Here is a 57,671-nt window from a genome sequence, read left to right on the forward strand (position 1 = left end):
AACGCAGGTATTGCGGAGCGGCGGCCCGCGGAGCAATGCCGTTTGGTGGACTTTGCCGCTTTTGCAAAGTGACTCGCTGTAAGAGCGAAACCATACGCCGCCGTTACCCAAATAACGGATATGTACCCAATCACTGAGCTGGCTTGCAGGCATGGCATCAGGTTTTTGCAGCCAACTCCCGCAGCACCTTGAGCAATGTGGTCTCACCCTTGACCACGTCCGCCTGCTCAAAGCAGATCCAACCTTCGTTAAACCCATCAATCATGCGCATGCGCGGCATTGGATTCTGCGCGCCTTGCTCACGAAACATCGGCTCCCACGCATCGCGAGACACCACCTGTGCTGTCACACCACGACCAAGCACTTCGGTCAACGTGCGAGCGATGTCGTTCGGGCTGACCCGTTGGCCTTCCAGCTCAACTACCCGACGCCCGCTCCAGTGTTGCTGCAACAATTGCGCAGCCAGGCGGCCGACGTCGGCGGTGGCGATCATCGGTACGGTCTTATCCAGCGGTTGCAGGAAGCTGTGGATCACTCCGTGTTCACGGGCCGTGATTACGTCGTAGGCGGTGTTTTCCATGAACCAGCCCGGACGCAAAAAGGTCACCGGCACGTTCAACGCGCTCAGCGCCTGTTCCATCAAGGTGCGTTGGGTCAGCAGGTTCAGGTGTTCGGCCTGGGCGCCAATGGTCGACAGGCAAACAACTTTCTGCGGGGCCGCAGCTTCAATGGCCTGAGCGACGGCGGCAATCACCTTGCGCGCCTCGGGAAAACCCGGCTCCGGGTCGAAATCCGAAGGCGGCAGGATGAACACGCCGGTGGCACCCTTGAATGCTTCAGTGAGGGCCGCAGCGTCGTCCATATTGGCGATGGCGACCTCGCAACCAAGGGCGGCCCATACGGCGCCTTTGCCGGCATCGCGAATGACTGCGCGCACGGGTTGACGATCGTTGAGGAGAAAGCGCGCGAGGGCGCCGCCAACTTTGCCTGTGATTCCGGTGATGACATACATGGTGTTTACGCCTGTTGTTCCAATGTGTGGATCAAGCATAAACACCGCCCTGGATTGACAGAATAGCGATCCCGTCACTGCATCAGTGACTCAAAATCACGAATCACCCAGCGGTGGCAGCCGGCGCTTTACCGGGGTTTTCTTGACGATGGCCGTGTTGGTTTCGGCGTACGCGTTGAGCCGGTCCAGCAGGGTGTCCAGTTGGTCCATGGTGCGCACATGCAGGCGTGCGATGAAGCAGTCATCGCCGGTCACCTTGTCGCACTCCGTGAACTCGGGGATCGCCTGGATTTGCCGCTCCACCTCTTGCAATTTTCCGGGCAAAGGGCGAATGCGCACGATGGCTTGCAGCAGGTAGCCGAAATGTTTGGGGTCGATGTCCACGGTGTAGTTCTTCAACACGCCACGCTCTTCCAGCCGTCGCAGCCGCTCGCCGACGCTGGGGGAGGAGAGGCCGGTGATACCCGCCAAGGCCTTGAGGGACAGGCGCGAATCGTCCATCAGCGCGGCGATCAGTTGCTGGTCAATGCTGTCAATCATGGTCGCTCCGAAAGCGATTGCTCAGGTTTGCCTAATAAGAATAGGCGAAATGAAAGGTTCGCCTTATTTAGAATATGGAGTCGCTACAGGCCAGATTGCCATAATTGAGCCTCACTTGAGGAGCTCAATCATGGACAAATCCATACGTCGCGGTTCATGGGAAATGGTCGCCGCCATGCTCATATCCGGCACCATCGGCTGGTTCGTGCTGGTGTCGGGAGAGCCGGTGGTGGAAGTGGTGTTCTGGCGCTGCGTGATCGGCGCGCTGACGTTGCTGGTGGTGTGCTGGCTGCTCGGCTATCTGCGCCTGGACTTGCTGGACTACACCAAGCTCGGGCTGGCGATGCTCAGCGGCGTGGCGATCGTGGGTAATTGGTTGCTGCTGTTCGAGTCCTACGCCAGGGCATCCATCTCCATCAGCACGGCGGTGTATAACGTCCAGCCGTTTATGTTGGTGATGCTGGCGGCGGTGTTCCTGGGGGAGAAAATCACCTTGCAAAAACTTGCCTGGTTGAGCGTGGCTTTCGTCGGGATGCTGGCGATTGTCACCGCCCATGGCAGTCAGCAAAACACTGGGGATGACTACCTGGTGGGGGTGGCATTGGCCCTGGGCGCAGCGTTTCTGTACGCAATTGCGGCGCTGATCATCAAACGCTTGAAGGAAGTACCACCGCATCTGATGGCGTTGATCCAGGTGACCACGGGCGCCTTGCTGCTGGCACCGCTGATGCAGTGGCACAGCCTTTCGGCGTCGATGGATGCCTGGGCCGCATTGCTGACCCTGGGCGTTGTGCATACCGGCTTGATGTACGTGCTGCTGTATGGCGCGATCCAGAAGTTGCCGACGGCAATCACCGGGGCGCTGTCGTTTATCTACCCGATTGCGGCAATCTTTGTCGACTGGATTGCCTTTGGGCATCGGCTGGGCTGGATGCAATGGCTGGGCGTGGCGGCCATTCTGCTGGCGGCGGCGGGATTGCAGCGGGGTTGGTGGTGGCGCTCGAAAACAGCGGTGAACGTCACGCCGTAGCATGACGCTCACCCGCGACTCAATGTGCGCCGCGCGGGATGGTCTTGAGCAGGTCATCCGGGCTGATATAACCCACCACGCTGCCCGGTTGCGGCAGGCCGAGGATGTGGCCCTTGATCTTGCCGATCACGTGCATCTCGCAAGGCTTGCAGTCGAACTTCAGCGTCAGCACTTCGTCGCCGTGGATCAACTGCATCGGCGCAACCTTGGTCTTCACCCCGGTCACCCCCTTGGCCTGTTTGGGGCAGAGGTTGAACGAGAACCGCAGGCAGTGCTTGGTGATCATCACCGGCACTTCGCCGGTTTCTTCGTGGGCTTCGTACGCCGCGTCGATCAGTTGCACACCATGGCGGTGATAGAAGTCGCGAGCCTTCTGGTTGTAGACGTTGGCCAGGAACGACAGGTGCGATTCCGGGTACACCGGCGGCGGCGTGGTTTCCGCCTTGCGGCCGCCCCGTGGATGAGCCTGGATACGCGCCTCGGTCAGCGCCTCGATCACTTCACGGCGCAGGGCCTTGAGCTGCGAATTCGGGATGAAGAACGCCTGCGGCGCATCCAGCTCGATCGCAGTGGCGTGGTACTGCGTGGTGCCCAGTTGGCCCAGCAGGTCGCGCAGGGTTTCCAGGGCCTGTTCCGGCTTGTTGGCCACGCCAAACGGGCCGGGCAGGGCAACGCTGGCGCTGATGCCTTCTTCGCTGGTGACGGTCAGTTCCAGGCGATCTTCCTGCAGGCGAGCCGCCCAGGACACACCAATACGGCGCTCGGCGGAAGTCTTGAGCAGCGCCTGCTGCCAGTTATGGTCCAGGTTGCGGTTCAACGGATGATTCGGCCGCAGTTGATGCAGGCCGGCCGGCATCTCGTTGGGTTCGACGCGGTAGCGATAGCGCTTCTCGCCGTCTTCTTCGAACTCGCCTTTTGGCTCGGCGATGTTCGCGCGGAAACCCACCACTTCGCGCTTGATCAGCACATTGAGGCCGTCGCCGTTGGACAGCGGCTCATGGGTGACCACTTGCAAGTCACGCTTGCCGGCTTTTTCCACCACACCCACCGGCAGGCCGGTAAAGGTTGGGGTGTCGAAGGCGCCGATGTCGACCTTGCGGTCGGTGACGAAGTAGTCGGTGCTGCCACGATGGAAGGTCTTTTCCGGGTCCGGCAGGAAGAAATGCGCGGTGCGGCCGCTGGAGGCGCGAGCCAGGTCCGGGCGGTCTTCAAGAATCTCGTCCAGGCGCTGGCGGTAATAGGCGGTGATGTTCTTCACATAGCCCATGTCCTTGTAGCGGCCTTCGATCTTGAACGAACGCACGCCGGCATCCACCAGGGCGCGCAGGTTGGCGCTCTGGTTGTTGTCTTTCATCGACAACAGGTGCTTTTCAAAGGCAACCACACGGCCCTGGTCATCTTTCAAGGTGTAGGGCAGGCGGCAGGCCTGGGAGCAATCGCCACGGTTGGCGCTGCGGCCATTCTGGGCGTGGGAGATGTTGCACTGGCCGGAGAAGGCCACGCACAAGGCACCGTGGATGAAGAACTCGATGGCGGCATCGGTTTCATCGGCAATCGCACGGATTTCCTGCAGGTTCAGCTCACGGGCCAACACCAGCTGCGAAAAACCGGCCTGGTCGAGGAACTTGGCCCGGCCCAGGGTGCGGATGTCGGTCTGGGTGCTGGCATGCAGTTCGATGGGCGGGATATCCAGCTCCATCACCCCCAGGTCCTGGACGATCAGCGCGTCGACGCCGGCATCGTAAAGCTCGTGGATCAGCTTGCGCGCCGGCTCAAGCTCGTTGTCGTGCAGGATCGTGTTGATGGTGGTGAACACCCGCGCATGGTAGCGCCGAGCGAACTCCACCAACTGCGCGATATCGCTCACGTCGTTGCAGGCGTTATGGCGCGCGCCGAAACTCGGGCCGCCGATGTACACGGCGTCGGCGCCATGCAGGATGGCCTCGCGGGCGATGGCAACATCGCGCGCAGGGCTGAGCAATTCCAGGTGATGCTTGGGCAAGGACATAGTTTTTTTAGTCAGGCTTGTCACGGAGGCGGGCATTGTAGCTGTGAAATGCGCTATCGACATCTATCAAGCCCCAGGTGTGCTCCCAAATTGGAATGCACTCAACGGTGGGAGCCGGGCTTGCCCGCGATGCAGACACCGCGGTGTATCAGTGACACCGAGGCGATCCCATCGCAGTCTCGCTGGAGCTCGACAGCTCCCACATTTGATCATCGTTGGTTGATATAGAGCGTTTGGCTCAGCCCTTGGCGGCCATCGCAGTGACTTCAACCCGCATGCCTTCGACGGCCAGGGCGGCAACACCAACCGCCGCACGCACCGGCCAAGGCTTGGCGAAGTAGCGCTTGTAGACTTCATTGAAAGCGGCGCGGTCGGCCATGTCGGTCAGGTAGATGGTCAAATGCATGACCCGGTCAATCGAACTGCCGGCGCGTTCCAGCGCAACCTTCAGGGCTTGCAGAGTGCATTCGCTTTGCAGGGTGATGTCGCCAAGCTCCAGGCTGCCGTCGGCGCGGGTAGGGATTTGCGTGGAGACGAGGATGCCGTTGAAGCCGATGACGTCGGAAGAGATGGAGTCCGGGTCGAGATCGGGGGTGAAGGCGAGGTCGTGGTTGGCCATGGGATTCCCTTGGGTGACATCAGAAAGAAGGCCGATATGGTCCCCGAAAAAAAGGCCCGGGGCAAACCCGGGCCTTTTCGGCGAAGCAGCAAGGTAAAACGCAAGTCCACGATCAACCGTGTTTGTTTAACTAGCCTGTTGTTTCGTGGATAGTTTAATTGCCAATAGTTGCGTGCGCAGGTGCACTGCCGATTAAACTCGATTAATTAAAATTCACTGTGCATATGCGCACGCTGCTGTAGTTTTAACCCTGTCTTAGCCGCTCTGCTTCGACAACATCCTTTGGTTTGCCGCCGCAGTTTCTGCGGCGGATTTTTTATGGGCGCTGATGTATATATATTTAACTTATTTATAAAGTGGCACTTTGATAGTTGGTTGAATCAAACTATCAGTACACCAAGAGAGGCTTGTGCCTGCCCCATTTCGCACAACTGCTGTGCAAGATGAGGGATTAATCCACCGCCGCTGAATGCCTATAGTTCTTTCACCGCCGCAGCGCCCCACGGGGCATGCGAAATCCAGCCGTAGATTGAGGTGATCATAATGAATAGCGAATTCAAGCCTGACGTGGCCGATACCCAACCGCAGCACCTGCTCGATGCCGAATACTTTGAATACAGCAAGGCCGCCAATCCCATCAGCGCCAACCTGATCACCCGCATTCCCTATCACAGCTTCCCGGCCTCGCTGTACGACAGTGGGCCCTCTCGGGTAGTGCCGCTGGACCTCAGCGATGCCTTGGGTTGCGAAGGTCCGGCCACCGGTCCGGGGCTGTGTGCGAACTTCATTCGCCTGAACGCCGGCGATACGCTGGAACTGCACCCCAACGCCACCTCACAGGTGTTTTATGTCATCGCCGGGCAGGGCAGTGTGGTTCAGGGCGCGCACCGCATCGACTGGACCAAAGGCTGCTTCATTGCGCTGCCAGGTCTGCAGCAAGCGCAGTTCAGCGCATCAGAGGATGCGCGCCTGTATTACGTCCACGATGAGCCGCTGTTGCGTTACCTGGGCGTGACCCGCAGTGCCGATCGCTTCGTGCCGACGCTGTATCCCGCGGAGCTGGCCAACGCAAAACTGCGCGAAGCGGCCGATGATCCCCGCGCCCAGGACCGTAGCCGTATCAGCATCCTGCTGGGCAATCGCAACTTCCCGCAGACCCGTACCGTGACCCATGTGCTGTGGGCGATGTACGGCATCCTGCCGCCGGGGTCGATTCAGAAGCCCCACCGACACCAGTCGATTGCGCTGGATTTCATCATTGATTGCCCCAAGGGCTGCTATTCGCTGGTGGGCACCGAACTGGACGCCGATGGGCAGATCCGCAACCCGGTGCGGGTCGACTGGTCGCCGGGCCTGGCGTTCGTCACCCCGCCAGGTTACTGGCATGCCCACTTCAATGAGTCCGACACGGAAGCCTTCCTGATTCCGATCCAGGATGCGGGGCTGCAAACCCATCTGCGGTCGCTGGATATCCGCTTCAGCTGAGACGTTTCCAGTGCGGTGTTTCGCCCAGTTGCTCGACGATAAAGTCGATGAAGCACCGCACTTTGGAAGACACGATGCGCTTGGGTGGATAAACGAACCAAACCGCCGATTCACGGCCTGCGATGCGGATATCCCACTCAGGCAACCACACCAGCAACTCGCCGGTTTCAATGGGTTTGGCTACCAGCCAGTCGGGCAGCAAGGCAAATCCCAGGCCCTGTTGTGCGGCGATCAATTGTGCGTCCAGGTCGTTGATCCGGATGCTGTCTTTATGCACCAGCGGTGACACCTCACGCCCGTTGGCAAATGCGCTGTCAGCCGCTCCCAGGATCGCCGGCATGGCAGCCAGGTCGGCAGGGTTGACCGGCGCCGGATACTCCCGGCAAAACGCCGGGCTGGCCACCAGCCGGTAGCGCTCATCGCAGATCTTGCGTGCCTTCAACGTGGAATCCGCCAGGGTGCCAATGCGGATCGCCAGGTCCGCGCCGGCATGAATCAGGTTGACGTGGCTGTCGTCCAGCACCAGTTCCAGCTTGATCTGCGGGTAGCGGGCCAGGAAGGCATTCAAGGTGGGAAGGATATGGTGGCGGGCAAAGGCGGGCGGCAGGTTGAGCTTGAGCACGCCCCGTGGTTGTTCGTTCAGCGCGGAGGTGGCCGCCTTGGCTTGTTCCAGCTCGTCCAGCACCCGGCGTGCGTGCGTCAGGAATGTCTGGCCACCCTCGGTCAGGTGCAGCGTACGGGTAGAGCGGTTGAACAAGGCGATGCCGAGGTCCTGTTCAAGGTCCTTCACGTAGCGTGAAACCGTGGAAGCCTTGATGCCAAGCCGGTCGGCGGCACGGGAGAAGTTATTGCCCTCGGCGGCTTCGACAAAGGCGGTTAACGCAGCGAAGTAATCCAAGGGCGGCCTCGACTTGACGGTGGGTTGTCTGGCGCTACAGCGGCGTCAGCACGTTCATCACGGTGTCCAGCGCCACCCGGGTATCGTCCAGTTGCACCAGGGAGGCATGCCGCGCGCCGAGGGCATCACGGTTCTTGATCGCGGTGAGGATCGCTTTGTGCCGGGGCAGGCTGAGGCCCTGGATGTCGGGGCGACGGTTGGTGATGTTGATGGACTCGCGAAGTGGCAGCGACAGCATGTTGCACATGTAGGCCAGCAAGTCGTTGCGGGTCGCATCGGCAATCGCCCGGTGGAAGTCCAGGTCGGCCTGCAGCAACGTTTCGTGGGTATTGGCGGTTTCCATGCCGAGGTAGGCTTTTTCGATGGTGGCGATGTCGGCGTCGGTGGCGGTGGTCGCGGCCATCGCGGCGATTTCCGGCTCGAGGATCCGGCGTACACCGGCCAGGGTGTTGAAAAACTCGCTGTGGGGTGTCGACTGCATCAGCCAGGTCAGCACGTCCGGGTCCAGCAAGTGCCACTGCACCCGTGGGCGCACCACGGCGCCGACCTTGGGCTTGGAAATCACCAGGCCCTTGGCGCTGAGCACCCGGGTCGCCTCACGCAATACCGAGCGGCTGACCTTGTACTCCTCGCACAAGGTGGCCTCCATGGGCAACCGTTCTTCCGGCTTGAAGCGCCCGGAAACGATGTGCATGCCCAAGTCCTGAACGATTTGGGCATGCATGCTCTTGCGCGGCTTGGTCGGCTGCTGATCCATAACAGGGAGGCTACTCTGGCGAAATACGCGGCATCATAGCATTGCTCCCGTCCCAATTAGTGGGAATGACGCGGCACTTCGGCGCCACGGCAGCCCACCAGGAAGTCGAAGTCGCAGCCCTGGTCTGCCTGTAATACGTGGTCGATGTACAGCTGCCGGTAGCCCCCGACAATCAGCTGCTCGGGCGGCGCAAGGTCGGCCATGCGGGCCGCCAGTTCGGCGTCCGGGATGTCCAGGTGCAGGCGGCCATTGGCGCAATCGAGTTCGATCCAGTCGCCTTCCTTGACCGTGGCCAACGGGCCGCCGGCCGCCGCTTCCGGCGCCACGTGCAACACCACGGTGCCGTAGGCCGTGCCGCTCATGCGCGCATCGGAAATCCGCACCATGTCGGTCACGCCCTGGGCCAGCAGTTTGGCCGGCAAGCCCATGTTGCCGACTTCCGCCATGCCCGGATAACCCTTGGGCCCGCAGTTTTTCATCACCAGGATCGAGTTGGCATCCACGTCCAGTTCCGGGTCGTTGATCCGTGCCTTGTACATGTCGAAGTTCTCGAACACCACGGCACGCCCGCGATGCTGCATCAGTTCGGCACTGGCAGCCGAGGGCTTGAGGACTGCACCCAGTGGTGCGAGGTTGCCCCGCAGCACACAAATGCCGCCGTCGGCGCGGATCGGGTTGTCGAGGGTGCGGATCACTTCGTCCTGGCCGTAGATCGGTGCTTCGCGGGTGTTTTCGCCGAGGGACTTGCCGTTGACGGTCAAGGCATTCGGGTGCGGGATCAGGTTGGCCTCACCGAGGCGGCGCAGCACCGCCGGCAGGCCGCCAGCGTAGTAGAACTCCTCCATCAGGAAGCGCCCGGACGGCTGCAGGTCGACGATGGTCGGCATGCCACGGCCCATGCGGGTCCAGTCGTCCAGGTCGAGCTCGACGCCGATGCGTCCGGCGATGGCTTTCAGGTGAATCACCGCGTTGGTCGAGCCGCCGATGGCTGCGTTGACGCGAATCGCGTTTTCGAAAGCCTCCTTGGTCAGGATCTTCGACAGCTTCAGGTCTTCACGCACCATCTCCACCGCACGCATGCCGGACATGTGCGCCAGTACATAACGCCGCGCATCCACCGCGGGAATCGCCGCGTTGTGGGGCAGGGAAGTGCCGAGTGCTTCGGCCATGCAGGCCATGGTCGAGGCGGTGCCCATGGTGTTGCAGGTGCCCGCCGAGCGGGACATGCCGCCTTCGGCCGCGAGGAAATCGTCGAGGGTAATGGTGCCCGCCTTGACCTGTTCGCTGAGCTGCCACACCACGGTGCCCGAACCGATGTCCTGGCCCTTGTGCTTGCCGTTGAGCATCGGCCCGCCGGTGACGACGATCGCCGGCACGTCGCAACTGGCGGCGCCCATCAGCAGCGCCGGGGTGGTCTTGTCACAGCCGGTCAGCAGCACCACGCCGTCGATGGGGTTGCCGCGAATGGCTTCCTCCACGTCCATGCTGGCCAGGTTACGGGTGAGCATCGCGGTGGGGCGCAGGTTCGATTCGCCGTTGGAGAACACCGGAAATTCCACCGGAAAGCCACCGGCTTCGATCACGCCGCGTTTCACATGCTCGGCAATCTGGCGGAAGTGCGCGTTGCAGGGCGTCAGCTCCGACCAGGTATTGCAGATCCCGATGATCGGTTTGCCGTGAAACTGATGATCGGCAATCCCCTGGTTTTTCATCCAGCTGCGGTACATGAAGCCGTTTTTATCGGCGGTACCAAACCAGCTGGCGGAGCGCAGGACGGGCTTTTTCTCGGACATGGCTGACTCTCTTATTGTAAGACTATATAGATCCATTCTCGGCTTAACATAGGCGTAAATTCGGGCGTTTGGAAGTGTTGTTGATTAAATAGTATTACTATATAGTCCGATTCAACGAGGCCTGGCCCTGGCGGTTTTCCGCGAGAGGCGACCCGAAACGCTCTATAAAAATAACAATCGGAGACCGCTCACATGAGCCAGGAACAGCGGCTGATACGTCGCATCACGCTGAAACTGATTCCCTTCCTGATCTTGCTGTACCTGATTGCCTACGTGGATCGCTCGGCCGTGGGCTTCGCCAAATTGCACATGGGCGCGGATGTCGGCATCGGCGATGCGGCGTATGGACTGGGAGCAGGGCTGTTCTTTATTGGCTACTTCCTGCTGGAAATCCCCAGCAACCTGATGCTCGACCGTTTCGGCGCGCGGCGCTGGTTCGCACGAATCATGGTGACTTGGGGCGCGATTACCATCGGCATGGCATTCGTCCAGGGCCCCCACAGTTTCTATGTGATGCGCTTTCTGCTGGGCGCCGCCGAAGCCGGGTTCTTCCCGGGTGTCCTCTACTACATCACCCAATGGTTCCCGGTGAGGCACCGCGGCAAGATCCTCGGGCTGTTCATCCTGTCCCAACCCATCGCCATGATGATCACCGGCCCCGTGGCGGGCGGCTTGCTCGGCATGGACGGGATACTCGGCCTGCACGGCTGGCAGTGGTTGTTCATCGTCATCGGCACCCCAGCGATCCTGCTGACCTGGCCGGTGCTGCGCTACCTGCCGGATGGGCCGCAACAGGTGAAATGGATGGACCAGGCGGAGAAGGCCTGGCTCACCGGCGAGCTGGCCAAAGACCTGCAAGCCTACGGCCAGACCCGGCACGGCAACCCGCTGCATGCGCTGAAGGACAAACGCGTGCTGCTGCTGGCGCTGTTCTACCTGCCGGTGACCTTGAGCATTTATGGCCTGGGCCTGTGGCTGCCGACCTTGATCAAGCAGTTTGGCGGCAGCGACCTGACCACCGGGTTTGTGTCGGCAGTGCCCTACATCTTCGGGATCATCGGTTTGCTGATCGTCCCGCGCAGTTCCGATCGCCTGAATGATCGCTACGGTCATCTTGCCGTGCTCTACGTGTTGGGCGCCATCGGCCTGTTCCTCAGCGCCTGGCTGACAGTGCCGCTGTGGCAACTGGCAGCGCTGTGCCTGGTGGCGTTTGCGCTGTTTTCTTGCACGGCGGTGTTCTGGACCTTGCCGGGACGTTTCTTTGCCGGCGCGGGTGCAGCGGCGGGCATCGCCTTGATCAACTCGGTGGGCAACCTCGGCGGCTACATCGGGCCGTTCGTGATCGGCGCCCTCAAGGAGTACACCGGCAACCTTGCGTCGGGCTTGTACTTCCTGGCGTGCGTGATGCTGTTCGGGGTGGTGTTGACCGGGGTGGTCTATCGGTTGCTGGAGCGCAGGCACGTGCTGCCGCCCGACCAGTTCGCCGCCAGCGCCCGTGGCGCCACGCGTACTTAATTGGCAATCAGGAGAACACTCATGGGGTTAGTGCAGTTTGAATTGAACAACGGCGAACGCCGAGTGGGCGTGGTCGACGGCGATCAGGTACGCGAGGTGCGGGCCGCCCGCACGGTACGCGACCTGGCACTCGCCGCCATCGAGGCTGGCGTCACCTTGCAACAGCACATAGACCACCTCGGCCTGGCCGAGAGCCACGACTACGCCAGACTGCTGGCCGCGCAGAAGATCTTGCCACCGCTGGATCACCCGGACCCTGCCCACACGCTGGTCAGCGGTACCGGCCTGACCCACCTGGGCAGTGCGTCGGCGCGGGACAAGATGCACCAGAACGGCAGTGACGAAAGCGCGATGACCGACAGCATGCGCATCTTCAAATGGGGCGTGGAGGGCGGTAAACCGGCTTCTGGCCAGGCCGGTGTGCAGCCGGAATGGTTCTACAAGGGCGACGGCAGCATCGTGGTGCGTCCGGGCCAGCCATTCCCGTGGCCGGCGTTTGCCGAAGACGCCGGCGAAGAGCCGGAAATCGCCGGGCTGTATGTGATTGGTCACGACGGCAAGCCGTATCGCCTGGGCTACGCGGTGGGCAACGAGTTTTCCGACCACGTGATGGAGCGCAAGAATTACCTGTACCTGGCCCACTCCAAGCTGCGCAGTTGCAGCTACGGTCCCGAGTTGCGCCTGGGTGAACTGCCCCGGCACCTGGCGGGCACCAGCCGTATCGTGCGCAATGGCGAGGTGTTGTGGCAGCACGAATTCCTCAGTGGCGAAGCCAACATGTGCCACAGCCTCGAAAACCTTGAATACCACCATTTCAAATACACCCAGTTCCTGCGCCCAGGTGACGTGCATATCCATTTCTTCGGCACCGCCACCTTGTCGTTTGCCGACGGCATTCGTACCCAGCCAGGCGATGTGTTCGAAATCAGCCAGGCCGAATTCGGCGCGCCATTGATCAACGGCATTGCCGTGGCCAACAGCGGCGTGGCACCTGGCGGCATAGGCACCCTTTGAAGGAGACAGGCATGACCCGGATTTGTGGCCACAACTACATCGGCGGCCAGCGCAGCGCTGCCGGCAGCATCACCCTGCAGAGCATCGACGCCACCAGTGGCGAGGCATTGCCCTTTGATTTCTACCAGGCCACCGCGCAGGAGGTCGACGCCGCGGCCAACGCCGCCGCTCAGGCTTACCCGGCTTATCGCAGCCTGAGCGCGCAGCATCGTGCGTCGTTCCTGGAGGCGATAGCCGATGAACTGGACGCCCTGGGCGATGACTTTGTCGCCCTGGTCTGCCGCGAAACGGCGTTGCCCGCCGGGCGTATCCAGGGTGAGCGCGGTCGTACCAGCGGCCAGATGCGGTTGTTCGCCAAGGTACTGCGGCGCGGTGATTTCTACGGCGCGCGGATCGACCAGGCGCTGCCGGATCGTCAGCCCTTGCCGCGCCCGGATCTGCGCCAATACCGCATCGGCCTGGGGCCGGTCGCGGTGTTTGGGGCGAGCAATTTCCCCCTGGCCTTTTCCACTGCCGGTGGCGACACCGCCGCCGCGCTGGCGGCCGGTTGCCCGGTGGTGTTCAAGGCCCACAGCGGCCACATGGCCACCGCCGAGCGGGTCGCCGATGCGATCATGCGGGCGGCCGAGCGCACAGGTATGCCCGGCGGCGTGTTCAACATGATCTTCGGCGGCGGTGTGGGGGAAGCGCTGGTCAAGCACCCGGCGATCCAGGCCGTGGGTTTCACCGGCTCGCTCAAAGGCGGCCGGGCGTTGTGCGATATGGCGGCGGCACGCCCGCAACCGATCCCGGTGTTCGCCGAGATGTCCAGCATCAACCCGGTGATCGTCTTGCCCCAGGCCCTGCAAACCCGGGCAGACACCATCGCCCGCGACCTGGTCGCCTCGGTGGTGCAGGGGTGCGGCCAGTTCTGCACGAACCCGGGGCTGGTGATCGGGATTGCCTCGCCAGCGTTCACAGGCTTCACCCAACAGGTCGCCCAACTGATCGGCGGCCAGCCCGCGCAAACCATGCTCAATGCCGGCACCTTGAACAGCTACGGCAAAGGCCTGCACACGCTGCTGGCCCATCCTGGCATCGAGCACCTGGCGGGCCAGACGCAAACCGGCAATCAGGCGCAGCCACAGCTGTTCAAAGCGGACGCCAGCCTGCTGATCAACGGCGATGAAGTGTTGCAGGAGGAAGTGTTCGGCCCCACCACGGTGTTCGTGGAAGTCGCCGACCAGGCCCAACTCGCTGCGGCGTTGCACGGCCTGCACGGCCAATTGACCGCGACGATCATTGGCGAGCCGGCGGATTTCACCCAGTTCGGCGAGTTGACGCCGCTGCTGGAGCAAAAGGTTGGCCGCATCCTGCTCAACGGCTACCCCACGGGCGTCGAGGTGTGTGACGCGATGGTCCACGGCGGGCCGTATCCGGCGACTTCGGATGCCCGTGGCACTTCCGTGGGCACCCTGGCGATCGAGCGTTTCCTGCGACCTGTGTGCTTTCAGAATTACCCTGATAGCCTGCTCCCCGACGCGCTGAAGAATGCCAACCCGTTGCGCATTCAGCGTCTGGTAGATGGGCAGCCGTCGCGCGACGCGCTGTAACCGGTACCACCTGAAAACAACAAGAAAGCAGGAGGTTTCATGTCGTGGACCGCAGTCACACCGCACCGGGCTCGGCTGGGCGAAGGGCCGTTCTGGGATGTACCGGGCCAGGCCTTGTATTGGGTGGACATCATCGGCCAGCAGGCCTTGCGCCTGCAGGGCGGGCAATTGCACACCTGGCAATTGCCTGAGCCGGTCTCGGCGTTTATCCCGTGCGCCAGCGGCGATGCACTGGTGACCCTGAGCAGCGGCGTGTATCGCCTCGACCTCGATTCGACGCCGAGCGATCCGCGCCTGACCTTGCTTTGCGTCGCCGATCCGCAACCGGGCAACCGTGCCAACGAAGCCCGCTGCGATGCCCAGGGCCGGCTGTGGCTGGGCACCATGCAGAACAACATCGGCGAGCACGGTGAAGACTTGCCGGTGCTGCGACGTTCCGGCGGCCTGTTCCGGGTCGATACCGACGGGCAGGTCACGCCGTTGCTGCAAGGCCTGGGGATTCCCAACACCTTGCTGTGGAACGACGCCGCCACCCACGTGCATTTCGGCGACAGCCTGGACGGCACGCTCTATCAATATCCGATTAATGAACAGGGCCAGCTCGCACCCGCGCAGGTCTGGTTCGGGCCTCACTCCCGGGGTGGCCCGGACGGCTCGGCCATGGACGCCGAAGGCTATATCTGGAACGCCCGCTGGGACGGCAGCTGCCTGCTGCGGCTGACGCCGGACGGTGAAGTTGACCGGGTCATCGAATTGCCGGTCAGCCGTCCCACCAGTTGCGTGTTCGCAGGCCCCGACCTCAAGACCTTGTACATCACCAGTGCCGCCAGCCCGCTGGATCACCCGCTGGACGGTGCGGTGCTGGCCATTGAGGTCGATGTGCCGGGGAAAGTCTGCCACCGCTTTGCAGGATAACCAACAGGCTGTTTAACGCACTCAAAAACAACAACAAGGAGTCACCCTATGAATCGTCGTCGTGGTATCCGTTCCCTGTGCTGCGCCGCTGTGGCGGTGTCCGCCGTCGGCCTGAGCAGCCTGTTGCTGGCGGCCGAGCCGGTGAAGATCGGCTTTCTGGTCAAGCAGGCGGAAGAGCCCTGGTTCCAGACCGAATGGGCCTTCGCCGAAAAGGCCGGCAAGGACAAGGGCTTCGAGGTGATCAAGATCGCCGTGCCCGACGGCGAGAAAACCCTCTCGGCCATCGACAGCCTGGCGGCCAACGGTGCCAAGGGTTTTGTGATTTGCCCGCCGGACGTGTCCCTCGGCCCGGCGATCATGGCCAAGGCCAAAGCCAACGGCTTGAAAGTGATCGCCGTGGATGACCGTTTTGTGGACGCCAAGGGCAACTTCATGGAAGACGTGCCTTACCTGGGCATGGCCGCGTTTGAAGTGGGCGAGAAGCAGGGCAGTGCCATGGCCACTGAAGCGAAAAAACGTGGCTGGGACTGGAAGGACACCTATGCGGTGATCAACACCTACAACGAACTCGATACCGGCAAAAAGCGCACTGATGGCTCGGTCAAATCCCTGAAGGCCGCGGGCATTCCGGATGATCACATCCTGTACGCAGCCCTCAAGACCCTCGACGTCCCCGGCAGCATGGACGCCACCAACTCGGCGCTGGTCAAGCTGCCCGGCGGCGCGAAAAACCTGATCATCGGCGGCATGAATGACAACACCGTGCTTGGCGGCGTGCGCGCCACCGAAAGCGCCGGGTTTGCGGCGGCGAATGTCATCGGCATCGGCATCAACGGCACCGATGCCATTGGCGAATTGAAGAAAGCCAACAGCGGCTTCTTCGGCTCGATGCTGCCCAGCCCGCACATCGAGGGCTACAACACCGCGAGCATGATGTTCGAGTGGGTCACTACGGGTAAGGAGCCGCCGAAGTACACGGCGATGGATGAGGTGACGCTGATCACCCGCGAGAACTTCAAGCAGGAGCTGCAAAAGATCGGTTTGTGGAACTGATGGCCGCTGACGTTTCCCGGCAGCCCTGCTAACGCCGGTACTGTGGGAGCTGTCGAGCTTCAGCGAGGCTGTGATAGCGGTGGGTCAGGCACCTTGGATATTGATAGTGCCGACGTCATCGCAGCCTCGCCAAAGCTCGACAGCTCCCACAGGTTTAGTCAGCAGAGAATTTCAGCACGGTATTCTGCGTGTAGGTCTGGCCAGGATCGAGACGGGTAGAGGGGAAGCTCGGCTGGTTGGGGCCGTCGGGAAAATGCTGGGTTTCCAGGGTGAACGCACTCCAGTGGGCGTAAGGCGTGCCACCCTTGCCCTTGATCGTTCCGTCGAGGAAGTTGCCGGTATAGAACTGCACGCCAGGCTCGCTGGTATACAGCTGCAAGCGGCGACCGGACTGCGGGTCACGAACGTCGGCGGCCAGTTTGCCGATATCACCCTTGGCATCCAGCACCCAGTTGAAGTCAAAGCCACCTTGTTTAGGTTCGGCGAATTTCAGCTGGGGATGATCGTCCTTGATGTGCTGGCCGATGGCAGTGGGCTTGAGAAAGTCCATCGGCGTACCGGCGACCGGGGCCAGTTCGCCGGTGGGAATCAGGGTGCTGTTGACCGGGGTGTAATGGCTGGCATGCAGGGTGGCGACCTGCTTGAGCACATCACCGCTGCCGGCGCCGGCGAGGTTGAAGTAACTGTGGTTGGTGAGGTTGAGCACCGTGGGTTTGTCGGTGGTGGCCTTGTAGTCGATGTGCAGTTCGTTCTTGTCGTTGAGGCTATAGGTGACATCGACTTTCAGGTTGCCGGGGAAACCCATCTCGCCGTCCTTGGACAGGTAGCTCAGGGTCACGCCCACCGAATCGTCCTGCTTGACCGGCTCGGCTTTCCACACATGCTTGTCGAAACCTTGCGGGCCGCCGTGCAGCGAGTTCGGCCCGTCGTTGAGGGGCACTTGATAGCGTTTGCCGTCCAGTTCAAAGCTGCCCTTGTCCAGGCGGTTGCCAAAACGGCCGATGGTCGCGCCGAAGAACGCGGTACCGGCCTGGTAGCCCTGGACGTCATCGAAGCCCAGCACCACGTCGGCGAACTGGCCGTGTTTGTCGGGTACTTTCAGCGACTGCAAGACCGCGCCATAGGTGATGACCGTGGCTTGTACGCCATGACTGTTACGCAATACATACTGCTCGACGGCGGTGCCGTCATTGGTTTTACCGAAGGGTTTGTGTTCGCTGGACAAGCCAGCCGCCTGAGCGCCCAGGCTGGCCACCGCCAGGGAGAGGCCAAGGCCGGTAAGCAGGAATCGGGATTGCCGCATGACTGAGCTACCTTTATTGTTGTTAATTAAATAGTTCTACTATTTATTCGGCTGCAGGGCTGATTTATAGCCAATATCGCAAAACATGCAATATAAAATAAGACTAAATACAGCGGAGTGACTGCCCCATGAACACTGAAAAACAGCCCGGCGCGCAGGCGATGTACCCGGACCTGCGGGATAAAACCGTGCTGATCTCCGGCGGTGCTTCCGGGATAGGCGAGGCCATGGTGCGTGCCTTCGCACGCCAGGGGGCCAAGGTAGCCTTCGTGGACCGGGCGCAAGGGCAGGGCGACCGATTGGCGGCGATATTGTCGGCCGAGGGCCATGCCGTCGAATTCGCCCATTGCGATATCACCGACGAGATCGCGTACAAGGCCGCGATAGCGTGCCTGGCGCAGAGCCTTGGGCCGATCGACGTGCTGGTGAACAATGCCGCCAATGACGTTCGGCACACCCTGGATGAAATCGACTCGGAGCGGTTCGACCAACTGATTTCGGTCAACCTGAAGCACGCATTTTTCGCGGCCCGGGCCGTGGTGCCGATGATGAAGGCCGCAGGCGGCGGGTCGATCATCAACCTGGGTTCCATTGGCTGGATGATGGCTTCCAGCGGCTACCCGGTATACGCCGCCAGCAAAGCCGCCGCCCACGGTATGACCCGGGCCCTGGCGCGGGAGCTTGGGCCCAGCCGTATCAGGGTCAATACGCTGGTGCCGGGCTGGGTGATGACCGAGAAACAACTGGCGATGTGGGTGGATGACGCGGCCCGGGAGTTGATCGCCCGCAGCCAGTGCCTGCCGGGCAGTGTGGAGCCGGAACATATCGCCAATATGGCGCTGTTCCTGGCCTCTGATGTATCGGCGATGTGTACCGCACAGAACTTCATTGTGGACGGCGGCTGGGTCTAGGCCGGGGAAGGGTCGCCATCCCGGATGCAACGAATCGCCGCCCGGGGCCTCATACAGTAACGAACGGTGGTTCATATGCAGCCACCGCAACCGACTACTTCATGGGTGCAGGTGATTGATTTATGACGGACGCCGATAAGAAACATGTGGCCTGGCTGGTGGAACAATCGATGCTGCATGCCGCCAAGCAGCGCGCCAGGCTTTATTCGGGGCAAGGCCGGTTGTGGCAACAGCCGTATGCGCATACCCGGCCCCGTGATGCTTCGGCCCTGGCATCGGTGTGGTTCACGGCCTATCCGGCGTCCATCGTCACCCGCGAGAACGGCAGCGTACTGGAGGCCCTGGGCGATGAAACCTTGTGGCACGCGCTGTCGAAAATCGGCATACAGGGCATCCATAACGGCCCGCTGAAACGCTCGGGCGGTCTATCCGGCACCGAGCACACTCCCACCATTGACGGCAATTTTGACCGCATCAGCTTCGACATCGACCCGCAACTGGGCACCGAAGCCCAGCTTCAGGCGCTGGCCCGCATGGCCGCCGCGCACAACGCAGTGATCATCGACGATGTGATCCCGTCCCACACCGGCAAGGGCGCGGACTTCCGCCTGGCCGAGATGGCCTACGAAGACTATCCCGGGCTCTATCACATGGTGGAGATCCGCGAGGAAGACTGGCCGCTGCTGCCCGATATCAGCGAGGGCCGCGATGCGCAGAACCTCAGCCCGCAGCAGGTCGACGTGCTCAGGGACAAGCACTACATCGTCGGCCAGTTGCAACGGGTGATCTTCTTCGAGCCCGGGGTCAAGGAAACCGACTGGAGCGCGACCGATGTGGTCATCGGCGTGGACGGCAAGCCCCGGCGCTGGGTGTACCTGCATTACTTCAAGGAAGGGCAGCCGTCGCTGAACTGGCTGGATCCGACCTTCGCCGCGCAGCAGATGATCATTGGCGATGCCCTGCACGCCATCGACGTGATGGGGGCGAAGATCCTGCGCCTGGACGCCAACGGTTTCCTTGGCGTGGAACGAAAACTGGAAGGTAACGCCTGGTCTGAAAGCCATCCGCTGTCCATCACCGGCAACCAGATCCTGGGCGGCGCGATTCGCAAGGCGGGCGGTTTCAGCTTCCAGGAATTGAACCTGACGGTGGACGACATCGCCGCCATGTCCCACGGCGGCGCAGACCTGTCCTACGACTTCATCACGCGCCCGGCTTACCAGCACGCGTTATTGATGGGCGACACCGAATTCCTGCGCCTGATGCTGCGGGAGATGCACACCCTGGGCATCGACCCCGGCTCGCTGATCCACGCCTTGCAGAACCATGACGAGCTGACCCTGGAACTGGTGCACTTCTGGACGTTGCACGCCCATGACACCTACCTCTATCAGGGGCAGACCTTTCCCGGCGGCATCCTGCGCGAGCATATCCGTGAGCAGATGTACGAACGCCTGGCTGGCGAACACGCGCCGTATAACCTGAAGTTCGTGACCAACGGCGTGTCCTGCACCACCGCCAGCATCATTACAGCGGCGCTGGGCATTCGCGACCTTGAGGCGATTACCCCGGCGGATATCCAGCAGATCCGCCAGATTCACCTGCTGCTGGTGATGTACAACGCGATGCAACCGGGGGTGTTTGCACTGTCCGGCTGGGACCTGGTGGGCGCATTGCCGTTGCCGGCGCAGGAGGTGGCCCACTTGATGCTGGATGGCGACACACGCTGGATCCATCGCGGCGCCTATGACCTGGTGGACCTGAATCCGGATGCGGAGCAATCCGCCGGGCAGATGCCACGCCCGAAAACCTTGTATGGCAGCCTGATCAGCCAGTTGGCCGACCCGGATTCATTTGCCTCGCAACTGCAAAGAATCCTCGCGGTGCGCCGAGCCTACGACATCGCCGCCAGCCGCCAGATCCTGGTGCCGGATGTGCAGCACCCGGGGCTGTTGATCATGGTGCACGAGCTGCCGGCGGGCAAAGGTACCCAGATCACGGCGCTGAACTTCGGCTCGACGCCGATTACTGAAACCCTGCACCTGCCCGATATTGCGCCCGGGCCGGTGGTGGACATCATCAATGAGCGGGTGGAGGGCGATCTGACGCCCGAGGGTGATTTCACCATCACCCTGGATGCGTATGAAGGCTTGGCGCTGCGGGTAGTGATCTGATCCACTGATCCACTGCAGGAGCGAGCAAGCTCGCTCCTACACGGGGACCGGCTGTTCCGCCTCCTGATGGTGCGTGGAGCCAATGAACATATACATCGCAGGCACCATGAACAGCGTCAGCACGGTACCGATCGACAACCCGGCAAAGATCACCAGGCCCATGTCATGCCGTCCCGCAGCCCCGGCACCGGAGGCCCACACCAGCGGCACCACGCCCAGCACCATGGCGGCGGTGGTCATCAGGATCGGCCGCAAACGCACGCCGGCCGCTTCTTCTATGGCCTCACGCTTGCTGTGACCGGCGCGCTGCAACTCGTTGGCAAACTGCACGATCAGGATCCCGTGCTTGGTGATCAACCCCAGCAACGTCACCAGGCCCACCTGGGTGTACACGTTGATCGAGGCAAACCCCATGGTGATAAACGCCAGCGCGCCGAAGAGTGCAGGGGGCACCGAGAACAGGATCACCACCGGGTCGCGGAAACTCTCGAACTGAAACGCCAGGGCCAGGTACACAATCAGGATCGAGAACATCAGCAGGCCGAAGAACCCGCCGGATTCCTGCATGAACTGGCGTGATTCGCCGGAGAAGTCCGAGGTGTAACCCGACGGCGCAATATTAGTCAGAATGGTGTTCAGTTTCGCCAGCAGTTCGCCCTGGGCCACGCCGCTGACGCCCGACAGGGTCGCCGAGTTGAGTTGCTGGAAGTGGTTGATGGATTCCGGCTGGGTCGAGGTTTCGATATGCGCCACGGTGCGCGCCTGGATCATGCTGCCGGATGGCGTGCGAATGTAGTAATCGAGAATCTGGTCCGGGTTGAGGCGATCAACCTGCAACACCTGGGGAATGACTTTGTACGAGCGCCCGGCAGTGGAGAAGTAGTTCACGTAGTTGCCGCCCAGTGCCGCGGACAGCGCCGCACCGACGTCGGCCTGGGTCATGCCCAGTGCGGCGATTTTTTCCCGGTCCACCACCAGCTTGGCTTGTGGCTTGTCGAGTTTCAGGTCCATGTCGGAGAAATAGAACAGCTGTTGTTTCTGGGCCTCGACCACCACGGCCTGGGCGACTTCATTGAGGTTTTCCACCGAGTCGGTGGTGGTGATCACGAACTGCACCGGCAAGCCCTGGGCGCCCGGCAGCGACGGCAGGGGGAAGGCGGCGATGGTGGCGCCCGGCACCTGGTTCCATTTCTGCTGGAGTTCCAATATCAGTTGGGCTTGGGAGCGCGAGCGGTCGCCCCAGTTTTTCAGCAGTACACCGCCCAGGCCCTGGTTGAGGATAGGCAACCCGGTCAGCTGGAACATCTGCGCGTATTCCGGCTCTTTGTTGGCGATCTGGAAGGCCTGGTCGGCGATGCGCTCCATCTGCTGCGGCGAGGCAGTGGGCGGGCCCTTGATCTGCATGAACACCAGCCCCTGGTCCTCGGTGGGCGACAGTTCGCTTTTGGCGGTCATGCCGCTGGCGGCCACCAGCAGGAACAGCACAAAACCAAACGTCACCAGCACCGGCCATACGTTCAGGCCGCCCGAGAGTACGCGGTGGTAACGGCCCCGCAACCAGTCAAAGTACTGATCGAGCTTGCGGGCGAAACGACCTTCTTCCTGCCCGGTCTTGAACAGCCGGGACGTCATCATCGGCGAAAGCGTCAACGCCACCACGGCCGACACAGTCACGGCACCCGCCAGCGAGAAACAGAACTCCTTGAACAGCGCACCGGTAAGGCCGCTGCGCAGCCCGATGGGCACGTAGGCCGCGATCAGCACCACGGTCATCGCGATGATCGGCCCACCCAGTTCCCGCGCGGCAACCAGCGCAGCCTCCAGCACGCCTTTGCCTTCTTCCTTGATATGCCGGTCGACGTTTTCCACCACGATAATCGCGTCGTCCACCACCAGGCCGATCGCCAATACCAGGGCAAGCAGGGTCAGCAGGTTTATCGAGTACCCCAGCAGGTACATGATGAAGAAGGTCCCGACCAGCGACAGAGGGATCGCCACCAGCGGCACGATCACCGCGCGGAACGAGCCGAGGAACAGGTAGATCACCACCGACACAATGATCATCGCCTCGACCAGGGTCTTCACCACCTCATAGATCGAGGTGTTGATGAACTCCGTGGAGTCATACACGATCTCGCCGCGTACCCCGGTGGGCAACTGGGATTGCAGCTCGGGGAAGGCCTCGCGCACGCTGTCGGCCACCGTCAGGATATTGGCAGTCGGCGCCGTCTTGATGCCGATGAACACCGAACGCTTGCCGGAAAACGCCACGCTGCTGTCGTAGCTTTCGGCGCCGAGGGTGACGGTGGCCACGTCCTCCAGGTACACCAGGGCATCGCCTTTCTGCTTGACCACCAGCCGCTTGAATTCATCCACGGTGTGCAAGTCGGTCCCGGCCGTCAGGTCGACCGTCACCGTTTGCCCACGGGTGGAACCGACGGCAGACAGGTAGTTGTTGTTGGCCAGGGCGGTGGACACGTCCTGGGCGGTCACGTTATGCGCTGCCAGTTTGTTCGGGTCCATCCAGGCGCGCAGGGCGAACTGGCGCCCGCCGAGGATTTCTGCGGTTTGCACGCCCTGGATCGAGTCCAGCTTGGGCTTGACCACCCGCACCAGGTAGTCGGTGATGTTGTTGGTGGGCAGGGTGTCGCTGTAGAAACCCAGGTACATGGCGTCTGTGGTCTGCCCGACCGCCACCGTCAGCACTGGTTCCTGGGACTGCGCCGGCAGTTGGTTCTTGACCGAGTTGACCTGGGTGTTGATCTCGGTGAGGGCCTTGCTCGCGTCGTAATTCAGCCGCAGCGTGGCGGTAATCGTCGAGACACCGGTGATGCTCGTTGAAGACAGGTAGTCGATGCCCTGGGCCTGGGCGATGGCCGATTCAAGCGGCTGGGTGATAAAGCCGGCAACGGTGGAGGCGTCCGCGCCGTAGTAGGCGGTAGTGATGGTGACCACGGTATTTTCGGTGCGTGGCCATTGGTTCACTGGCAATTCGAAGATCGAGCGCAGCCCCAGGATCAGGATGAACAGCGAGACGACAATCGCCCAGACCGGCCGCTGGATAAAGGTATCGGTAAGCTTCATGGGACACCTTTAGTGTTCTTGGGGAGTCGGCGCAGGATCGTTCAGCGGCGCGGCGCTGTTATCGACCTTCACCGGCGAGCCATTCTTGAGCTTCATCTGGCCGCTGGTGATCAGCAGGTCACCTTCCTTCACGCCCGACAGGATCGCCACCTGATCGCCCCGGGTCGGTCCGGTCTTGATAAAGGTCTGTTGCGCGGTGAGGACTTCCTCACCCTTGTCGTTCTTGCTCGATGTGGCAATGAATACCGTGGTGCCGTAAGGGTTGTAGGTCACCGATGTCTGCGGAACGGTGAGGTAGCGCTGCGTCGCACCGGAGTTGACCACGGCGCGGGCAAACATCCCGGGCACCAGGTTCTGTTTGGGGTTGTCGACGGTGGCTTCCACGGTGACATTGCGCGTGGTGGCGTCGAACTGGGTGTCGATGGTGCTGATCTTGCCGGTGAAGGTTTGATTCGACAGGCCGTCGGCCGTTACCGAAACCCCTTGGCCGATGGCGATGGCCTCCATTTGAGTCTGGGGCACCGTGAAGTCGATGTAGATCGGATCGAAGGTTTGCAGCGTGGCGATCTTGTCGCCGGGGTTGAGGTATTGGCCAGGGTTGACGCTGGTGATGCCGATGCGCCCGGCAAAGGGTGCGCGGATGGTTTTTTTCGCCACCAGCGCGCGCTGTTGTTCGGCGGCGGCGAGCTTGGCTTTGAGGTCGGCGGTGTCAGTGTCCACTTGTGCCTGGGAGATGGCGTTAACCGCCAGTTGCGCCTTGTCACGCTTGAGGACGATCACCGCCAGGTCGGCCGTGGCCTCAAGGGAATGCAGTTGCGCGATGTCCGAGTCGGCATTCAGCTGGACGAGCAGCGCCTGGGCCGCCACTTCTTGCCCGGGCGTGAAGCCGATGGTGCGCACGATGCCGCCCACTTCAGTGGTCACATCCACCCCCCTGACCGCTTTCATTGAGCCCACGGCGCTGACATTCGGTTGCCAGTCGCTGAACGGCACCTTCATGGCCGTGACCACGGAGGCGGGCAGGGGCATTTTCGACTGGGCGATCAGCGCCGAAATCTGCACGAACTTCACCCCGGCAATGATCGCCACAATCACCAGCACCACCACGATCATGATGATCATCGGCCGCCACAGTCGGCGCTTGCGCGGTGCGCCGGGCTCGGTGGGCAGGGGAGAGGCGGTTATGACGTCAGCCATGGATGTTCTCGCTGTTTCAAGAGTTCAGTTCAGTTGAACCGTGCCGAATCGGCAGGCGCTGCCTCGTTCCTGGCCGGCATGATCTCGTTCCACGAAGGCAGGCCGAACCGATCAGGCCGGCCCTTGGTGGCAGGGTCCACATCGGTACGGTTCCACCATCCGCCACCCAATGCCTGGAAGAGCGCGGTGGTGTCGCTGTAGCGGGAGGCCTGCGCCCTGACCCGGGCCAGCACGGTGTTCTGGTAGGTTTGCTGGGCCGTGAGCAGGTTGATGTACGCCACGGCACCGAGTTTGAACTGCGCCTGCACCAGGTCCAGGTTGGCTTGGGCAGAGCGCTCGGCCACCACCTGCTGGTTGAGCGCATCGGCATCCGCCTCCAGCGCCCGCAGTGCGTTGGCCACGTCCTGGAACGCGCCGATCACCGTGCCACGGTAGCGGGCTGCCGACTCGTCATAGGCGGCCACGGCAGCGCGTTTGCGATGTTCGAGTGCGCCGGCATCGAAGATCGGTTGGGTGATCGACCCGGCTAGGCTCCAGACCCCACTGCCCGCCGAAAACAATTTGGTCCCGCTGGCCACCGTGGAGCCCACCGACCCGGTAATGCTGAACTGCGGCAACTGATTGGCGACGGCCACGCCGATATTGGCACTGGCCTGATGCAGTTGCGCCTGCGCGGAACGCACATCGGGCCGCTGGCCAACGATGGCCGAAGGCAGGCTGAGCGGCAGTTCTTCGGGCAGGTGCAGGGAGGCGAGGTTGAAGCGCTCGTCCCGGTCCTGGTTGGGAAACCGGCCGAGGTAGGCCATCAACTGGTTGCGGGTCTGGGCGAACTGCTTTTGCAGGGGCGGCAAGGTGGCACGGGTTTGCGCCAGCGCGGTCTGCTGTGTGAGCACGTCGGTGTCACCGATCGCACCCAGCCGGCGCTGCGCCTGCAGGACGTCGAGCTGATCACTCTGTAGCCGAATGATGGTTTCGGTGGCGGCGATCTGGTCGCGTATAGAGGCCAGGCTGACTGCGGTGTTCACCACATTGGAGGTCAAGGTGAGGTAGGTCGCCTCCAACTGGAAGCGCTCGTACTCGGCCTGGGCCGAGGTGGATTCAATTTGCCGGCGCGTGCCGCCGAATACATCCGGGGCATAGGACACGCTCAGCGACGCCGAGCTCACCGTGAGAATCGGCGACTCCGGCAGGCCCGAGGTGACGCCCGATACTTTCTCGCGGGCCTTCTGCACGTTGCCGCTCACCGAGGGAAACAGCGACGCCTGGTCGGCATAGACCAGCTCGTTGGCCTGGCGCAATGCCGCCTGCGCGGCGGTGACATCCGGGTTGGCGCGCAAGGCTTCCTCCACCAGCGCGTTCAGTTCCGGTGAGCGGAACAGCGTCCACCATTGCCCGGGAATATCCATCCCGGCGATCAACCGCTGCGCCGCACCGCCGGTGTCGATATCGGCCTTGGTGGTGGAGGTGAGTTTTTCTCGTGAATAATCGGCGTTCGCCGGCACCTCAGGACGCGCGAAATCGGGCCCGACGGTGCAGCCGGCGAGGGCGATGCACAGCAGGCTCAACGGAGCCAGAAGGTGGGGTGGTCGAAAAAGGGCGCGGCTGTGCGCCACTGGTTGCGGTGCCGATGCAAGCTGCCGAGGCTGCTCTTTCATATTTACTCTGATTAATCAGTTGGTTAACTGCTTTATTTGTTGAGCAATGAGTGCGCGGGCATCGGGCCATACGGCTGAAAAAATGGCGCGAGAGTCGCCGAATTCAAATCAGTGTAGGTGGTGCAGGCGGGTACGCAATGTCCGTGCGCGCCGATCACCCACAAAAATGCATTTAACGCATTAATATCGAATTAGGTTATGCGTTATAAGTATTTTACATGCAGCCGTCAGCCCCTCATCGTAGCCCTCCCTACGAACACTGCCGAGACCGCACGCGCGGATCGACTTTCAATGCTTGAGAAGGCATCTGGAGACGAACGTGCGTTACCTGACAAAACTGGCGGCCGGGTTGGCCGCCACGCTGCTGTGCCTGACCGCGAACGCGCAAACGCTGGTGGTCGGAGACCAAAGCTACAACGCCCAGGCCGTGATGGAAGCGGCGGGGGTGCTGGATGATCTGCCCTACACCCTTGAATGGAAGCAATTCACCGCCGGGTCTCCGGTGGCGGAAGCCCTCAATACCAACAGCCTCGACATCGGCCTGCTCGGCGATGCGCCCGTGCTGTTCCTCGGTGCACTCGGCGCACCGATCAAGGTGATTGCCATCAGCCGGCAAAACCTCGAGGGCGTGGCCATCCTGGTGAAAAAGGATTCCTCGATCCACAGCCTTGCGGACCTCAAAGGCAAGCGCGCCGCCATCTGGAAAGGCTCCTGGAGCCAGCAATTGCTGCTGACCGCACTGGATAAGGCGGGCGTGCCGAAAGAGGCCCTGGAGTTGCGTTACCTCAGTGCACTGGATGCTTCCCATGCACTGGACGGCGGTTCGGTCGACGTCATCGCCACCTGGGAACCCTACGTCACCCAACAGGAACGCCAGGGCGCACGGGTATTGGCGACCGCAGACGGGCTGATCCCGGCCCAGAGTTTCGTTGCCGCCAGCACCAGAGCCGTCGATAACAAGCGTGCGCAAATCAGCGATTTTCTCCAACGCCTGAAGAAAGCCCGTGACTGGACGCGCCAAAGCCCGGCCAACGCCGACGCGTATGCAGATGCCTGGGCCAAGCGCACCCGCGCAGATGCCGACATTGCCCGCGCCTGGTTTGCCCGGGCACGCACGACGGTCGAACCGGTGACAGCCCAGTCGCCTGTAGAAGCACAAAAGACCGTGGACTTTTTCGCAAGCCAGGGACTGGTCAAGTCTTACCCGGCAGCCAAGCTGTTCGACGACTCCTTCGCGGCGTCCTTGCAACCAGCCGTCGCCAGAACCCAGCCCTGAACGTTTCCAGGAATACGTAGGACATGACTAAAAGACAGCTCAAACTCGGCGCCCTGACCATGGGCTGCGGCGGGCCCGGCCGCCACAATCTGTGGCTCGACCCGCAATTGCCGGCCGATGCCAGCGTCAACGTCGACTGGTACATCGACATTGCACGCCAGGCCGAGGCAGCATTGTTCGACTTGATGTTCATCGTCGACAGCCAATTCATCACACCGGGTTCGCCATCCCACTACCTGAACCGGCTGGAGCCGCTGACGCTGTTATCGGCACTTGCCGTAAGCACCCGGCACCTGGGCCTGGTCGGTACGCTGACGACCTCTTACAACTCGCCCTATAACGTCGCGCGGCGCCTGGCCTCACTCGACCTGATCAGCAAAGGCCGCGCCGGCTGGAACGTGGTCACCAGCGGCGACGCCGGTACCGCCGGCAACTACAGCCGCGACGAACATTATGACTACGACACCCGCTATGGCCGGGCGGCCGAACACGTCCAGGTCGTGCAGGGCCTGTGGAACTCCTATGAGGAAGATGCCTTCGTGCGTGACCGCGCCACCGGCCGGTTTCTCGACCCCGCCAAACTCCACAGCCTGAATCACAAGGGCGAGCACTTTTTCGTGGTCGGGCCGCTGAATATCCAGCGCTCACCCCAGGGCCAACCGGTGATCTTCCAGGCTGGCGATTCGGAACAAGGCCGCGACCTCGGCGCAGCCACGGCCGATGTGATCTTTACCCATGCGGCCAGCATCGAGCAGGGCCAGGCTTTTTATCGGGATATCAAGGGCAGGGCGCTGCAACATGGCCGCGATCCGGAGCAATTGCTGGTGATGCCCGGCGCCGAGATTTATGTAGGCGATACCGATGAACAGGCGCGTGAAATCGAGCGGCACTACCATCAGGCCGACCACAGTTTTGAGCTGGCGCTGAAGGAGTTCGGACGCAATTTCGGCTGGCATGATTTCAGCCAGTACGACCTTGATGCGCCGTTCCCGCAGGAGAGCCTGGAGGCGGCACGCAGCAGCTTTTTTACCGCGGCCAAACGCATTGCCGATCAGGCACGGGAGAAAGGTTTTACATTGCGCCAGGCGGTGGAGTTCGGGCGGCAACTGCGCCCGGGAGCGTTTGTCGGATCGGCGGATACCGTCGCTCGGAAAATGGCTGACTGGCTTGAAGCCCGCGCGGTGGATGGTTTCAACATCTACATCGGCCATCCGGAGCAGTTCAAGCGCTTCACGCACGAGGTCATCCCGTTGTTGCAGGAGCGCGGCGTGTATCGCACGGCTTATGAAGGTACGACCTTGCGGGAAAGCCTGGGATTGAAGATTCCACGGTTTGCGCGCAACGGCGGCGGTTGACTCAAAACAACTGTCCAGATGAATAAATTGGTGGGCCGGGGATTTTTTTAGACATACTGAGGGTTCAAGCCACTCATTTGTCCCGAGACTTTCCTGATGCCATCCCATCCTGCACAAGGGCCTTTCAATCAGGACGACCGGTATCGACTGCTCGTCGACGCAGTGGTCGACTATGCCATCTATATGCTTGATACGAACGGGTTGATTCGCAGTTGGAACTCCGGGGCGAGAAAGATCAAGCAGTACGAACAGAGTGAAGTGCTGGGCAGGCATTTTTCGCTGTTCTACACCCCGGAAGACCTGGCCTCGGACTTGCCGGGCCGGGCACTCAAGAGCGCCGAGCAGTCAGGGCGCTTCGAGGGCGAAGGTTGGCGCATCCGCAAGGATGGGACTCGTCTCTGGGCACTGGTGATCATCGACCCGATACGCGCCGACGACGGCACGTTGATTGGCTTCGCCAAGGTCACACGGGACCTGACCGAGCGTAAGGCCGCGGAGCAGGCGCTGCGCCAGAGCGAGCAGCAATTCAGCCTGCTGGTGCAAGGCGTCACCGACTACGCGCTGTATATGCTGGACCCCAACGGCGTGATCACCACCTGGAACGCCGGCGCCCAGCGCATCAAGGGTTATCAGCCGGCAGAAGTCATCGGCAGGCATTACTCCATGTTCTTCCAGCGTGAGGACGTAGACCACAACGTCCCGCAGCGCGCCCTTGAAACGGTGGTCAGGGAAGGTCGTTACGAAGGGCAGGGCTGGCGCCTGCGCAAGGACGGCACGGGATTCCTCGCCCATGTGGTTATCGACCCGATCAAGAATGAACTGGGTGAGCTGGTGGGGTTTGCGAAGATCACCCGGGACGTTACCGAAAGCGTCCAGGCTCAACAGGAGATCAAGGAAACCCGAGAGGCGTTATTCCAATCCCAGAAAATGGAGTCCCTGGGCCAGCTCACCGGCGGCATCGCCCATGACTTCAACAACCTCCTGATGGTGATTCTGGGGAGTCTTGAACTCGCCAAGAAGCGTGTCCCGCAGGACTCGAGAACCTGCGCCTTACTGAATAATGCCATCGCGGGCGCCCAGCGGGGCGCAACGCTGACTCAGCGGATGCTGGCCTTTGCCCGTCGCCAGGAGCTTGACCCTCAGCCTGTGGATGTGGGCGATCTGATCCGCAACATGTCAGACCTGCTGTCCCGCATGTTGGGCGCAGGCATCAACGTCGACACACAGTTCCCCTTGATCCTGCGGCCGGTATTGGTCGACATGAGCCAACTGGAAATGGCTGTGATGAACCTGGTGATCAACGCCCGGGACGCAATGGAAGGTCGGGGCAGGATCCTGATTTCAGCGCGGGAGGATGCGTTTCCCGACGGGGCGAATGACTCGCAAAGGCTGATTTGCATCTCTGTCATCGACACCGGCCCCGGGATGAATGACGCGACCTTGCAACGGGCCATGGAGCCGTTCTTCACCACCAAGGGAGCGGGAAAAGGCACCGGGCTTGGGCTTTCGATGGTGCATGGCCTGGCGGCACAGTCACAGGGCCACTTTGTGCTGAAGAGTCGGGTAGGAGAGGGCACAGCCGCAGAGCTCTGGTTACCGGTGGCGGTGACCGACACCACACAGTCTGCGGCGCTGGCATCAACTGCAGATACACCCGATGCAGCCCATCAGCAATGCCTCGAGATTCTGCTGGTAGATGACGACCCGCTGGTGCTGATCAGCACCGGGGCGATGCTTGAAGACCTGGGCCATCATGTTGTGTCGGCAGGAGACGGCCATGCTGCGTTGGCGTTCCTGGCGCAAGGCGCGTGCTTTGACCTGGTCGTGACAGACATGGCAATGCCGGACATGACCGGGATCGAGCTTGCCGGCAACATCGAGTCGTTGTATCCCAACCTTCCCATCATTCTTTCCTCGGGCTTTGCGGAAATCTCCCTGGACCTCAAGACCACATTGACGCGCTTACCCAAGCCATTCGATCAATCTGCACTGGCCAAGGTGATCGCCGAAACCATGCGCAGCCGGACCGACAAGCCGTGTTGAGCCAGGCGGCTGGCCGTCCGTTGTTTGTTTCCATGGATGGCCCCAAGGGTACTGGCAAAACCACATTGCTGGAGTCCGTAACAAAAGCGCTTAGGGCTGACAACAGAATGGTGATCCGGCTTTGCGAGAGAAAAAGCGATCCCTTCAGAAGTGAAACAATGACCCTCGTTAACAGACTCGCCAGGCATCCCGGCCTGGATCTGGAGTGGGAGGTTTGTGAACGCTTCGCTGATAGCCGCGCGTGGATTTCCCGGCACGTGCTGGCTAGACAGCCTCCAGGCAGCATCGTCCTGATCGACCGCTGGTACCCGTCTGATGCCGCGTTTCGCCGGGAAGTCCCGCTGGCAGAAATCCTGCAGTTGAACATTGATCGAAACGTGCAAGTGCCGGACCTGCATATCGGGGTCGTCACCGACCCTGATATTTCATGGGCACGGGCCGCGGCACGCCGGCGCGGACTGAGCAGTACCGTGATCCACACGCTGGCAGAACATGTCGCCTGTACCCGGGCGTTCGAGCGAGCGGTTGCGGATCACGGCTGGGTGTTATGCCGGAATGAAGGAACCATCGAGGGCGCGACACGGCAGGTGGTTTCCGAAATTTATAACGTCCTTGAGTCCTTCCAGTGTGATTGACCCCGCCGATACGGTCGGCTATCGAGCCCTGTTCAGGCACTTGCCCCGTTGAACATGCTGACCAGGCTATAGGGGGCATCGTCACCAAACAGCAACTCATGCAGTTCATTCCCCTCGGCAGCCATTTGCGCGCTGCGCGGGAACATGGCCTGTTCGTATTCGCCCAGGGCGGCTTCGACGTCATCAGGGTATGAGGCGATGGCCTTGCCGAGTTCGGCACCATCGTACATGGCCAGGTTCGCGCCTTCGCCATTCGGGGCCGCAAGGTGTGCGGCATCACCGATCAGCGTTACGCCCGGCACCCGCTCCCAGCGGTGCTCAACCGGCAGCATAAAGAGCGGGCGCCATACCAGTTCGGTGTCACTGTCGGTGATCAGCGCCGTGAGGGCAGGGGACCAGCCTGCGAATTCCTGCGCGATCCGTGCCGCCGCCGTTGCCGTGTCGGTGAAATCGATGGTGGCAAACCAGCTTTGGGATTCGGTGAGCACTACGTAGGTGTGCAGCGTGGCGCCCGTCTCACGGTGCGCCTGGATCCCTTTTCCCGGTTGAAGTGCGAACATCGCACCGCCACCTACCGCCCTGGAGGTGGCCGGGTGCCGGGCGTCGCTGTCATACAGGTAGGTTTCGATCAACGAGCGGCCCATGTACTCGGGGGCAGCGTCGCTGACCAGCGGCCGGACCTTTGACCAGGCTCCGTCCGCGCCAACCAGCAGGTCGGTGGCAACGCAAGTACCGTCGGCGAAGGTCACTTCGTGGCGACCCTCGCCGAGGGCGCGCACGCTCTTGACCTTGTGGCCCCAACGCACAGTACCGGCGGGCAGTGAATCGAGGAGCATCTTGCGCAGTTCGCCACGCATGACCTCGGGACGGCCGCCTGTGCCGTCGTCGGGTTGATCCAACAGAGTGGCACCCTGCCAATCAAGCACCCGAGTCGCCTCGCGACCTTTCAGGATAAGCGCGCGGAACTCGTCCGTCAGGCCCGCTGCCTGCAAGGCCAGTTGGCCGTTGTAGTCGTGGATATCGAGCATCCCGCCTTGGGCGCGTGCGGTTGCCGACGGCTCTGCTTCATAGACGGTGGCGGCAATACCGTGGACGTACAGCACGCGGGCCAGGATGAGACCGCCCAGGCCAGCACCGATGATTGTGACGGGGGTGTGCATAGGGTACCTGTTGAATGTGAGAAATCTTCCGGACTGTTTTTACGCTATTTTGTGGAAAAAATGGCCTGGTTCAAGGGGTTTACTTTCCGCAGGCGATTGAATATAAAGTTTGCTTCGGCGCACAACCGTTGTTGCGCCCCATGATGTTGACAGGAGGAAGCTATGTCACCGTTAAACGTGATGAAGTTCTAAACGATCAAACCGTCACCCCCTCGCTTGAAAACCTCGAAACACGCTGGTCTCAGCGTTGGCAGCTCGAAGGCACGTATGCCTTTGACCACAGCGCCCAACGCGACGCTGTATTCTCCATCGACACGCCGCCACCGACAGCCTCAGGTTCGTTGCACGTTGGCCATGTCTTCAGCTACACCCACACCGATATCATCGCCCGGTTCCAGCGGATGCGCGGCAAGGCTGTGTTCTACCCCATGGGTTGGGACGACAATGGCTTGCCGACCGAACGCAGGGTCGAGAATTTCTACGGCGTACGTTGCGACTCGTTGGCCGCTTACCAGCCTGGCTTCAAACCCTCCGAGTCAATTCCATTAAAACGGGCTGACTTTGCCGTCATCAGTCGGCGCAACTTTATCGAGTTGTGCCATGAGCTGACGGCCATCGATGAGCAAGCGTTCCGTGCACTGTTCGTGCAACTGGGCTTGTCCGTTGATTGGAGTCTTTCATACGCCACCATTGATGAACGCTCCCAACGAGCCAGTCAGCGCGCGTTACTGCGTAACTACCAGCGTGGCGAACTGTATAGCCAGGAGGCTCCGTGCCTCTGGGATGTGACGTTCCAGACGGCCGTAGCCCAGGCAGAGCTTGAGGAGCGCGAGGTTGCGGGTGCGTATCACGAACTCGGCTTCGACGCGGCTGATGGTGCCGAACTGAAGATTGCTACGACTCGACCTGAGTTGCTGATGGCATGCGTAGCGCTGGTGGCTCACCCGGACGACGCTCGTTATCAGGCGAGGTTCGGGCAGACCGTGCGTGCGCCGATTTTTGACCTGGACGTTCCGCTGCTGGCCCACCCTTTGGGTGACCCCGGCAAGGGCACCGGGTTGGCGATGGTCTGCACCTTTGGCGATCTAACCGATGTGATTTGGTGGCGGGAGTTGCAGCTGCCCACACGGTCAGTCCTGGGAAAGGACGGGCGGCTGTTACTTGAGACGCCCTCCTGGTTGACGACTCCGCGCAGCCAACAGGCCTACGCAGGCCTGGCCGGCCGTACCCTGTCCCAGGTTCGTACGCAGCTCGTTTCGATGTTGCGTGACTGCGGCGCCATGCGAGATGAACCACGACCGATTAAACACGCGGTAAAGTTCTTCGAGAAAGGCGACCGGCCTTTGGAAATTCTCGCGACGCGGCAATGGTACTTGCGCAATGGCGGACGCGACGCGAACCTGAGGGATGTGTTGCTCGACGCTGGCCAGGCGTTGGACTGGCATCCGCCGCACATGCTCAGGCGTTACGAGCATTGGGTAGGGGGGTTGAATGGAGACTGGCTAATCAGTCGTCAACGTACGTTCGGCGTGCCGATTCCGTTCTGGTATCGCCTGGACGCACAAGGCGAAGCCGAGCATGGCGCTCCGATTATCGCCAGTGAGGCAAGCCTGCCTGTTGATCCGGGCCTGGATACGCCACCGGGCTATCGATCCGAACAACGTGGTCAACCCAACGGGTTTATCGGTGAACAAGACATCATGGACACCTGGGCCACCAGTTCCCTGACGCCTCAGATTGCCGGCGGCTGGGGAGAGGACGATGGGTTGTTTGCCAAAATATACCCGATGGACCTCAGGCCCCAAGGTCACGACATAATCCGAACCTGGCTGTTCTCGACACTGGTACGCAGCCATTTTGAACACGGTTGCGCGCCATGGCGCAACGTCGCGCTTTCCGGGTGGATCCTTGATCCTGATCGCAAGAAAATGTCCAAGTCCAAGGGGAATGTGGTCACCCCTCAAGCCTTGCTCGACCAGTATGGAAGTGACGGCGTGCGCTATTGGGCTGCCTCGGCGCGGCTCGGCAGTGACACAGCCTTTGAAGAGCAGCAGATGAAAATCGGCCGCCGCCTGGCCGTCAAGCTGTTCAATCTTTCGAGGTTGGTTCAAGGCTTTGCGAAGGATGACACCGGGGATATCGACCAACCGCTGGATCAAGCCATGCTTGAACGCTTGGGTGGCGTAGTCCAGGACGCTACCGTCGCGCTGGAGGCCTATGACTACAGCGGGGCGTTGTCGCGTATCGAAGGATTCTTCTGGTGGTTTTGCGATGACTACGTCGAATTGGTCAAGCGTCGTGCCTATCGACCCGACGGCTACTCGGCGCGTAATGCATTGGCACATGCGCTGAGCGTGCAGCAGCGACTGTTTGCGCCATTTCTACCCTTTGTGTGTGAGGAGGTCTGGCAATCCTGGAATTGCGGCTCAGTGCACAAGGCGCCCTGGCCGCAAGGGGACGCTTGCCCTGACGCGGCTGTTGAACAGTTATTGATGAGCCTGAGCAGCGTGCTGTCTGCGATTCGCAAAGCAAAGTCTGACGCCAGCCAATCCATGAAGGCTCCGGTAGCACGTGTTGAGCTGGTCGACAGCGCCGCGCAGCTTGAACTGATAAAAGGCGTCAGCCAAGACCTGATAGAGGCGGGGCAGGTCGAGGCCTTGGTGTTTATAGAGGGCGCGGAGCGGCAGGTGGATGTCTGGCTGACGTAACGTGGAGTGGTGCCGACCGCCTCAGTGACACCCACTGGGGCGGGCCGGACCACGCATCAGCCTGCGTCAATCGAGCCACATCGGGACAATTGAGCGTATGAGCAGAAGCGAATAGGAATAGGCAAGCCTCATAGATGATCCGGCATAGGTCGCCAGCGGTGGCTTGGCTACCATTAGCACTCAGTAACCGAGAGGAATTTCCATGAGCACTCGCAAAACCCTGTTCATCACCGGCATCAGCAGCGGCTTTGGCAAGGCCCTCGCGACCGAGGCACTGGCTGCAGGCCACCGTGTCATTGGTACCGTTCGCAACGAAGCCGCGCTGCAAACGTTCGAGGCATTATCAGCGGAGCGTGCTCATGGCGTGATCCTGGATGTCACCGACTTTGAGCGCATCGACAGCGTCGTTGCCGAGATCGAGACCCGCTACGGCCCGGTGGATGTCCTGGTGAACAACGCAGGTTACGGCCATGAGGGCATTTTCGAAGAGTCGCCGCTGGAAGAAATGCGTCGTCAGTTCGACGTCAACGTGTTCGGCGCCGTTGCCGTGACCAAGGCGTTCGTGCCGTACTTCCGCCAGCGCCGCAGCGGGCACATCATCAACATCACGTCCATGGGCGGCACCATCACGATGCCGGGTATCGCCTACTACTGCGCCAGCAAGTTCGCGCTGGAAGGCATCTCCGACACCCTGAGCAAAGAACTCAAGCCATTCAACATTTTTGTCACCGCCGTGGCGCCAGGCTCATTTCGCACCGATTGGGCCGGCCGCTCGATGCAGCGTACGCCCCGCAGCATCGCCGACTACGATGCCAGCTTTGATCCGGTACGCCAGGCGCGCGAAGCGAAAAGCGGCCACCAACTGGGGGACCCGCAAAAAGCTGCGCAAGCCATGCTGCAGTTGATCGCCAGCGACAACCCACCGGCCCACCTGCTGCTCGGCAGCGATGCGATAGGCTTTGTGCGCGAAAAGCTGACGCAATCCCTGCGTGACATCGACCAATGGGAAGCACTGACACGCTCTACGGATGGTCACGCTTCGTGAAACCGCAAGAGGGGCCTATGAATCATTTTGCAGCGCGAACCCGGCGCATGGTCCAACTGATGGAGCAGTTGGCCCCCCTGGAGGGCTACAACCTGAGCGCACTGGAAGACATACGCTTTCTGCGCTCCAATCGCCCGCTGACCCGCACGCCAGTGCTCTACGAGCCTGGCATCGTCATCCTGTGCCAGGGGCGCAAGCTCGGCTATCTGGGCGACGAGGTCTACCTTTACGACGCCCAGCACTACCTGGTGGTGTCTGTGCCAGTGCCTTTCACCATGGAAACCGACGCCAGCGAAGAGGAACCGATGCTGGCGGTATACATGCGCCTGGATTTCAAACTCGCTGGCGAACTGATCCTGGAAATTGACGAAAAATCCGGTCCGACCCACGAACGTCCCAAAGGCATGTATTCCTCGCCGATGGACGAGATGTTGCGCGAGTCCACACTGCGCTTTCTCGAAGCGATGAGCCATCCGGTCGATGGCCCGATCCTCGGCCCCTCGCTGGTGCGCGAGATTTACTACCGGATCATCGCAGGTGAACAAGGAGGGTCCATGCGGGCGGCCCTTGGCAAGCAAGGCCATTTCGCAAAGGTGACCCGCGCCATTCGCAAGATACACAGCTGTTACCAGGAGCGGCTGGACGTCGAGTGCCTGGCCCAGGAGGCAAGTATGAGCGTACCCAGCTTTCATCTGCACTTTCGAACAGTCACCGACTCCTCACCCATGCAGTACCTGAAATCGACGCGTCTGCACCAGGCAAGGTTGTTGATGCTCCGCGACGACATGTCGGCCTCATCTGCGGCTTTTAACGTGGGCTATGAAAGCGCATCGCAGTTCAGCCGAGAGTTCAAGCGCTACTTCGGCCGCACACCCCATGCTGAAGTCGAATGGATGAAAGCAACCTATTCGCTGCCAGCGCCGGTGCAGCCTTCTGTCTATGTGTCTTCGCACTGACCTGACAGCCAGGGCGCTGGCCAGTATCTGATTTTTCTGCATATGCCAATTTGACAGGCTGCTGTTATTTTTTATTCTTTCCTAACCTATGCTCCCCTCATGCAAAGTCCGCCTCCAGCGATGGCTTTCCATTGCTCATCAACCGCCAGGCTGAATGGCCTTTATTCGCATGGAGCATGCAATGGGTGTAAATCAGAACCCACATTTCGGTCTGATTGGGCAGATGTTCAAAAGTGACTACAGTTGGCTTTGCACGCGGGTAAGCCGGGCGATGGGTTGTGCCCATGGGGCTCAGGACATTGCATCGGAGACCTTCCTGCGGGTACTGGCATTGCCCGACCCTTCGCAAATCCGCGAGCCGCGGGCGTTGCTGACCACCATCGCGCGGCGCCTGATGTATGAGGGCTGGCGTCGCCAGGACCTGGAACGTGCCTACCTGGAAGCATTGGCCCAGGCGCCGATGATGGTGCACCCGTCGCCCGAGGAGCGTTTGCTGTTGATCGAGACGCTGCTGGAAGTCGACCGCTTGCTCGACGGTTTGTCGGCCAAGGCCAAGGCGGCGTTTTTGTATCACCAGCTGGACGGTTTGACCTATGCGCAGATTGCCGAGCGCCTGCATGTCTCGGTCAGCCGGGTTCAGCAATACATGGCCGATGCGTTCAAGCGCTGCTACCTGGCGATGACACAGCCATGAGCCACAGCGCGCCGGATGAGGCGATCATCGACGAGGCGGCGCAGTGGATGGCGTTGCTGCAATCCGGGCACGCCAGTGCTCAGGAGCACCAGGCGTTCCGGCGCTGGAGTGAGGGCGACCCACGGCGTGCCGAAATCTTCAACATGATGGGCGGCGTCCCGGCCGTGCTGAACAATGACGAACTGCGCCGCATGCCCCGCGACAGCCTGTTGCACACCCTCAACGCACCGTCGGGCCGCCGGCGCTTCTTGCGCAATACCCTGGCGCTGGTTGGCGTTGTGTCGTTTGGAAGTCTGATCACGCGGCTGTCCGACAGCTGGTTGCCGTTGGGCGCTTTGCGCACCGGTACGGGCGAGCGCCTGAACCTCACGCTGGAGGATGGCAGTGCATTGACCCTGGATGCGCGCAGCAAGGTGCTGACGCATTTCGACGCTCGGCAACGGCTGTTGCAGTTGCTCGACGGCAAGCTGCTGGTCGACGTTTTCAAGGACAGTCTCAGACCGTTTATCGTCGAGACCGAACACGGCCGCATGCGCGCGTTGGGTACGCGGTTTCTGGTACAGCAGGGCGAGGATCGAACCCAAATCACGATGCTGCATTCCCAAGTGGAAATCACCACGCGCGACGGCGCTGTGCAGGTGATCAGTGCCGGCCAGAAAGCCACGTTCAATGCCCACGGCATCCTCGACCTGGAAACCGCCAGCGGCGGCGAGGCCTCGTGGACCCAAGGCTTGCTGGAAGTGCGTGACCGCTCATTGGGTGAAGTGGTGCAAGCCCTGCGTGACTACCGGCGCGGCATCATCCGCGTCAGCCCCGAGGCGGCGAGCCTGAGGCTGAGCGGGATTTTCCCGCTGGACGACAGCCAGGGCGCCCTGCAATTGCTGGCCAAATCCTTGCCGGTGCAGATCGATTATCACAGCCCTTATTGGGTCAGTATCGAGCGCCGATAAAAATAATTTTCCCAGCCCTATAAAACCCCCGCCACTGTTGCACAACCCAATACAGGCCAGGGTGTATCTGCCTGGGAGTGTTGTTTCGGGCCGTTATAAACCCATGCTTTTTTAGCCTAACGGCCGCCTATAAAAAACCCCGACCTGTTGTTCAACCCATCAACGGCATATCAATGATGGGAACCTCAACCATGCAACTCAAACCTCTCAGTCGCGCATCTCTGGCGGCACTGTCTCTGACGATTGGCCTGACTTTGGCGGGACATGGCACGGCGGTGCTGGCACAGCCGCTGTCTGCGATATCGACCGCCCAGACTTTTGATTTTGATATTGCCAGCGGCCCCCTCGACCAAGCGCTGTTGACCCTGTCGCGCAGCAGCGGGCAGATCATTTCCTTCCAGCAAGACCTTGTGCAAGGCCTGACCAGCGCGCCGGTGCGGGGCACCTTCACCACCGAGCAAGCGCTGCGACAGGCACTGCGCGGTGCAGCCCTTGACGCCGTGCCCAGTGGCGACGGCGGTTGGACCCTGCGCCGGGCGGCCAAGCCACCTGCAGCGGCGGTCAAGGCGGCGCCCACGGCGGCGAAAGTCCCGGGTGATGTGGCGTTGGAAAAGGTCGTGGTCACGGGGTCACGCATTGCCCGTGCCCAGGTTGAAGGGCCGTCGCCGGTCACGGTCATCACCGCTGACGAAGTCACCCGCAGGGGCTACAAAAACGTCTACGACGCCATCGCCTCGCAAACCCAGAACACCGGCATGACCCAGGGCGAAGACTACGGCAACACCTTCCAACCGGCCGCCAGTGCCCTCAACCTGCGAGGGCTGGGGCCGAACCACACACTGGTGCTGATCAACGGCAGGCGCGTGGCCGACTACCCCACGGCGTACGACGGCGCGGTCAACTTCACCAACCTGGCGAACATCCCGGCGGTGATGATCGAGCGTATCGAGATCCTCAGCAGCGGCGCCTCGGCGGTGTATGGCTCCGACGCGATTGCCGGGGTGGTGAACATCATCCTCAAAGACAAAATCAGCGGCGTGGACGTCAATCTGCGTGGTGGCGCCGCCGAGCGTGGCGGCGGCGACAACCAGCGCCTGCAGATCAGCGGCGGCGACACCTGGGGCGATTTTGACGGGGTATTCGGCCTGGAGCTGACCCAGCGCCAACCGATCTGGGCCAACCAGCGCGGCTTTATGAGCGACGGCCCGGCCAAGGATGTGGGCTACCGCCGTAACCTCGACAGCGGCGCCTACCTCGGCCCCGGCTGCGGCGCCTATGGCGGTATCTACAACGGCAAGCTCGGTGGCAGCAGCACCCGCTGCACCACCAACCAGTACTACAACGACTACTGGACCTTGCAGGCGCAAAAGGAAAACTATGACGGCTACACGCGCGGCACCTGGCACTTCAGCGACACCGGCAAAGTGTTCGCCGACTTGATGTTTGGCTTTGATCACACGCAGAACAACACGCGCGGCCCAAGCTTCACCTCGCCGGACTTTATCAACCGCAACACCGGTAACCTGGAGCGCTGGTCACGCAACTTTTCCAGCGAGGAAATCGGTGGCAAGACCAGCAACAACAGCAAATGGCGCGAAGTGTCCTGGACCGGCACCCTGGGCCTGGAAGACAAGTTCACCAACAGTGATTGGGGTTATCAGATTGCGGCGAACCGCTCCGAGTACACCAGCGACCGCACCACCCGCTACACGCCTTTGAGCGGCATCCGCGATTACTACCTCGGGCCGCAACTGGGCACGCAGGACGGGCACCCGGTCTTCGCGCCAGACCCTTCGCGGCTGGACCAGCCGCTGACTCCGGAGCAGTGGGATCAGTTTCGCGGCAACCTGGTGCAGAAGAGTAAATCGGTTTCCCAAACCTTCAGCGCCAACATCAACGGCGACCTGTTCGAGCTGCCCGCCGGGCCGGTGGGCTTTGCCGGTGTGACCGAAGTGGGGCGGCAATCCTACAGCGTCGATGTCGACGACCAACTCAATGACGGCACGTTTTACAACACCACGCCGGCCTCCAATTCAGGCGGTTCGCGTGACCGCTACGCCGCGGGTGGCGAGCTGAGCATTCCCGTTACCGACACCTTGCTCGCCTCGGCGGCCGGGCGCTGGGACCAATACAAATTCAGTGGCCGCACCGAGCAACAAAAAACCTACAACCTGGGCCTGGAATGGCGCCCGGTGACCAGCCTGCTGTTTCGTGGTAGCTACGGCACCAGCTTTCGCGCACCCGACCTCAACTACCTCTACCAGGCCGCGACCAATGGCTACACGCCTGACCAGATCGACTATTACGGTTGCAGCAAGGGCGTAGAGGGGGCGTGTGACCGAGGCCGCGTGGATTACACCCAGACCGGTAATTCGGACCTCGCCTCCGAGCGTGGCAAGTCCTGGACGTACGGCTTTGTCTGGTCGCCTTCGCATCAGTTTGATTTCTCCGCCGACTTCTGGCGCGTCGAAATCAAGGACCTGTTGACCACCGTCGACATCAACCGCTTGCTGCAACAGGAAAACCAGTGCCGCAACGGCCAGCTTGATGCGACCACTTGCGCCGACGTCCTGGCACGCATCCAGCGCAATGCCAGCACGGCGGCAGTGGACCCGAACGTGCTGCAACGGGTGCAGGTCAATGCGATCAACGCCGCCAGCGAGCGGGTCAGCGGCCTGGACCTCAAGAGTAATATTCGCTGGGGCGCAGGCCAGTACGGCGCGTTCAGTTCGGCGATTGGCTACAGCCTGGTGCTGTCCCACTACCTCAAGGAATCGGACGATGCGCAAACCCAGAACCTGCGCTCCAGCACCGACAACCACGACTGGCGCAGCAAGGTCAACGCGAGCCTGACCTGGGACTACCAGCACCTCACCACCACGCTGACCGGCATTCGCTACGGCAGCGTGACCAATGGCGCCGGCGATGGGCGCCTGTCGCCCTGGACCACCTTCAACGCCAGCGCCCGTTACCAGGTGAACGAGCAGGCGAGTGTCGGCCTGACCGTCAACAACCTGCTCAATCAGGTCAAGCACGATGACTCCGCCGGCTGGCCGTATTACCCCAGCGGCAACTACGACCCCTATGGCCGCCAGGTCTGGCTGGACGTGAGTTACCACTTCGGCAAGTAGCGCATAAGCACATGCGCTAACGGTCTAACCGGTGCTCTATAAAAACCCTGGCGTCGACGCACAACCCTGCATAAGTGAGCCTTCAGTGTTTTTGGAAAAGGAGTTGAGTTTGTGAGCCTGTTTCGCTTCATGGTGTGGGCACTGCTGACGGGGCTTTGGGTCCCGTCACTGCTCGCTCAACCGACGCACGCTTTGACGGTATACGGCGAAGCGCCCAAGTACCCGGCCAACTTCAAACACCTGGATTACGTCAACCCGAACGCGCCCAAGGGCGGCAGTTTTCGTCGCTCGTCCATGGAAGGCGGGGCGTTTGATCACCTGATCCCGTATGTCGACAAAGGCACCGGCATCACCCAGATCCAGGGTTGGCTCTACAGCCCGTTGGCGTACCGTTCGCAGGATGAGCCGTACACCGTGTACGGGTTGGTCGCGCAAGGCATGGAGCTGGCAGATGACCATTCATGGCTGCGTTTCTACCTCAATCCCAAGGCGCGGTTTGCCGATGGCACGCCCATCACCGCGCAGGACGTGGCCTACACCTTCAAGCTGTTCACCACCGAAGGCAGCCTGGCGTATCGCCAAAGCTTTGCCGATGTGGACCAGGTGCTGGTGGAATCGCCGACCCAAGTGCGGTTCACCTTCAAAAGCGCCGACAATCGCACCTTGCCCCTGGACCTCGCTTCACTGCCGGTGCTGCCGGAACATTGGTGGCAGGGGCGCAATTTCGCCAACGGCGGCGGCTTTGAACCGCCGGTGGGCAGCGGCCCGTACCGTATCAGCAGCGTGGACAACGGCCGCAGTGTCACCTTCGAACGGGTCAAGGACTGGTGGGGGCGAGACCTGCCGGTGACGCAGGGGCAGTACAACTTCGACACCCTGCGGCTTGAATTTTTTGCCGACGGCGACGTGTCGCGCCAGATCCTGCAAGCCCAGGGTTACGACTTCAATCGCGAATTTTCCGCCACCAGTTATTCGGTGGGCTACGACGGCGAGGCTTTGCGCGACGGTCGTCTGCAACGTGAACAACTGGCGCCGAATGCCGTGCAGGGCACCCAGGGTTTTGTGTTCAACCTGCAAAAACCGCAGTTCCAGGACCGCCGCGTGCGCGAGGCGCTGAGCCTGTTGTGGGATTTCGACTGGAGCAACCGGCAGATGATGCACAGCCTGTACCTGCGCCAGCGCAGCTTCTTTTCCCGCAGCGCATTGGCGGCCACCCAGCTGCCGGATGCCCAGGAGCTGGCCATTCTGGAACCCTGGCGCGGGCAAGTGCCGGAGGAGGTGTTCACCCAGGTCTACCAGCCGCCGCGCACCGATGGCAGCGGGCGCATTCGGCCGCAGCAGGCGCAAGCGCTGAAGTTACTGGCCGAGGCGGGCTGGACCCCGCGCGGCGACCAGTTGGTTAACGCCGAGGGCACGCCGTTGCAGTTCACCTTCCTGAATGCCCAGAAAGGCTTCGAGCGTTTGCTGCTGCCCTACAAACGCAACCTGGCGCAGATCGGCATCGGCTTCACGATCCGCATGATCGACTCAGCCCAATACGCCAACCGCGTGCGCGCACGGGACTACGACATGATCGTCAACGGCTACCCGGTCAGCCCATCGCCGGGCCGCGAGCTGACCAACTACTTCGGTTCCGAGAGTGCCGATGACCCTGGCTCCAACAATTACATGGCACTGCGCAACCCGGCGGTGGACGCCTTGATCGATGGCCTTGTCCGCGCCAACGACCGCCCGACCATGGTGCGCTACGCCCATGCCCTCGACCGCGTGTTGCAGTGGGGCTTCTACTGGATTCCCAACTATTACCCGCCGGGCTCGTCCTCGCTGTGGTGGAACCGTTTTGGTCGGCCCCGCACAGCGCCGCTCAATGACGTGGGCATCGACACCTGGTGGGAAGTGAGCCCGACGCCGCTGACCACCGCACAGATGCGTCAACTGACTGAGGCTTCCCAGCATGCTGGCCTATAGCGCGCGCCGTTTATTGCTGATCGTACCAACGCTGGTGTGCATCCTGCTGGTCAACTTTTTTATCGTGCAAGCCGCCCCGGGTGGCCCGGTTGAGCAAGCCATCGCGCGCTTGCAAGGCATCGGCAGCCAAGCGTCGGTGGCCGGCACACGGGTGGAAACCGGCAGCACTGAATCGCGCACAACTCGTGGCCTGGACCCGGCGCTGGTGGCCGATATCGAGCGCCAATACGGCTTCGACAAGCCCCTTGGCGCGCGGCTGTGGTTGATGCTCAGCAGCTACGCGCGGCTGGATTTTGGCGATAGCTTCTTTCGCGGCGCCAAGGTCACCGACCTGATCCTGCAAAAACTGCCGGTGACTTTGTCCCTGGGCTTCTGGGCCACGCTGATCAGTTACCTGGTGTCGATCCCGCTGGGCATCCGCAAGGCCGTGCGCCATGGCAGCCGCTTCGATGTGTGGAGCAGTGCGGCGGTCATTATCGGCCACGCCATGCCGGCGTTCCTGTTCGCCTTGCTGCTGATCGTGGTATTCGGCGGCGGTAGCCTGTTGAACTGGTTTCCGGTGCGCGGCCTGGTCTCGGAGAACTTTGCCAGCCTGTCATGGGCGGGCAAGGTCGTGGACTACTTCTGGCACCTTGTCTTGCCGGTATCGGCGCTGGTGATTGGCGGCTTTGCCACACTGACCATTCTCACCAAAAACAGCTTCCTCGACGAGATCAGCCGCCAGTACGTAGTGACCGCGCGGGCCAAGGGTTTCAGCGAAAAACAGGTGCTGTACAAACACGTGTTTCGCAACGCCATGTTGCTGATCGTGGTTGGCCTGCCCCAGGCGCTCACCGCGATGTTGTTCGGCGGCTCGTTGCTGATTGAAGTGATTTTCTCCCTCGACGGCCTCGGTCGCCTGAGCTACGAAGCGGCAGTGGCACGGGACTATCCCGTGGTCTTTGGCACGCTGTTTATCTTTACCCTGGTCGGGTTGGTCATCAAGTTGCTGGGCGACCTGTGCTACCGCCTGCTGGACCCCCGGCTGGATTTTTCCGCGAGGTCGCATTGATGCCGGTTTTTACTCCGATTACTCGTCGCCGCTGGCTGCACTTCAAGCGCAATCGCCGCGGCTGGTGGTCGCTGTGGATGTTCCTGGCGCTGTTCGCCGTATGTCTGGGTGCCGAACTGCTGGCCAACGACAAGCCACTGGTGATGGCGTACCAGGGCTCACTGTATTTCCCGGCCTTCGAGCGCTACACCGAGCAGGATTTCGGCGGCACGTTGCCGTTTCAGCCGGATTACCGTGACCCTTACGTGCATGAACTGATTGAAGGGCAGGGCGGCTGGATGCTGTTTGCGCCTATTCCGTTCAGCTACGACACGGTCAACTACGACCTCACGACCCCTTCGCCGGCGCCACCCAGCGCGAGCAACTGGCTGGGCACCGATGATCAAGCCCGGGATGTATTGGCGCGGGTGATTTTCGGCACCCGTGTATCGCTGTTATTTGCCTTGGCACTGACCGTGGTGAGCACTTTGATCGGGGTCGCCGCCGGCGCGCTGCAAGGCTATTACGCCGGTTGGGTCGACCTGTTGGGGCAGCGCCTGATCGAGATCTGGTCGGGGCTACCGGTCCTGTACTTGCTGATCATCTTGTCCGGATTTGTCGAACCGGGTTTCTGGTGGCTGCTGGGGATCATGGCGCTGTTTTCCTGGCTGACCCTGGTGGATGTGGTGCGCGCCGAGTTCCTGCGCGGGCGCAACCTGGAGTACGTGAAGGCCGCGCGAGCCCTGGGTGTGGGCGATGTTCAGGTGATGTTGCGGCACATTCTGCCCAACGCGCTGACTGCCACCTTGACCTACTTGCCGTTCATTTTGACCGGGGCCATTTCGACCCTCACCGCCCTGGATTTTCTTGGCTTCGGCATGCCCACGGGCAGTGCGTCCCTGGGTGAGTTGATCGGCCAGGGAAAAAACAACCTGCAAGCCCCGTGGCTGGCGCTGACCGCGTTTTTTACGTTGGCGTTGATCCTGTCCCTGTTGGTGTTTATCGGCGAAGCCTGCCGCGACGCCTTCGACCCCCGATCCTGATAAGCGAGCTGTGCCGTGACTGACGCGTTGATTGAAATTCGTAACCTGAAAGTGGCGTTCGACGGGCACAAAGCGGTGCGTGGCATCGACCTGGATATTCACCCGGGCGAGTGCCTGGCGCTGGTGGGCGAGTCGGGCTCCGGCAAATCGGTGACCGCCCACTCGATCCTGCAATTGCTGCCGCCCCACACCACGCGTACCCAGGGCAGTATTCGCTACCAGGGCGAAGAGCTGCTCGGCGCGCGGCCGGAGCGTTTAAGGCAGATTCGCGGCGATCGCATCGCGATGATCTTTCAGGAGCCGATGACCTCGCTCAACCCGCTGTACAGCGTCGAACGGCAGCTGTCCGAAACCCTGCTGCTGCACAAAGGCCTGGGCGGTGCGGCGGCGCGTGAGCGCGTGTTGGAGTTGCTCGAACTGGTGGGCATCCAGCACCCGCGCCAGCGCCTTGCGGCGTACCCGCATCAGCTCTCCGGCGGGCAGCGCCAGCGGGTGATGATCGCCATGGCCCTGGCTTGCGAACCGCTGCTGTTGATAGCCGACGAGCCCACCACGGCCCTGGACGTGACCGTGCAGCGACGCATTCTTGCGCTGCTCAAAGACCTGCAGCAACGCCTGGGCATGGCGCTGCTGTTGATCAGCCACGACCTCAACGTGGTGCGCAGCATCGCCCAGCGCGTGGCGGTGATGCGCGCCGGCCAGATCGTCGAACAGGCCGACTGCCAGGCACTGTTTGCCGCGCCGCAGCACGCCTACAGCCGGCAGTTGCTCGAAGCCGAGCCAGAGGGCAGGGCGGTGGTGCGTGAAACGGCGGACAACCTGCTGGAGGTGGACAACCTCAAGGTCTGGTTCCCGCAAGGCGGCCTGCTGCGGCGCAAACCGCCGATCAAGGCGGTGGACGGCATCGACCTGCGCCTGCAACGTGGCAAAACCTTGGGCATTGTTGGCGAATCCGGCTCGGGCAAATCCACCCTAGGCCAGGCGATCCTGCGGTTGATCGACGCCCAAGGCAGCATTCGCTTCCAGGGCCAGGCCCTCGACGCACTCAAAGGCAAGGCCCTGCGTCCGTGGCGGCGCAAACTACAGGTGGTGTTTCAAGACCCGTTCGGCAGCCTCAGTCCGCGCATGAGCGTGCAGCAAATCATCGAAGAAGGCCTGCGCGTACACACGGACCTCAATGCTTGCGCGCGCGAAGCTCAAGTGATTGCCGTGTTGCGCGACGTCGGACTCGACCCCGATACGCGTCATCGCTTCCCCCACGAATTCTCCGGCGGCCAGCGCCAACGCATCGCGATCGCCCGCGCACTGGTGATCAAGCCGGATTTGATATTGCTCGACGAACCCACCTCAGCCCTCGACCGCACCGTGCAAAAGCAGGTGGTGAGCTTGCTGCGCAGGTTGCAGGAGGAGCATGGGCTGACGTACTTGTTCATCAGCCACGACCTGGCGGTGGTAAGGGCGTTGGCTCACGACTTGATCGTGGTGAAGGATGGCGTGGTGGTGGAGGCGGGGAGTACCGAGCAATTGTTCGACGCACCGGAGCATGCCTATACGCGGGATTTGCTGGTAGCGTCGTCGTTGAGGAATCGCGAGTAGTACAGCCTAGTGGGCGCTGATCTCACGCTTTACCGTCTGCAGTGCTTCTGCCAACAACCAGTCCCGAAATGTCGCCAACTTGGGCAAGCTCGCACACTCAGGTCGATAAACGACGTAGTAGGCCAGCTCCGATGCAACACTGATGTCTGGAAACAACCGCACCAACCGTCCGCTTGCCAGGTCGTCGTGGGCCATGACGCTGCGTGCAAGTGCGACGCCGTGCCCCTCAACCGCAGCCTGCAACACGGCGGCAGAATTGTTGATTTGCATGCCTCGCAGGGAGAGGGTGTCCTTCGATCCGGCTTTCTGCATCCAGGTTTCCCAGCTCGGAAAACCGCTATGGCTATCCATCGAAAGGTCGTGAATCAACGTCTCCTGTGCCAGGTCACTGGTTTTTTGCAAACGCGAATGCTCGCGCAACAGTTGTGGCGAGCACACCGGATACACCTCTTCGTCCATCAGCTTCTCGGCGGTCAGCCCTGGCCAACGCCCCGTGCCATAACGCACGCCGATATCGATCCGCTGGGCGACGAAATCCACCGGTTTAAGGTTGGTATCCAGACGCACGTCTGTTTCGGGGCACACCGCCTGAAAGCGGTCGATGCGAGGCAACAGCCATTTGGCGGCAAAAGCCGGGCTGACGGCCACGGTCAGTACGCCGCTGATCGAGCCTTCGCTAAGTCGTTCCATCCCCAACGCCAGCCTGTCGAAACCTGCCCGGATGTCTGGCAATGCACGCTCAGCCGCCTCAGTAGGTACAAGCCGTGCCCGACCGCTGCTACCGCGCACAAACAGCGGGCTACCCAGCCAGTCTTCCAGCGTACGGACCAACTGACCGACAGCGGCGGGTGTGACATTGAGTTCGACCGCCGCCGAAGAAAAGCTCTGATGGCGGGCGCTGGCCTCGAAAGCACGCAGGGCGTTGAGATGGACGGGCGATTTCATATCGATAAAGTTTTTCTTTCTGGGGCTGACACTTTATCTCGTTTGTCTGCGGGCCGGAAGAGGAGAAAAATCGCCTCCATGCCGACTGTTGATCTGTTTGATGGGTGAGCGCATAGGCATGCGAGTGCCATTGGAAACAATAGTTTTTCTTCCATTCAAGTCCTGCCTGGCGGCGGGCGCACAGAGAGATTTTCAAGATGAGCAATCAATTCAAGGGCAAGAAGCTGTTGGTCGTCGGTGGCACCAGCGGCATGGGCCTGCAGACGGCGCGCACCGTACTGGCCGAGGGCGGCGGCGTGGTTATCGTGGGCAACCGCCCGGAGAAAACCGAAGCAGCCCGCCAGGAATTAGCTGAACTGGGCCAGGTATGGGCGCTGACCGCCGACCTGTCCGACGACGCCGCCGTCGCTTCGCTGATCAAAACCCTGGACGAGCAGCATTCGGATATCGACCTGCTGGTCAACGCCGCTGGCGTGTTCTTCCCCAAGCCATTCCTGGAGCATTCGGAAGCCGATTACGCCCAGTACATGTCGATCAACAAAGCGACCTTCTTCATCACGCAAAAGGTTGCCGCCAACCTGGTCGCCAAGAACCGCCCGGGCGCGATCGTGAACATTGGTTCGATGTGGGGCAAGCAGGCGATCGCGGCCACACCGTCGTCGGCCTACTCGATGGCCAAGGCGGGCCTGCACTCGCTGACCCAGCACCTGGCGATGGAACTGGGCAGCAAGAACATCCGTGTTAACGCGGTGTCGCCTGCCGTGGTGCAGACCCCTATCTACGAAGGCTTCATTCCAAAAGCCGAAGTGCACAGTGCGCTGCAAGGCTTCAACAGCTTCCACCCGATTGGCCGTGTGGGCACGCCTCAGGATGTCGCCGAAGTGGTTGCCTTCCTCCTCTCGGACAAGGCGGGCTGGGTTACTGGCGCCGTCTGGGACGTCGATGGCGGTGTCATGGCTGGCCGTAACTGACCTGCGCCGCTGACGCACTGAGTTCTTTGCCAGGCGAGACCCCACACCTGGCTTCAATCTGTTTTTGGAGAAAGACCATGATGCAAGACTGGAATGGCTACCGCGACGCCCTGATGGAGCGCGTGGGCGACTACGCTAAACAAAGCCCGGACGTGATGCGCGGCCTGATGATGATCGACAATTCGGCGGTCAAGACGGGGCATCTGGAACCGAAGATCCACGAGCTGATCGCATTGGCGGTGGCTGTGACCACGCGCTGCGACGGGTGTATTTCCGTTCACACCAAGAAGGCGGTCGAGCACGGTGCCACGCTTGAAGAAATCACCGAAGCCCTCGGTGTGGCGATTGCCCTGAACGCGGGTGCTGCACTGACGTACTCGGCACGCGTCGTCGAGGCCTATCAACAACTGCCCAGTCAGTAAGCCCTATCGATATGCACCGCCCACCCACGGACGGGTTGGCCGGTGTCTTTGTCCCCGTTTGGATAACCCTCATGCTGATCAATGCCGATTTCACTCGCCGCGCCATCGTGGCGTCCCAGCAGTGTCAATGGGTGGCTTCGCCCCAGGATGGCGTCGAGCGCGTGATGCTGGATCGCGTGGGCGCGGAACAAGCCCGTGCCACCAGCCTTGTGCGGTATGCCCCTGACTCCCGTTTCCCTCGCCACCCCCATCCCGGGGGAGAGGAGATTCTCGTGTTGTCGGGGACCTTCTCCGACGGGAGTGGGGACTACCCGGCGGGCTGGTATTTGCGCAATCCCCCCGGGTCCAGCCATCAACCCTCCAGCGCCGAGGGCGCTGTCATTTTCGTCAAGCTTCAGCAGATGCAGGGACGCGAGCAGCGCCATGTGCGCATTGATACCCGTGACCCTGCCGCGTGGCGTCGGGAGGGCCGGCGCGAGGTTTGCACGCTGTTCCGTAATGAAACGGAGCAGGTCTGTCTGCAACGTCTGGCACCGCATGACGCGATTTTCGAGACACGGCCTGATGGCGCTGAACTGCTGGTGCTGGCGGGCAACGTGACGCTGGATGGAAAGGCATACGAGTGCGGCAGTTGGGTGCGCCTGCCTGCTGGTGAGTCTGCGAACCTCTACGCTGGCGACCAAGGCGCCACCCTGTACCTCAAAACGGGCCACCTGGCCGATGTGGCGGCAGAGGAATGAGCATGCACACGGTACGCATTGCTATCGTTGGCGCTGGTTTGAGCGGCCTGTACGCCGCCTACCTGCTGGAACGCCAGGGCATCACCGATTATGTGTTGCTGGAGGGGAGGGAAGTCGTCGGCGGTCGTATTGCGTCCATCGACGCCACCGGCCAGGCCATTACCCACATTGCAGCGAACATCGACGGCATCGACCGCTTCGACCTGGGCCCTACCTGGTTCTGGCCTGGCTACCAACACGAGCTTGGCCGGCTGGTGGAGGCCTTGGGCCTGGAGCAGTTTGAGCAGTTCGAGGAGGGCGACATGATGGTGGAGCGCTCACCCGAGGAGCCTGCTGTGCGCATGCGTGGCTACGTGAACTCGCCCGCGTCCATGCGCCTGGCCGGTGGCATGGGGCGCTTGACCGAAGCCCTGCGAGATAAGCTCGCCCCGGCAAACATCATCACCGGCCACACGGTGCGCCGACTTCGCAAACACCATGGCTGTATCGAGCTTGAGAGCGAAAACGCCGCAGGCCATGTCAGTGCCTGGCAGGCCGAGCATGTCTTGCTGGCGCTGCCGCCTCGACTGGTCGAAAGCACCATCGCATTCGAACCGGCCTTGCCTGCATCGCTGGCCCTGCAGTGGCGTGAAACGGCGACGTGGATGGCACCTCAAGCCAAGTATGTCGCCATCTATGACACACCGTTCTGGCGAGAGCAGGGGTTGTCCGGTGAAGGCCGCAGTGCACGTGGGCCACTGGGTGAAATCCATGACGCCTCCATGCCGGGTGGCAGCGCAGCGCTGTTTGGCTTCCTGGGCGTGCCGGCGCGTGTACGCAGCAGGGTCTCCGACGAGGTATTGCGCACGCACTGCCGTGCGCAACTGGTCCGGATGTTTGGCCCTCTGGCGGCGACGCTCAAGGCCGAAGCCATCAAGGACTGGGCGCAAGACCCGCTTACGGCCACTGCAGTCGATGTAAATGCCGCGGCCCAGCATGCCCGAGCGCCCTCGGCCAAGGCAACTTCGGGACCCTGGCAGGGATGCCTGACAGGCATCGCCAGCGAGTGGTCGCCGCAGTTTTCCGGCTATTTGGCCGGGGCCGTCGAGGCCGCCGGCCTGGGCGTGAAGGCGTTGACTGAACATGCCAGTGCGGCTGCGTTGAATCCATCGAAGCGTTGACCTGAGATCGCAAGGCAAGACGGCACTCGTTGTTGTTTCGGCCTGACACTTTTCCATTTTTTTATCTTTTCAGGAGCCGAGGGCTATGAACGCTACATACCGTGCCATGCAAGTCACCCGACCGGGCTTTCTGGAGCTGGTTAACCGTCCAACAACTGCCCCTGGTAGTGGGCAGGTGCTGATTGCCGTGGAGGCCTGCGGCATCTGTGGTGCCGATATTGGCGACATCGAAGGGGCAGACCCTGCACTGCAGCCGCCGCGTGTGCCGGGTCATGAAGTGGTCGGCCGCATCGCCGCGCTGGGCGAGCACGTTCCATCGCTCTGGAAAGTCGGCCAGCGTGTGGGCGTGGGCCGCCTGGGCGGGCCTTGCGGCGAATGTGTACCGTGCCGCCAGGGGCACTTTCAGCTGTGCCAACACCAGCCCTTTGTCGGCGCTACTTGCGACGGTGGTTATGCCGAAATGATGCTGGCGCGAGCCTCCGGGTTGGTATCGATTCCTGACGAACTCCTTGCCGAGGAAGCCGCGCCGTTGCTTTGCGCCGGCATCGCCACGTTCAATGCGTTGAAGAAGTGCGGTGCGCAGGCGGGCGATACGGTTGCCATCTTTGGTATTGGCGGCCTGGGGCATATGGCCCTGCAGTACGCGCGCCGGATGGGGTTTCGCGTGGTTGCCATCGGGCGCGGCACTGATATCGCCGACGACGCATTGAACCTCGGAGCACATGTCTACATCGACACCCATGAAGAAGACGCGGCGACGAAGCTCAAGGAAATGGGCGGCGCTCAGGCCATCGTGAGTACGATCAGCGCCCCTGCTACCGTATCGGCGCTCATGGCCGGGCTCGCACCACAAGGCCGTCTTGTTCTGCTTGGAGCGGGCAAAGATCCGTTGCCGGTGTCGACCGGCCACCTGGTCGTGGGTGAGCGCAGCCTGCTGGGTTCGATCACCGGCTCGCCCTACGAAAACGAAAGGACCCTGGATTTCAGCGTGCTGGCTGACGTACGCCCGAGGATCGAAGTGATGCCCTTCGAACAGGCCAATGAAGCCTACCAACGGATGAAGTCCGGCGACGTCAAATTCCGCATGGTATTGAGCATCGCAGGTGAGCACGCCGCTGCGCGCATTGACCCGTGATGACGAACTTGCTGTAGGTACTCGACACCCATGAAGAACCATGATCTCAACACTGCCCCAACAGACTGCCGATGCCGACGGCTGAAGAGCTTGGAGGAGGGTGTCCGCTCGGAATTGGCCATGCACCTCTGTAGGCATTAGCAATGCCTCGGCCAATCTGGGACTGCAATTCGACGGGTCGCTGATCCTGCTGGGGCTTGGTGGGATTTTGGATTGCTGGGCGCGTCCGCACTGATGCTGGAAATGCCATCGGCATGAAGAGAAAGCACGCGTTCAATCGCTCAACGATTTCATCGTGTTCGGCGTGATGGCGGTCGGGTCTTTTTCGTCGAGTGGGCTGCTGTCGGCTTATGGCTGGAATACAGTGCTGTGGGTTTCGCTTTTACCGCTGGTGTTGGCTGTCGTCGCGCTGGCACTGACTGTCCCCAAGTACATGGCCGGTCGGTTTGATCTGAAAGGGCAAGGTGCGTTAGCCACTCGAGCGCATTTCCCGCTCAAGCAAATCCCGGGCGCTATACGTCATTTAACAAGTGGGCGATGTCAGATGTTCATAAGCAGATCAGTAGCTCAATAATACTGATTCAGTACGCCTCAAATGATCGCAACTGTTCATCGATTGATGTTCATAGACCGAGTTTTCCGAGGCCCGCGTTAGCCTCGTGCCGCGGGTTACACGTGAGCACTAGATCATCGGTAACGCCGCGATCAATTTCCCGTATCCGCACGTGTTGGCATTTCTTGTCGTACTGGAATCGTGATTCGGGGGGCAAGGTGTCCCTTGCTGGCAACCATTTTCCGGAGTCACATCGTTTTTTGGTGACGCCGGGATCTTGGATGCTACTTAGCAGCTAGCCAAAAAACGGATACCGGGGTGAGGGAGTCAGCGATCTTCGATGGGGGGATGAGTGCAAGCGTGGACTACGTGCGTGAAAACTTTTGGCTGGAAGTCCCGGTATTTTGCCGTCCTGTGGGCAGCAAGGCTAAAGTGTAGCTGTTCAAGGTTGACCTAAATCTGTTCCTCGAAGGGCAGCTCTTACTGCAAATAAGAAGAGGGTTTCGGCTGAGGTACTCTCCCTAATATCCGTTCGCTTTTCGTTTTTCAGACTACTCCTAAATATTTAACGACTTGTATCACGGTATTGTCTTGAGAAGGCCTACTGCACCACTTTGATGAGGGAATTATAACCACAGAATTTTATTTAAAGCCAAACCCTGTTGCAGCGATAAAAACGCTATTGAAGTTACCAAGTGGCGCCCTGCTTCTTGGTTGTCCGCACAAAAAAGTCGCAGTGCTGGCCTGTGATAAATATATTAATGCGGAGCTCGAATCCCGAAATGATCAAGTTGCTTTCTGCCTATAAAAAATAAAAAACCGATGACACGCATTTAGAAATAATTACATGTTCGAGGGGAGCATAATGAGTATTTCAGATCATGATTCAAGTCGTATAAAAAAACATCTACTCACAGCACGACAATGGAGGCTCACACCCATCACTTGGGCTGTTACCTTGTTGATGAGCGAGGCAGGCGTGGCTTTTGCGCAAGAAGCGCCAGCAGCCAATAATCCCTATACGTCTCAGGTGCTTGAAGCTGCGTTCAGGAAAGCCGTTGCCTCGTTTGGCCCCAAAACCGACGTATATAAGGGGCTGCGGTTTAAAGACGCGGAGATCGTCGATTTAGCGGCCAAGGATTTTGCCGCCCAGTCCGGCAAGTTTGACTCGGCCCTCAAGCAGAACTACGAACTGCAACCAGAAAACCTGACCATCAGCGCCATGCTTGGTGATACCAAGCGGCCGTTGGACTACGACTCGCCTCTGGACAAATACCGCAGCCGGTTGTTCAGCAACAACGGCCGTTACACCACCGATATTCTCGATTTTTCCAAGGCAATCATCTCCAATCTGCCCGCCGCCAAGCCCTATGTCTATGTAGAACCGGGCGTCAGCAGCAACCTCAACGGGCAACTGAATGCAGGTCAATCCTGGGCGGGTGCTACACGTGACTGGAGCGCCAACGCACAAACCTGGAAGACTCCGGAAGCCCAGGTTAACTCTGGCCTGGACCGCACCAATGCATACTATGCTTATGCCTTGGGCATCACCGGTAAGGGCGTGAATGTCGGCGTGCTCGACTCGGGGGTCCTCGCCGAGCATTTTGAGTTCCAGGGCAAGAATGCCCAGGGCCAGGACCGGGTGCAGACGGTGACTTCTACCGGCGAGTACTACGCTACCCATCCGCGCTACCGTCTTGAAGTGCCCAGCGGCGAGTTCCAGCAGGGTGAACATTTCAATATCTCAGGAGAATATGACCCGGCGTTCAACGATGGCCACGGTACGGAAATGTCCGGCGTGCTTGGGGCCAGCCGCAATGGCACCGGTATGCACGGCATTGCCTTCGATGCGAATATCTTTGTCGCCAACACAGGTGGCAGCGACAACGATCGGTACCAAGGCTCCAATGACCTCGACTACAACGCCTTCATGGCCAGCTACAACGCCCTGGCCGCAAAGAATGTGTCGATCGTCAACCAGAGTTGGGGGCAAAACTCGCGCAACGATGTAGAGAACCACTTCGGCAATGTCGGCGACAGCGCGGCGGACAACTTGCGCGACATGACCGCCGCTTATCGCCCGTTTTGGGACAAGGCCCACGCCGGGCAAAAAACCTGGATGGACGCGATGGCCGACGCAGCACGGCAAAACACGTTCATTCAGATCATTTCTGCGGGTAACGACAGCCACGGGGCCAACCCGGATACCAACGCCAACCTGCCGTTTTTCAAACCCGATATCGAAACCAAATTCCTTTCGATCACCGGTTACGACGAGACCAGCGCTCAGGTCTACAACCGTTGCGGCACGTCGAAGTGGTGGTGTGTGATGGGCGTTTCGGGGATTCCATCCACGGGGCCGGAAGGCGAAATTATCCCAAATGCCAACGGCACCTCGGCCGCCGCGCCGAGCGTCTCCGGGGCGTTGGCGCTGGTGATTCAGCGCTTCCCTTACATGACCGCCAGTCAGGCCCGCGATGTGTTGCTGACCACCTCCAGCCTGCAAGCGCCGGACGGTCTGGACACGCCCGTGGGTACCCTGTACGGCGGCCGCACCTACGGCAAACTGCAACCGGTGCACGACGCTGCGCGGGGTACGCCGCAGGTACCGGGAGTGGTCAGTGGCTGGGGCTTGCCCAACCTGCAAAAAGCCATGCAGGGGCCGGGGCAGTTCCTCGATTCGGTGGCGGTGGCCTTACCCACCGGTACTCGTGACATCTGGGCTAACCCGATTTCCGATGAGGCGATCCGCGCCCGTCGGCTAGAAGACGCTGCCGAGCAGGCAACCTGGGCGGCCACCAAACAGCAAAAAGGCTGGCTCAACGGCCTGCCGGCCAATGCCTCGGCTGACGATCAGTTCCAATATGAAATCGGCAACGCGCGGGAGTTGGCTATGCTGGCGCGTGCCAAGGACCTGCTCACCGGCACGACCTATGTCGGTAGCCTGGCCAAGTCGGGGGACGGTGAACTGGTGCTGGAAGGCCAGAACACCTATTCGGGCAGCACCTGGGTACGCGGCGGCAAGCTGTCGGTCAATGGCTCGCTGACCTCTGGCGTGACCGTGGATGGCAGCGCCGTAGGCACCGTGAACGCGGACAACGGCGTGACAACCACCCTGGGCGGCACACTGGCCGGCAACGGTACGGTGGGGGCCTTGACCGTCAATACTGGCGGCCGTGTGGCGCCAGGTCATTCGATCGGCACGCTGCACACCGGCGATGTGACGTTCAACCCGGGCTCGGTGTACGCCGTGGAAGTGGGCCCCAATGGCCGGAGCGACCAGATCCAGAGCAGCGGTGTCGCCACACTCAACGGTGGTGCGGTGACGGTGTCCCTGGAAAACAGTCCCAACCTGTTGACCTTCACCGAGACACGTAGCTTGCTGGGCCAGCAGTTCAACATCCTCAGCGCCAGCCAAGGCATCAATGGCCAGTTTTCGGCGATCTCGCCCAATTACCTGTTCATCGGTACCCAGCTCAATTACCAACCGAACCAACTGACCCTGGCGGTAGCACGCAACCAGACGACCTTCGCCAGCGTCGCGCAAACGCGTAATGAACATGCAGTGGCGACAGTGGCCGAAACATTGGGCGCCGGCAG

At 61.2% G+C, this 57,671-nt stretch carries 42 protein-coding genes (1 of these 42 running past the window's edge); 29 read left to right on the forward strand and 13 right to left on the reverse strand.

The window, feature by feature from the left end:
* Positions 1 to 157: 157 nt before the first annotated feature.
* The gene (locus HYE77_RS21885; protein WP_177069319.1) at positions 158 to 1,012 is read right to left on the reverse strand and encodes an NmrA family NAD(P)-binding protein; all 855 of its coding nucleotides are present in this window, start codon (positions 1,010 to 1,012) and stop codon (positions 158 to 160) included.
* Positions 1,013 to 1,108: 96 nt separating this feature from the next.
* On the reverse strand, positions 1,109 to 1,552 hold the full coding sequence (locus tag HYE77_RS21890) for an Lrp/AsnC family transcriptional regulator (protein WP_008433323.1): 444 nt from the start codon (positions 1,550 to 1,552) through the stop codon (positions 1,109 to 1,111).
* A 130-nt stretch (positions 1,553 to 1,682) separates the two neighbouring features.
* Here HYE77_RS21890 and HYE77_RS21895 point away from each other — a divergent pair, with 130 nt between their 5' ends.
* Positions 1,683 to 2,582 carry a DMT family transporter gene (locus tag HYE77_RS21895; protein WP_177069320.1) on the forward strand — a complete coding sequence of 300 codons (900 nt, stop codon included), beginning with the start codon at positions 1,683 to 1,685 and terminating at the stop codon, positions 2,580 to 2,582.
* Positions 2,583 to 2,601: 19 nt separating this feature from the next.
* On the opposite strand, the gene HYE77_RS21900 is transcribed toward HYE77_RS21895, so the two are convergent.
* On the reverse strand, positions 2,602 to 4,590 hold the full coding sequence (locus HYE77_RS21900; protein ID WP_003217801.1) for a U32 family peptidase: 1,989 nt from the start codon (positions 4,588 to 4,590) through the stop codon (positions 2,602 to 2,604).
* Positions 4,591 to 4,828: 238 nt separating this feature from the next.
* Complete coding sequence (locus HYE77_RS21905; RefSeq protein WP_003217799.1) at positions 4,829 to 5,209, reverse strand: RidA family protein; 381 nt, start codon at positions 5,207 to 5,209, stop codon at positions 4,829 to 4,831.
* Positions 5,210 to 5,752: 543 nt separating this feature from the next.
* Here HYE77_RS21905 and HYE77_RS21910 point away from each other — a divergent pair.
* Positions 5,753 to 6,694 (forward strand): cupin, encoded by a 942-nt coding sequence (locus HYE77_RS21910; RefSeq protein ID WP_177069321.1) that lies wholly within the window; start codon positions 5,753 to 5,755, stop codon positions 6,692 to 6,694.
* Here the strand turns inward: HYE77_RS21910 and HYE77_RS21915 are convergent.
* From HYE77_RS21915 to HYE77_RS21925, 3 genes are read right to left on the reverse strand one after another with little or no spacing between them, the layout of a single operon-like run.
* Positions 6,687 to 7,592: a LysR family transcriptional regulator gene (locus HYE77_RS21915; protein ID WP_102604314.1), complete on the reverse strand. Its 906-nt coding sequence runs from the start codon at positions 7,590 to 7,592 to the stop codon at positions 6,687 to 6,689. The two genes, HYE77_RS21910 and HYE77_RS21915, sit on opposite strands and share 8 nt — an antisense overlap.
* Before the next feature lie 34 nt (positions 7,593 to 7,626).
* Complete coding sequence (locus HYE77_RS21920) at positions 7,627 to 8,349, reverse strand: FadR/GntR family transcriptional regulator (protein WP_003217775.1); 723 nt, start codon at positions 8,347 to 8,349, stop codon at positions 7,627 to 7,629.
* Positions 8,350 to 8,405: 56 nt separating this feature from the next.
* Positions 8,406 to 10,142, reverse strand: a complete 1,737-nt coding sequence (locus HYE77_RS21925) for an IlvD/Edd family dehydratase (protein WP_008433338.1) — start codon at positions 10,140 to 10,142, stop codon at positions 8,406 to 8,408.
* Positions 10,143 to 10,334: 192 nt separating this feature from the next.
* On the opposite strand from HYE77_RS21925, the gene HYE77_RS21930 reads away from it, so the two are divergent.
* Genes HYE77_RS21930 through HYE77_RS21950 form a run of 5 tightly spaced genes read left to right on the forward strand, consistent with a single transcriptional unit; the run spans position 10,335 to position 16,231 of the window.
* Positions 10,335 to 11,657, forward strand: a complete 1,323-nt coding sequence (locus tag HYE77_RS21930) for an MFS transporter (protein ID WP_177069322.1) — start codon at positions 10,335 to 10,337, stop codon at positions 11,655 to 11,657.
* A gap of 21 nt (positions 11,658 to 11,678) precedes the next feature.
* Entirely contained in the window at positions 11,679 to 12,671 is a 993-nt protein-coding gene (araD1, locus tag HYE77_RS21935; RefSeq protein ID WP_177069323.1) for an AraD1 family protein, read from the forward strand.
* Positions 12,672 to 12,682: 11 nt separating this feature from the next.
* Positions 12,683 to 14,263 (forward strand): aldehyde dehydrogenase (NADP(+)), encoded by a 1,581-nt coding sequence (locus tag HYE77_RS21940; RefSeq protein WP_177069324.1) that lies wholly within the window; start codon positions 12,683 to 12,685, stop codon positions 14,261 to 14,263.
* A 39-nt stretch (positions 14,264 to 14,302) separates the two neighbouring features.
* Positions 14,303 to 15,178: an SMP-30/gluconolactonase/LRE family protein gene (locus tag HYE77_RS21945; RefSeq protein ID WP_177069325.1), complete on the forward strand. Its 876-nt coding sequence runs from the start codon at positions 14,303 to 14,305 to the stop codon at positions 15,176 to 15,178.
* A 48-nt stretch (positions 15,179 to 15,226) separates the two neighbouring features.
* The gene (locus HYE77_RS21950) at positions 15,227 to 16,231 is read left to right on the forward strand and encodes a substrate-binding domain-containing protein (RefSeq protein WP_087693833.1); all 1,005 of its coding nucleotides are present in this window, start codon (positions 15,227 to 15,229) and stop codon (positions 16,229 to 16,231) included.
* Between the two features lie 154 nt (positions 16,232 to 16,385).
* Here the strand turns inward: HYE77_RS21950 and HYE77_RS21955 are convergent, their stop codons facing one another.
* Positions 16,386 to 17,534 (reverse strand): aldose epimerase family protein, encoded by a 1,149-nt coding sequence (locus HYE77_RS21955; protein ID WP_102604320.1) that lies wholly within the window; start codon positions 17,532 to 17,534, stop codon positions 16,386 to 16,388.
* A gap of 128 nt (positions 17,535 to 17,662) precedes the next feature.
* Here HYE77_RS21955 and HYE77_RS21960 point away from each other — a divergent pair, with 128 nt between their 5' ends.
* Together HYE77_RS21960 and treS are read left to right on the forward strand one after the other, a co-directional pair.
* Entirely contained in the window at positions 17,663 to 18,445 is a 783-nt protein-coding gene (locus HYE77_RS21960) for an SDR family NAD(P)-dependent oxidoreductase (protein ID WP_177037143.1), read from the forward strand.
* Positions 18,446 to 18,567: 122 nt separating this feature from the next.
* The gene (gene treS / locus HYE77_RS21965; RefSeq protein ID WP_008433350.1) at positions 18,568 to 20,619 is read left to right on the forward strand and encodes a maltose alpha-D-glucosyltransferase; all 2,052 of its coding nucleotides are present in this window, start codon (positions 18,568 to 18,570) and stop codon (positions 20,617 to 20,619) included.
* A 36-nt stretch (positions 20,620 to 20,655) separates the two neighbouring features.
* On the opposite strand, the gene HYE77_RS21970 is transcribed toward treS, so the two are convergent.
* The 3 genes from HYE77_RS21970 to HYE77_RS21980 all read right to left on the reverse strand — a co-directional run bounded on the left by HYE77_RS21970 (position 20,656) and on the right by HYE77_RS21980 (position 26,555).
* Positions 20,656 to 23,703 carry an efflux RND transporter permease subunit gene (locus HYE77_RS21970; protein WP_177037145.1) on the reverse strand — a complete coding sequence of 1,016 codons (3,048 nt, stop codon included), beginning with the start codon at positions 23,701 to 23,703 and terminating at the stop codon, positions 20,656 to 20,658.
* A gap of 9 nt (positions 23,704 to 23,712) precedes the next feature.
* Complete coding sequence (locus HYE77_RS21975) at positions 23,713 to 24,825, reverse strand: efflux RND transporter periplasmic adaptor subunit (protein WP_008433355.1); 1,113 nt, start codon at positions 24,823 to 24,825, stop codon at positions 23,713 to 23,715.
* Between the two features lie 104 nt (positions 24,826 to 24,929).
* The gene (locus tag HYE77_RS21980; RefSeq protein WP_256347447.1) at positions 24,930 to 26,555 is read right to left on the reverse strand and encodes an efflux transporter outer membrane subunit; all 1,626 of its coding nucleotides are present in this window, start codon (positions 26,553 to 26,555) and stop codon (positions 24,930 to 24,932) included.
* Positions 26,556 to 26,874: 319 nt separating this feature from the next.
* Here HYE77_RS21980 and HYE77_RS21985 point away from each other — a divergent pair, with 319 nt between their 5' ends.
* From HYE77_RS21985 to HYE77_RS22000, 4 genes are all read left to right on the forward strand, one after another.
* Positions 26,875 to 27,831 carry an ABC transporter substrate-binding protein gene (locus tag HYE77_RS21985; RefSeq protein ID WP_177069326.1) on the forward strand — a complete coding sequence of 319 codons (957 nt, stop codon included), beginning with the start codon at positions 26,875 to 26,877 and terminating at the stop codon, positions 27,829 to 27,831.
* 23 nt (positions 27,832 to 27,854) lie between these two features.
* Entirely contained in the window at positions 27,855 to 29,186 is a 1,332-nt protein-coding gene (locus HYE77_RS21990) for an LLM class flavin-dependent oxidoreductase (RefSeq protein WP_177069327.1), read from the forward strand.
* A gap of 96 nt (positions 29,187 to 29,282) precedes the next feature.
* Positions 29,283 to 31,229 carry a PAS domain-containing sensor histidine kinase gene (locus HYE77_RS21995; RefSeq protein ID WP_177069328.1) on the forward strand — a complete coding sequence of 649 codons (1,947 nt, stop codon included), beginning with the start codon at positions 29,283 to 29,285 and terminating at the stop codon, positions 31,227 to 31,229.
* A gap of 32 nt (positions 31,230 to 31,261) precedes the next feature.
* Positions 31,262 to 31,864: a dTMP kinase gene (locus HYE77_RS22000; protein ID WP_102369080.1), complete on the forward strand. Its 603-nt coding sequence runs from the start codon at positions 31,262 to 31,264 to the stop codon at positions 31,862 to 31,864.
* Positions 31,865 to 31,896: 32 nt separating this feature from the next.
* Here HYE77_RS22000 and HYE77_RS22005 read toward each other — a convergent pair whose 3' ends face one another.
* Complete coding sequence (locus HYE77_RS22005) at positions 31,897 to 33,024, reverse strand: NAD(P)/FAD-dependent oxidoreductase (RefSeq protein ID WP_177069329.1); 1,128 nt, start codon at positions 33,022 to 33,024, stop codon at positions 31,897 to 31,899.
* Positions 33,025 to 33,164: 140 nt separating this feature from the next.
* On the opposite strand from HYE77_RS22005, the gene valS reads away from it, so the two are divergent.
* The 10 genes from valS (at position 33,165) to HYE77_RS22055 (ending at position 48,145) form a co-directional block, all read left to right on the forward strand.
* On the forward strand, positions 33,165 to 35,732 hold the full coding sequence (gene valS / locus HYE77_RS22010) for a valine--tRNA ligase (RefSeq protein ID WP_177069330.1): 2,568 nt from the start codon (positions 33,165 to 33,167) through the stop codon (positions 35,730 to 35,732).
* Positions 35,733 to 35,934: 202 nt separating this feature from the next.
* Positions 35,935 to 36,777 (forward strand): oxidoreductase, encoded by an 843-nt coding sequence (locus HYE77_RS22015; RefSeq protein WP_003217687.1) that lies wholly within the window; start codon positions 35,935 to 35,937, stop codon positions 36,775 to 36,777.
* Positions 36,778 to 36,794: 17 nt separating this feature from the next.
* A complete protein-coding gene (locus HYE77_RS22020) occupies positions 36,795 to 37,733 on the forward strand; it encodes an AraC family transcriptional regulator (protein WP_087693824.1) in 939 nt (312 codons plus the stop codon).
* Positions 37,734 to 37,914: 181 nt separating this feature from the next.
* Positions 37,915 to 38,427: a sigma-70 family RNA polymerase sigma factor gene (locus tag HYE77_RS22025; protein ID WP_177069331.1), complete on the forward strand. Its 513-nt coding sequence runs from the start codon at positions 37,915 to 37,917 to the stop codon at positions 38,425 to 38,427.
* The gene (locus HYE77_RS22030) at positions 38,424 to 39,377 is read left to right on the forward strand and encodes a FecR domain-containing protein (protein ID WP_003217682.1); all 954 of its coding nucleotides are present in this window, start codon (positions 38,424 to 38,426) and stop codon (positions 39,375 to 39,377) included. The genes HYE77_RS22025 and HYE77_RS22030 overlap by 4 nt, the downstream gene beginning before the upstream one ends.
* Before the next feature lie 191 nt (positions 39,378 to 39,568).
* Positions 39,569 to 42,508, forward strand: coding sequence for a TonB-dependent receptor (locus HYE77_RS22035; protein ID WP_102604327.1), 2,940 nt, complete (start codon positions 39,569 to 39,571; stop codon positions 42,506 to 42,508).
* A gap of 129 nt (positions 42,509 to 42,637) precedes the next feature.
* On the forward strand, positions 42,638 to 44,476 hold the full coding sequence (locus HYE77_RS22040) for an extracellular solute-binding protein (RefSeq protein ID WP_177029058.1): 1,839 nt from the start codon (positions 42,638 to 42,640) through the stop codon (positions 44,474 to 44,476).
* Entirely contained in the window at positions 44,463 to 45,527 is a 1,065-nt protein-coding gene (locus HYE77_RS22045; protein WP_003217676.1) for a microcin C ABC transporter permease YejB, read from the forward strand. The genes HYE77_RS22040 and HYE77_RS22045 overlap by 14 nt, the downstream gene beginning before the upstream one ends.
* Positions 45,527 to 46,549, forward strand: a complete 1,023-nt coding sequence (locus HYE77_RS22050) for an ABC transporter permease (protein ID WP_166742170.1) — start codon at positions 45,527 to 45,529, stop codon at positions 46,547 to 46,549. The genes HYE77_RS22045 and HYE77_RS22050 overlap by 1 nt, the downstream gene beginning before the upstream one ends.
* A gap of 15 nt (positions 46,550 to 46,564) precedes the next feature.
* The gene (locus HYE77_RS22055; RefSeq protein ID WP_177042032.1) at positions 46,565 to 48,145 is read left to right on the forward strand and encodes an ABC transporter ATP-binding protein; all 1,581 of its coding nucleotides are present in this window, start codon (positions 46,565 to 46,567) and stop codon (positions 48,143 to 48,145) included.
* Positions 48,146 to 48,151: 6 nt separating this feature from the next.
* On the opposite strand, the gene gcvA is transcribed toward HYE77_RS22055, so the two are convergent.
* A complete protein-coding gene (gene gcvA / locus HYE77_RS22060; RefSeq protein WP_177029039.1) occupies positions 48,152 to 49,090 on the reverse strand; it encodes a transcriptional regulator GcvA in 939 nt (312 codons plus the stop codon).
* A 197-nt stretch (positions 49,091 to 49,287) separates the two neighbouring features.
* Between gcvA and HYE77_RS22065 the strand changes: the two genes are divergently transcribed.
* From HYE77_RS22065 to HYE77_RS22090, 6 genes are all read left to right on the forward strand, one after another.
* Positions 49,288 to 50,061, forward strand: coding sequence for an SDR family NAD(P)-dependent oxidoreductase (locus tag HYE77_RS22065; protein WP_177069332.1), 774 nt, complete (start codon positions 49,288 to 49,290; stop codon positions 50,059 to 50,061).
* 80 nt (positions 50,062 to 50,141) lie between these two features.
* Positions 50,142 to 50,483, forward strand: a complete 342-nt coding sequence (locus HYE77_RS22070) for a carboxymuconolactone decarboxylase family protein (protein ID WP_218169017.1) — start codon at positions 50,142 to 50,144, stop codon at positions 50,481 to 50,483.
* A 71-nt stretch (positions 50,484 to 50,554) separates the two neighbouring features.
* Positions 50,555 to 51,223 carry a cupin domain-containing protein gene (locus HYE77_RS22075; RefSeq protein ID WP_177029037.1) on the forward strand — a complete coding sequence of 223 codons (669 nt, stop codon included), beginning with the start codon at positions 50,555 to 50,557 and terminating at the stop codon, positions 51,221 to 51,223.
* Positions 51,224 to 51,225: 2 nt separating this feature from the next.
* Positions 51,226 to 52,383 (forward strand): FAD-dependent oxidoreductase, encoded by a 1,158-nt coding sequence (locus HYE77_RS22080; RefSeq protein WP_218169015.1) that lies wholly within the window; start codon positions 51,226 to 51,228, stop codon positions 52,381 to 52,383.
* 85 nt (positions 52,384 to 52,468) lie between these two features.
* Positions 52,469 to 53,518, forward strand: coding sequence for an alcohol dehydrogenase (locus tag HYE77_RS22085; protein WP_177022817.1), 1,050 nt, complete (start codon positions 52,469 to 52,471; stop codon positions 53,516 to 53,518).
* A 1,517-nt stretch (positions 53,519 to 55,035) separates the two neighbouring features.
* Positions 55,036 to 57,671 carry the 5' portion of an autotransporter domain-containing protein gene (locus HYE77_RS22090; protein WP_256347458.1) on the forward strand. Its footprint extends 1,009 nt past the window's final position, so 2,636 of the gene's 3,645 nt are visible here — the first part of the coding sequence; the start codon lies at positions 55,036 to 55,038; the stop codon falls past the right edge of the window.

The sequence above is a fragment of the Pseudomonas sp. IPO3774 genome, from assembly GCF_013386835.1.
GTDB lineage: Bacteria > Pseudomonadota > Gammaproteobacteria > Pseudomonadales > Pseudomonadaceae > Aquipseudomonas.

What these genes read in the sequence shown, in the direction of transcription:
- HYE77_RS21885 (WP_177069319.1), bottom strand. Translation starts at nt 1,012, where the DNA reads ATGTATGTCATCACCGGAATCACAGGCAAAGTTGGCGGCGCCCTCGCG.
- HYE77_RS21890 (WP_008433323.1), bottom strand. Translation starts at nt 1,552, where the DNA reads ATGATTGACAGCATTGACCAGCAACTGATCGCCGCGCTGATGGACGAT.
- HYE77_RS21895 (WP_177069320.1), top strand. Translation starts at nt 1,683, where the DNA reads ATGGACAAATCCATACGTCGCGGTTCATGGGAAATGGTCGCCGCCATG.
- HYE77_RS21900 (WP_003217801.1), bottom strand. Translation starts at nt 4,590, where the DNA reads ATGTCCTTGCCCAAGCATCACCTGGAATTGCTCAGCCCTGCGCGCGAT.
- HYE77_RS21905 (WP_003217799.1), bottom strand. Translation starts at nt 5,209, where the DNA reads ATGGCCAACCACGACCTCGCCTTCACCCCCGATCTCGACCCGGACTCC.
- HYE77_RS21910 (WP_177069321.1), top strand. Translation starts at nt 5,753, where the DNA reads ATGAATAGCGAATTCAAGCCTGACGTGGCCGATACCCAACCGCAGCAC.
- HYE77_RS21920 (WP_003217775.1), bottom strand. Translation starts at nt 8,349, where the DNA reads ATGGATCAGCAGCCGACCAAGCCGCGCAAGAGCATGCATGCCCAAATC.
- HYE77_RS21925 (WP_008433338.1), bottom strand. Translation starts at nt 10,142, where the DNA reads ATGTCCGAGAAAAAGCCCGTCCTGCGCTCCGCCAGCTGGTTTGGTACC.
- HYE77_RS21930 (WP_177069322.1), top strand. Translation starts at nt 10,335, where the DNA reads ATGAGCCAGGAACAGCGGCTGATACGTCGCATCACGCTGAAACTGATT.
- araD1 (WP_177069323.1), top strand. Translation starts at nt 11,679, where the DNA reads ATGGGGTTAGTGCAGTTTGAATTGAACAACGGCGAACGCCGAGTGGGC.
- HYE77_RS21940 (WP_177069324.1), top strand. Translation starts at nt 12,683, where the DNA reads ATGACCCGGATTTGTGGCCACAACTACATCGGCGGCCAGCGCAGCGCT.
- HYE77_RS21945 (WP_177069325.1), top strand. Translation starts at nt 14,303, where the DNA reads ATGTCGTGGACCGCAGTCACACCGCACCGGGCTCGGCTGGGCGAAGGG.
- HYE77_RS21950 (WP_087693833.1), top strand. Translation starts at nt 15,227, where the DNA reads ATGAATCGTCGTCGTGGTATCCGTTCCCTGTGCTGCGCCGCTGTGGCG.
- HYE77_RS21955 (WP_102604320.1), bottom strand. Translation starts at nt 17,534, where the DNA reads ATGCGGCAATCCCGATTCCTGCTTACCGGCCTTGGCCTCTCCCTGGCG.
- HYE77_RS21960 (WP_177037143.1), top strand. Translation starts at nt 17,663, where the DNA reads ATGAACACTGAAAAACAGCCCGGCGCGCAGGCGATGTACCCGGACCTG.
- treS (WP_008433350.1), top strand. Translation starts at nt 18,568, where the DNA reads ATGACGGACGCCGATAAGAAACATGTGGCCTGGCTGGTGGAACAATCG.
- HYE77_RS21970 (WP_177037145.1), bottom strand. Translation starts at nt 23,703, where the DNA reads ATGAAGCTTACCGATACCTTTATCCAGCGGCCGGTCTGGGCGATTGTC.
- HYE77_RS21975 (WP_008433355.1), bottom strand. Translation starts at nt 24,825, where the DNA reads ATGATCATCATGATCGTGGTGGTGCTGGTGATTGTGGCGATCATTGCC.
- HYE77_RS21980 (WP_256347447.1), bottom strand. Translation starts at nt 26,555, where the DNA reads ATGAAAGAGCAGCCTCGGCAGCTTGCATCGGCACCGCAACCAGTGGCG.
- HYE77_RS21990 (WP_177069327.1), top strand. Translation starts at nt 27,855, where the DNA reads ATGACTAAAAGACAGCTCAAACTCGGCGCCCTGACCATGGGCTGCGGC.
- HYE77_RS21995 (WP_177069328.1), top strand. Translation starts at nt 29,283, where the DNA reads ATGCCATCCCATCCTGCACAAGGGCCTTTCAATCAGGACGACCGGTAT.
- HYE77_RS22000 (WP_102369080.1), top strand. Translation starts at nt 31,262, where the DNA reads ATGGATGGCCCCAAGGGTACTGGCAAAACCACATTGCTGGAGTCCGTA.
- HYE77_RS22005 (WP_177069329.1), bottom strand. Translation starts at nt 33,024, where the DNA reads ATGCACACCCCCGTCACAATCATCGGTGCTGGCCTGGGCGGTCTCATC.
- valS (WP_177069330.1), top strand. Translation starts at nt 33,165, where the DNA reads ATGATGTTGACAGGAGGAAGCTATGTCACCGTTAAACGTGATGAAGTT.
- HYE77_RS22015 (WP_003217687.1), top strand. Translation starts at nt 35,935, where the DNA reads ATGAGCACTCGCAAAACCCTGTTCATCACCGGCATCAGCAGCGGCTTT.
- HYE77_RS22020 (WP_087693824.1), top strand. Translation starts at nt 36,795, where the DNA reads ATGAATCATTTTGCAGCGCGAACCCGGCGCATGGTCCAACTGATGGAG.
- HYE77_RS22025 (WP_177069331.1), top strand. Translation starts at nt 37,915, where the DNA reads ATGGGTGTAAATCAGAACCCACATTTCGGTCTGATTGGGCAGATGTTC.
- HYE77_RS22030 (WP_003217682.1), top strand. Translation starts at nt 38,424, where the DNA reads ATGAGCCACAGCGCGCCGGATGAGGCGATCATCGACGAGGCGGCGCAG.
- HYE77_RS22035 (WP_102604327.1), top strand. Translation starts at nt 39,569, where the DNA reads ATGCAACTCAAACCTCTCAGTCGCGCATCTCTGGCGGCACTGTCTCTG.
- HYE77_RS22040 (WP_177029058.1), top strand. Translation starts at nt 42,638, where the DNA reads ATGGTGTGGGCACTGCTGACGGGGCTTTGGGTCCCGTCACTGCTCGCT.
- HYE77_RS22045 (WP_003217676.1), top strand. Translation starts at nt 44,463, where the DNA reads ATGCTGGCCTATAGCGCGCGCCGTTTATTGCTGATCGTACCAACGCTG.
- HYE77_RS22050 (WP_166742170.1), top strand. Translation starts at nt 45,527, where the DNA reads ATGCCGGTTTTTACTCCGATTACTCGTCGCCGCTGGCTGCACTTCAAG.
- gcvA (WP_177029039.1), bottom strand. Translation starts at nt 49,090, where the DNA reads ATGAAATCGCCCGTCCATCTCAACGCCCTGCGTGCTTTCGAGGCCAGC.
- HYE77_RS22065 (WP_177069332.1), top strand. Translation starts at nt 49,288, where the DNA reads ATGAGCAATCAATTCAAGGGCAAGAAGCTGTTGGTCGTCGGTGGCACC.
- HYE77_RS22070 (WP_218169017.1), top strand. Translation starts at nt 50,142, where the DNA reads ATGCAAGACTGGAATGGCTACCGCGACGCCCTGATGGAGCGCGTGGGC.
- HYE77_RS22075 (WP_177029037.1), top strand. Translation starts at nt 50,555, where the DNA reads ATGCTGATCAATGCCGATTTCACTCGCCGCGCCATCGTGGCGTCCCAG.
- HYE77_RS22080 (WP_218169015.1), top strand. Translation starts at nt 51,226, where the DNA reads ATGCACACGGTACGCATTGCTATCGTTGGCGCTGGTTTGAGCGGCCTG.
- HYE77_RS22085 (WP_177022817.1), top strand. Translation starts at nt 52,469, where the DNA reads ATGAACGCTACATACCGTGCCATGCAAGTCACCCGACCGGGCTTTCTG.